General features: G+C 41.6%; 35 protein-coding genes and 4 pseudogenes (1 of these 39 running past the window's edge). 15 read left to right on the forward strand and 24 right to left on the reverse strand.

The annotated features are described in order from the left end of the window. The 3 genes and pseudogenes from V7K98_RS01400 to V7K98_RS01410 all read left to right on the forward strand — a co-directional run. Positions 1 to 1,908 (forward strand): annotated as a pseudogene (locus V7K98_RS01400) (ribosome assembly protein 4); the annotation flags it as partial. A 616-nt stretch (positions 1,909 to 2,524) separates the two neighbouring features. After that, entirely contained in the window at positions 2,525 to 5,731 is a 3,207-nt protein-coding gene (locus V7K98_RS01405) for a glycoside hydrolase family 15 protein (protein ID WP_335018874.1), read from the forward strand. Positions 5,732 to 5,909: 178 nt separating this feature from the next. After that, a pseudogene (locus V7K98_RS01410) lies at positions 5,910 to 6,206 on the forward strand (dihydroxy-acid dehydratase domain-containing protein); the annotation flags it as partial. Between the two features lie 207 nt (positions 6,207 to 6,413). Here V7K98_RS01410 and V7K98_RS01415 read toward each other — a convergent pair. The 5 genes and pseudogenes from V7K98_RS01415 to V7K98_RS01435 all read right to left on the reverse strand — a co-directional run bounded on the left by V7K98_RS01415 (position 6,414) and on the right by V7K98_RS01435 (position 11,507). Continuing rightward, positions 6,414 to 7,151 (reverse strand): hypothetical protein, encoded by a 738-nt coding sequence (locus tag V7K98_RS01415; RefSeq protein WP_335018876.1) that lies wholly within the window; start codon positions 7,149 to 7,151, stop codon positions 6,414 to 6,416. Positions 7,152 to 7,566: 415 nt separating this feature from the next. Continuing rightward, positions 7,567 to 7,767: a DUF928 domain-containing protein gene (locus V7K98_RS01420; protein ID WP_335018878.1), complete on the reverse strand. Its 201-nt coding sequence runs from the start codon at positions 7,765 to 7,767 to the stop codon at positions 7,567 to 7,569. A 210-nt stretch (positions 7,768 to 7,977) separates the two neighbouring features. Beyond that, positions 7,978 to 8,756, reverse strand: a pseudogene (locus V7K98_RS28850) (IS1634 family transposase); the annotation flags it as partial. A 730-nt stretch (positions 8,757 to 9,486) separates the two neighbouring features. Next, positions 9,487 to 11,304 carry an ABC transporter ATP-binding protein gene (locus V7K98_RS01430; protein WP_335018882.1) on the reverse strand — a complete coding sequence of 606 codons (1,818 nt, stop codon included), beginning with the start codon at positions 11,302 to 11,304 and terminating at the stop codon, positions 9,487 to 9,489. Between the two features lie 71 nt (positions 11,305 to 11,375). Then, complete coding sequence (locus tag V7K98_RS01435) at positions 11,376 to 11,507, reverse strand: hypothetical protein (RefSeq protein WP_335018884.1); 132 nt, start codon at positions 11,505 to 11,507, stop codon at positions 11,376 to 11,378. Positions 11,508 to 12,259: 752 nt separating this feature from the next. Here V7K98_RS01435 and V7K98_RS01440 point away from each other — a divergent pair. The 4 genes from V7K98_RS01440 (at position 12,260) to V7K98_RS01455 (ending at position 17,343) form a co-directional block, all read left to right on the forward strand. Then, a complete protein-coding gene (locus V7K98_RS01440) occupies positions 12,260 to 14,368 on the forward strand; it encodes an acylase (protein ID WP_335019051.1) in 2,109 nt (702 codons plus the stop codon). A 613-nt stretch (positions 14,369 to 14,981) separates the two neighbouring features. Then, positions 14,982 to 16,232, forward strand: coding sequence for an RNA polymerase sigma factor SigC (gene sigC, locus V7K98_RS01445; protein ID WP_335018886.1), 1,251 nt, complete (start codon positions 14,982 to 14,984; stop codon positions 16,230 to 16,232). A 162-nt stretch (positions 16,233 to 16,394) separates the two neighbouring features. After that, a complete protein-coding gene (locus V7K98_RS01450) occupies positions 16,395 to 16,553 on the forward strand; it encodes a hypothetical protein (protein ID WP_335018888.1) in 159 nt (52 codons plus the stop codon). A 334-nt stretch (positions 16,554 to 16,887) separates the two neighbouring features. Further along, positions 16,888 to 17,343, forward strand: coding sequence for a Fur family transcriptional regulator (locus V7K98_RS01455; RefSeq protein ID WP_335018890.1), 456 nt, complete (start codon positions 16,888 to 16,890; stop codon positions 17,341 to 17,343). A 131-nt stretch (positions 17,344 to 17,474) separates the two neighbouring features. Here the strand turns inward: V7K98_RS01455 and V7K98_RS01460 are convergent, their stop codons facing one another. The 5 genes from V7K98_RS01460 to V7K98_RS01480 form a co-directional block, all read right to left on the reverse strand. Beyond that, positions 17,475 to 18,596, reverse strand: coding sequence for a peptidoglycan-binding domain-containing protein (locus V7K98_RS01460; RefSeq protein ID WP_335018893.1), 1,122 nt, complete (start codon positions 18,594 to 18,596; stop codon positions 17,475 to 17,477). Between the two features lie 9 nt (positions 18,597 to 18,605). After that, on the reverse strand, positions 18,606 to 22,643 hold the full coding sequence (gene cobN / locus V7K98_RS01465; RefSeq protein WP_335018895.1) for a cobaltochelatase subunit CobN: 4,038 nt from the start codon (positions 22,641 to 22,643) through the stop codon (positions 18,606 to 18,608). Between the two features lie 986 nt (positions 22,644 to 23,629). Next, positions 23,630 to 24,346 carry a hypothetical protein gene (locus V7K98_RS01470; protein ID WP_335018897.1) on the reverse strand — a complete coding sequence of 239 codons (717 nt, stop codon included), beginning with the start codon at positions 24,344 to 24,346 and terminating at the stop codon, positions 23,630 to 23,632. Then, a complete protein-coding gene (locus V7K98_RS01475) occupies positions 24,258 to 24,656 on the reverse strand; it encodes a response regulator (protein WP_335018899.1) in 399 nt (132 codons plus the stop codon). The genes V7K98_RS01470 and V7K98_RS01475 overlap by 89 nt, the downstream gene beginning before the upstream one ends. Before the next feature lie 515 nt (positions 24,657 to 25,171). Beyond that, positions 25,172 to 26,434 (reverse strand): hypothetical protein, encoded by a 1,263-nt coding sequence (locus tag V7K98_RS01480; RefSeq protein WP_335018901.1) that lies wholly within the window; start codon positions 26,432 to 26,434, stop codon positions 25,172 to 25,174. 187 nt (positions 26,435 to 26,621) lie between these two features. Here V7K98_RS01480 and V7K98_RS01485 point away from each other — a divergent pair, with 187 nt between their 5' ends. The 5 genes from V7K98_RS01485 (at position 26,622) to V7K98_RS01505 (ending at position 33,063) form a co-directional block, all read left to right on the forward strand. Next, positions 26,622 to 26,780, forward strand: a complete 159-nt coding sequence (locus tag V7K98_RS01485) for a hypothetical protein (protein WP_335018903.1) — start codon at positions 26,622 to 26,624, stop codon at positions 26,778 to 26,780. Between the two features lie 648 nt (positions 26,781 to 27,428). Then, entirely contained in the window at positions 27,429 to 28,811 is a 1,383-nt protein-coding gene (locus tag V7K98_RS01490; protein WP_335018905.1) for a CmpA/NrtA family ABC transporter substrate-binding protein, read from the forward strand. An 82-nt stretch (positions 28,812 to 28,893) separates the two neighbouring features. Then, positions 28,894 to 29,733, forward strand: coding sequence for a nitrate ABC transporter permease (gene ntrB / locus V7K98_RS01495; protein WP_335018907.1), 840 nt, complete (start codon positions 28,894 to 28,896; stop codon positions 29,731 to 29,733). A gap of 184 nt (positions 29,734 to 29,917) precedes the next feature. Then, complete coding sequence (locus tag V7K98_RS01500; RefSeq protein ID WP_335019053.1) at positions 29,918 to 31,915, forward strand: ABC transporter ATP-binding/substrate-binding protein; 1,998 nt, start codon at positions 29,918 to 29,920, stop codon at positions 31,913 to 31,915. Between the two features lie 296 nt (positions 31,916 to 32,211). Continuing rightward, on the forward strand, positions 32,212 to 33,063 hold the full coding sequence (locus tag V7K98_RS01505; RefSeq protein WP_335018909.1) for a nitrate ABC transporter ATP-binding protein: 852 nt from the start codon (positions 32,212 to 32,214) through the stop codon (positions 33,061 to 33,063). A gap of 211 nt (positions 33,064 to 33,274) precedes the next feature. Here V7K98_RS01505 and V7K98_RS01510 read toward each other — a convergent pair whose 3' ends face one another. The 4 genes and pseudogenes from V7K98_RS01510 to V7K98_RS01525 all read right to left on the reverse strand — a co-directional run. Further along, on the reverse strand, positions 33,275 to 35,326 hold the full coding sequence (locus V7K98_RS01510) for a beta strand repeat-containing protein (RefSeq protein ID WP_335018911.1): 2,052 nt from the start codon (positions 35,324 to 35,326) through the stop codon (positions 33,275 to 33,277). A 163-nt stretch (positions 35,327 to 35,489) separates the two neighbouring features. Then, the gene (locus V7K98_RS01515) at positions 35,490 to 37,268 is read right to left on the reverse strand and encodes a beta strand repeat-containing protein (RefSeq protein ID WP_335018913.1); all 1,779 of its coding nucleotides are present in this window, start codon (positions 37,266 to 37,268) and stop codon (positions 35,490 to 35,492) included. Positions 37,269 to 37,431: 163 nt separating this feature from the next. Then, a complete protein-coding gene (locus V7K98_RS01520; RefSeq protein WP_335018915.1) occupies positions 37,432 to 39,516 on the reverse strand; it encodes a beta strand repeat-containing protein in 2,085 nt (694 codons plus the stop codon). A 1,011-nt stretch (positions 39,517 to 40,527) separates the two neighbouring features. Beyond that, a pseudogene (locus tag V7K98_RS01525) lies at positions 40,528 to 42,522 on the reverse strand (beta strand repeat-containing protein); the annotation flags it as partial. A 1,352-nt stretch (positions 42,523 to 43,874) separates the two neighbouring features. On the opposite strand from V7K98_RS01525, the gene moeB reads away from it, so the two are divergent. Beyond that, complete coding sequence (gene moeB, locus V7K98_RS01530) at positions 43,875 to 45,047, forward strand: molybdopterin-synthase adenylyltransferase MoeB (RefSeq protein WP_335018919.1); 1,173 nt, start codon at positions 43,875 to 43,877, stop codon at positions 45,045 to 45,047. 115 nt (positions 45,048 to 45,162) lie between these two features. Here moeB and ftsH4 read toward each other — a convergent pair whose 3' ends face one another. The 3 genes from ftsH4 to V7K98_RS01545 form a co-directional block, all read right to left on the reverse strand. Then, on the reverse strand, positions 45,163 to 47,049 hold the full coding sequence (gene ftsH4, locus V7K98_RS01535) for an ATP-dependent zinc metalloprotease FtsH4 (RefSeq protein ID WP_335018921.1): 1,887 nt from the start codon (positions 47,047 to 47,049) through the stop codon (positions 45,163 to 45,165). 68 nt (positions 47,050 to 47,117) lie between these two features. Then, a complete protein-coding gene (locus V7K98_RS01540) occupies positions 47,118 to 47,321 on the reverse strand; it encodes a DUF2949 domain-containing protein (RefSeq protein WP_335018923.1) in 204 nt (67 codons plus the stop codon). Positions 47,322 to 48,093: 772 nt separating this feature from the next. After that, on the reverse strand, positions 48,094 to 48,540 hold the full coding sequence (locus tag V7K98_RS01545; protein ID WP_335018925.1) for a TOBE domain-containing protein: 447 nt from the start codon (positions 48,538 to 48,540) through the stop codon (positions 48,094 to 48,096). 370 nt (positions 48,541 to 48,910) lie between these two features. Between V7K98_RS01545 and V7K98_RS01550 the strand changes: the two genes are divergently transcribed. Beyond that, positions 48,911 to 49,708 carry a hypothetical protein gene (locus V7K98_RS01550; RefSeq protein WP_335018927.1) on the forward strand — a complete coding sequence of 266 codons (798 nt, stop codon included), beginning with the start codon at positions 48,911 to 48,913 and terminating at the stop codon, positions 49,706 to 49,708. Positions 49,709 to 49,760: 52 nt separating this feature from the next. On the opposite strand, the gene V7K98_RS01555 is transcribed toward V7K98_RS01550, so the two are convergent. Beyond that, positions 49,761 to 50,315: an acireductone dioxygenase gene (locus tag V7K98_RS01555; RefSeq protein WP_335018929.1), complete on the reverse strand. Its 555-nt coding sequence runs from the start codon at positions 50,313 to 50,315 to the stop codon at positions 49,761 to 49,763. 58 nt (positions 50,316 to 50,373) lie between these two features. Next, positions 50,374 to 50,514: a hypothetical protein gene (locus V7K98_RS01560; protein WP_335018931.1), complete on the reverse strand. Its 141-nt coding sequence runs from the start codon at positions 50,512 to 50,514 to the stop codon at positions 50,374 to 50,376. A gap of 100 nt (positions 50,515 to 50,614) precedes the next feature. Here V7K98_RS01560 and V7K98_RS01565 point away from each other — a divergent pair, with 100 nt between their 5' ends. After that, on the forward strand, positions 50,615 to 52,060 hold the full coding sequence (locus V7K98_RS01565; protein WP_335018933.1) for a deoxyribodipyrimidine photo-lyase, 8-HDF type: 1,446 nt from the start codon (positions 50,615 to 50,617) through the stop codon (positions 52,058 to 52,060). A 163-nt stretch (positions 52,061 to 52,223) separates the two neighbouring features. Here V7K98_RS01565 and V7K98_RS01570 read toward each other — a convergent pair whose 3' ends face one another. The 5 genes from V7K98_RS01570 to V7K98_RS01590 form a co-directional block, all read right to left on the reverse strand. Further along, positions 52,224 to 53,201, reverse strand: a complete 978-nt coding sequence (locus V7K98_RS01570; RefSeq protein WP_335018935.1) for a hypothetical protein — start codon at positions 53,199 to 53,201, stop codon at positions 52,224 to 52,226. 103 nt (positions 53,202 to 53,304) lie between these two features. Continuing rightward, a complete protein-coding gene (locus V7K98_RS01575) occupies positions 53,305 to 54,525 on the reverse strand; it encodes an MFS transporter (RefSeq protein ID WP_335018937.1) in 1,221 nt (406 codons plus the stop codon). Between the two features lie 549 nt (positions 54,526 to 55,074). Beyond that, on the reverse strand, positions 55,075 to 55,869 hold the full coding sequence (locus tag V7K98_RS01580) for a hypothetical protein (protein ID WP_335018940.1): 795 nt from the start codon (positions 55,867 to 55,869) through the stop codon (positions 55,075 to 55,077). Between the two features lie 315 nt (positions 55,870 to 56,184). Next, a complete protein-coding gene (locus tag V7K98_RS01585; RefSeq protein ID WP_335018942.1) occupies positions 56,185 to 56,532 on the reverse strand; it encodes a hypothetical protein in 348 nt (115 codons plus the stop codon). Positions 56,533 to 57,362: 830 nt separating this feature from the next. Next, positions 57,363 to 57,671 carry the 3' end of a peptidylprolyl isomerase gene (locus V7K98_RS01590; protein WP_335018944.1) on the reverse strand. It continues 480 nt past the right edge of the window, so only the last 309 of its 789 coding nucleotides appear in the window; the start codon falls outside the window, past its right edge — the gene reads right to left on this strand; it ends in the stop codon at positions 57,363 to 57,365.

Consider the following 57,671-nt stretch of genomic DNA (forward strand, 5'->3'; position numbering starts at 1 on the left):
CTCCTTAAAACCCTTACTGGTCATAGTGATGCGGTCAATAGCATCGCTTACAGCCCCAATGGACAACAGTTAGCTTCTGCTAGTGACGACAAGACGATCAAAATCTGGGATGTCAGCAGTGGTCAAGTCCTTAAAACCCTGACTGGTCATAGTGATGCGGTCAGAAGCGTCGCCTTCAGCCCTAATGGACAACAGTTAGCTTCTGCTAGTGACGACAAGACCATCAAAATCTGGGATGTCAGCAGTAGTAAACTCCTTAAAACCCTTACTGGTCATAGTGATGCGGTCAATAGCATCGCTTACAGCCCCAATGGACAACAGTTAGCTTCTGCTAGTGACGACAAGACCATCAAAATTTGGAATGTCAGCAATAGTAAACTCCTCAAAACCCTGACTGGTCATAGTGATGTGGTCAGAAACGTCGCCTACAGCCCCAATGGACAACAGTTAGCTTCTGCTAGTGACGACAAGACCATCAAAATCTGGGATGTCAGTAGTAGTCAACTCCCCAAAACCCTGACTGGTCATAGCAGTGGTGTCTATAGCGTCGCCTACAGCCCCAATGGACAACAGTTAGTTTCTGCTAGTGATGACAGCACCATCAACATTTGGAATGTCAGTAGTGGTCAACCCCTAAAATCCCTGACTGGTCATAGCGCTAGGATCTATAGGGTCGTCTACAGCCCCAATGGACAACAGTTAGCTTCTGCTAGTTATGACAGCACCATCAAAATCTGGGATGTCAGTAGTAGTCAACTCCTCAAATCCTTTACTGGTAATAGCAAAGAGGTGAATAGCATCGCCTACAGCCGTGATGGACAGCAGTTGGCTTCTGCTAGTGATGACAAGACAATCAAAATCTGGGATGTCAGTAGTGGTAAACTCCTCAAAACCCTGAGTGGTCATAGCGAAAGAGTCATTAGCGTCGCCTACAGCCCCAATGGACAACAGTTAGCTTCTGCTAGTCATGACAAGACAATCAAAATCTGGGATGTCAGCAGTGGCAAACTTATCAAATCTCTTACTGGTCATATCAGTTCGGTCTTTAGCGTCACCTACAGCCCCAATGGACAACAGTTAGCTTCTGCTAGTCGAGACAAGACAATCAAAATTTGGGATGTCAGCAGTGGCAAACTCATCAGAACTCTGATTGATTATAAGGATTGGGTCATGAACGTCACCTACAGCCCTAATGGACAACAGTTAGCTTCTGCTAGTCGAGACAGCACCATTAAAATCTGGGATGTCAGTAGTGGTAAACTCCTCAAAACCCTGACTGGTCATAGCAATTTGGTCATTAGCGTCACCTACAGCCCCAATGGAGAACACTTAGCTTCTGCTAGTGCTGACAACACCATCAAAATCTGGGATGTCAGCAGTGGTCAAGTCCTCAAAACCTTGACTGGTCATAGTAGTGCGGTCAGAAGCATCGCCTACAGCCCTGATGGACAACAATTAGCTTCTGCTAGTTATGACAGCACTATCAAAATCTGGGATGTTAACAGTGGTCAACTCCTGAAAACCCTGACTGGTCATAGGAGTGGGGTCTATAGCATCGCCTACAGCCCCAATGGACAACAGTTAGCTTCTGCTAGTGCTGATAAAACAATAATTTTATGGGATTTGGATTTCGATAATTTATTACACAGTGGTTGCAGTTTGCTGAATAATTACTTCATTGGCCATCCAGAAGTGTTAGAAGAGTTGCGATCATGCCAAACTCCATCCCGTAAGGCGCTGGAGGCGACAACGCTAGTCATCCAAGGTGAGAAGTTAGCGCGAAATCATGATATTAATGGCGCTGTCGAAAAGTTTCGCAAAGCACAGCAGTGGGATAATAAATTAAAGTTTGATTCCCAGGCGAGGGCGAAAGAGTTAGCGAATCAAGGTAAGGTTAAATCTCAATAGAACTCACGTTAACTTTGGTTGATAAAGTCTGGAAAAGATGACAGGTATAAGTCAATACGGTTTAGTTAAGGCTAAAACTGCTTTGCAAAGTTAATTTTTTTAACGAACCGCGAAGGACGCGAAGGACGCAAAGGAAGAGAAGAAGGAGAAGAAGGAGAAGAAAGAAATGCTTAACTGAACTGTATTGAGGTATAAGTTTGAAGAGAGTAGACTTTTTGCATAAATCAGAAATAAGAACCCCACCCCGCCAAAGCTACGCTTTGTCTCCCCTCCCCGCAAGCGAGGAGGGGACTTTTGCAAGAGGTCTAGTCAATTTGATGAAAATTTTAACAAATATTGTATTTTAGTTTGGGTTCCCTAAAATTAAGTACCCAGAGACGTATTAACAGGGGATAATAATAAACTCACACCACCCTCAATACTGCGTAGGTTTTGCCTAAAAAATAAAAATGTGTAGTTGACATTTTTCGGGGTTGTTGGGTAACGCATTGCCTCAACCCAACCTACGAATATTCTTAACCTACGCAGTATGTTGTCCCATCAACCATTACAGAACTTGTTCTGCCTTGGTTTAGAGTCACAGGATTGAATTTTGCAACTAGTTCTGAACTGAATCATGAAAACATCTACCGAATTGCTAACTCGTCTGGACTATTACTACCAGCAAATTAAAACAATAATTCTTACTCGACAAAATCCGATTACTGGTTTACTACCTGCGAGTACAGCGATTACAGCCCACGGCGATTATACCGATGCCTGGGTGCGAGACAACGTTTACAGCATTTTGGCAGTTTGGGGTTTAGGACTTGCATACCGCAAAATTGATGACGACAAGGGACGCACCTATGAACTAGAACACAGTGTCGTCAAACTGATGCGCGGGTTGCTCTTTGCGATGATGCGACAGGCTCATAAAGTAGAGACATTTAAACATACTCAGTCGCTACTAGATGGATTGCACGCCAAATATAATACCGCAACTGGTGACATTGTTGTTGGTGATGACGAATGGGGACATTTGCAACTTGATGCCACATCTATATTTTTGCTGATGTTGGGGCAAATGACTGCTGGGGGATTGGAAATCATTTATACGATTGATGAAGTTAATTTCGTCCAAAATTTGGTTTACTACATTGGACGAGCTTACCGCACACCAGATTACGGCATTTGGGAACGTGGGAATAAAATTAATCGTGGTAGCGCTGAGTTAAACGCCAGTTCTGTAGGTATGGCAAAAGCGGCTTTAGAAGCTATCAACGGACTGGATTTGTTTGGTGTGCGTGGTAGTCAAGCATCGGTGATTCACGTACTACCAGATGAAATTGCCCGCGCCAGAATTACCTTAGAATCTCTATTACCGAGGGAATCTGGTTCCAAAGAAATTGATGCAGCGCTGTTAAGTATTATTAGTTACCCTGCCTTTGCAGTGGAAGATTTGGAGTTACGCGATCGCACTTTAAACGATATTATCAACAAACTTGGAGGTAAATACGGCTGTAAACGCTTTCTGCGTGATGGACACCAAACCGTTTTAGAAGATAGTCAGCGTTTACACTACGAACCTTGGGAACTCAAGCAATTTGAGCATATTGAATGCGAATGGCCGTTATTTTTCACTTATTTAGTTCTAGATGGATTATTTCGCGGCGAACAAGAACAAGTTGAAAAATACCAAAAACTTTTAGAATTATTACTTATAGAACAAGATGGTTTACGGTTGCTGCCAGAACTATATTATGTCCCAGCCGAAAACATAGAAGCAGAAAAATTAGCACCCCAAACACAACCACGTTTACCTAATGAAAATATTCCTTTGGTGTGGGCACAGAGTTTATATTTTCTTGGTAAAATGTTGAGTGAAAAGTTACTAGCGGTTGGTGATATCGATCCTTTGGGAAGACATTTATGTGTAGGAAAACAGCGCGAATCGTTGGTACAAATTGCTTTATTAGCAGAAGATGAAGATTTACAAAAAAAACTAGAAGTTCACGGAATTGAAACACAAACACCTACCCAAGTTGAACCGATTCAGGTAAGAAAAGCTGGAGAATTCTCAGCGATTTATACCCAAATTGGACGTAATGATAAACTTGCTTTAACTGGGCGGCCAGTGCGACGGCTGCGGAGTTTGACAACATCGAGAATCTTTCGGATTAGCGGTGAAACGATTGTATTTTTGCCTTCATTTTCCGATTCTCAACAGTTCTACTTAACCCTTGATTACCATTTTCTATTAGATCAAATTAGAAGTGAACTAGCTTACATTCAAAAATATTGGAGCGATTTAGGCCGTCCTACCTTGACTTTAATGTTGACGCACACCATGTTAGAAATCGGTTCGGAAGCATTACTAGAACTGATGCAAGAACTGAAAGATGGTATTTGTAACGGTGTGGGAGTGAAATTAGGGCGGCTAAATCAACTAATGCTAACGGCTGGAATCCAAAGAATCGATTTTCTGCCAAATGCAGAATTTTCGCGATCGCCAGTGAAAAATGCTAGCCCACGTTGCTATTATTTGGCTTATCATCCTGAGAAAAGCTGGCGCTTAGGGCATACTCAAGAATTTCAAATGGAGTGTGAAACCAACTTCGGATTATTACTTTCTTATTTGCGTGCATCAGAGAATATTTACGAGCAAATTGAGTTATTACAAACTTTAACTCGCTTGCAGGGAACAGAATTTGATACGGGATATGGTGGCCCAGGATATCCTGTCACTGTAGGCCATTTACTCGATGAAGTTTATACCAAAGCTGGAGATTTAGGCATTTGGGCGGTAGTGCGTCGGGCTGCGGGGTTACGCCAAATGGTTGATATCAGTCTATCAGATGCGGTAACGAGTATTTTGGTTAGGGGTAAGCAGATTGCTGTCGGGAAAGCTTACAGTGAAGCATCTTTGATTACCGTACCCATGTCCCACGATGAAATTGCCGATAAAATTAATCATTTTTGTCGTGAGGATATCCGCGATCGCGTCCTCACTCAAGAGATTTTAATCTATGTTGGCATCTTAATTCGCTCGGAACCTGAACTATTTCAAGGATTACTAACGCTGAGAGTCGGCTATCTCATCCTGTTGATAACCAGCGAACTAGCACGGGAATTACACGTTACCCAAGATGAAGCTTACGATCGCTTAATGCAACTTTCACCCTTTGAAGTGAAAACGCGCTTGTGCCAGGTATTAACTGGATATACTGGTATGAGTAACCTGTTACGCCAGCAAGAATCACTGCACGTCAAACAAAAAGAAAGTGATATTGCTTGGGTGGTTTTACCAAGAATCGCCGAAGCAATAGAAGTGCCGCCGGGTGGTTGGCGGCGGTTTCGCCAAGCCGAGGGTGCGACGGGGCGCGTACCAAAAGAATTTTTTCAGCAAGTTTGGCTATTAATGCAACATTGCAAAGGCTTAGTAATTGGCGATAAACTAGAGCGGCGCAATCGTTTAGATAGTGAAATAATGTTGTCGGAAATGACAGCAGGGGAAAGAAATTTTGCTCTCTTGGTTGAGCATTTGCTGAATAAAATAGAAGCTCCAGAATACCGCCAAGTTAATATTGAAGCATTAATCGAATTAGGTGCGATCGCAGCGAATAATCCCAAGCTGCAAATCGAAGAGTATATCGTGTTGGATGTGTTAATTGGTCATGCAGTGCGGTTAGCGTGGTTAGAGAATCATAGTCAACGCAGCGATCGCTATGATGAAGATAAGGCTACTGCGTGGCGATCGTTTTACAACACTTCTCCTAGAGATTGTGCTAGTTATATTTTGAAAGCATTTAGGTTCTTAACAGAGTTTGTGAAAGATTTTTAACCGCAGATGCGCTGCGCCTTCCCACAGAGTAGAAACGCAGACAACAAGAGAATGCATACTGTTTTGGGCCTGCTTTATTGGAGTCGGCCCATTCTTATATGTGGTTATTCAAGTTAGCGAATAAATAGCGATCGGGTTTCGCGCGGTATGGGCAATTCATGAATTGCCGATACCAGAGGGTGGTTCGACCAATGCCGTGTTGCATTTTTTAGCGATCGCTCGTGCTGCTAATGTAGAGTTAACCCTAGATGACTTTGAAACAATCCGCGCCCGTGTTCCAGTTTTGTGTGATTTAAAACCAAGTGGTAAATATGTCGCTACAGATTTGCACAAAGCTGGTGGCATTCCCCAAGTCATGAAAATGCTACTTGTACATGATTTGTTACATGGTGATAGCCTGATAATCAGTGGTCAAACCATTGCAGAGATATTAGCAGACATCCCAGAAGAACCATCTGCCACCCAAGATGTGATTCTGTTAACTGGGAAATAAAGCCCTGTAAGTCTTGCTGAATATACTGTTCGACGCGTTCAGCAAAAATAGTGTAGGCATCTGAGTGGGTATTGAATTGACGATATGGGCCAGTTAAACTTGATTTTAGGACTGACACAAAACTACACATAGTAGGAGCAATTCATGAATTGCTCCTACCGAAAAATATCTTTTTTTGGGAACGTATTGTTAAGTAGAAAGTAAACGTGTAATTGTGTGAGTTAACTTTTCCCAATCCGCCTCTAAATGAATGGTTTGCAACTTACCAGAAGCAGCTAATTTTTCAGCACGTTCATCTGTAGCTTCACCATTTAATGCACAGACAAGTTTATCGGCTGTTCTACCACTACCTGCTATTACCATCACCAAGCGTCCGGCGATGACGCTGTTAGCAGCATCAAGAAAGGTAATTTCTCCACCATTTATCAGCACTGTTACCGAAGGTGCGCCGCCAGCTAGTATGGTTGCTACTTCTACTATCCAAGGAGATTCATCACCCCAATTATTTCCAGGGACTAGGATAAAATGAGTATGATGCGGTTCTAAAAGTGCAGCATCATCACTAGATTTAGTCTGATTGGGTAGAATGACTTTTCCTGTAGGCGCTACCCCAATCAGTGGAAATTGAGCATTGATTTGATGACGAGCATTACCTATCAATTGCATTACTCCCGCATCTGTACCACCATCGACAATATATGCTTCTAAACGTTGCGCTATTGGGGCTAATACTTCCACAAACAAGCTTTCGATACGCACAAAGTCAGCTTTGCTCATCTGACTTGCACCACCAACGATGACTAAAATCGGATGGGAACCAACCAGCCCCATTTGCTCAAGCACATCAGACAATTCTCCTGCTTCGGATACTGTAGCAGCTTTTGCTGTGTGCCCTTCATTGAAACTCAAGCTGAAAATTTTTTCCATGTTCGGGAATTAAGGTGTATAAAGTCACGCTTATGATTTCAATAATAATAATAATTTTTGAAATCAAATTAAGTCGAACCGTGTAAACAATTCAATGTTTGTAGTAAGGACTTTAGTCCTAAGAAAAGGGCTAAAGCCTTTACTAAGAACTAAATTCATCTAGCTTTATATAGCGGTTTTCAATTGCAAGAAATACATACCTAACCCCAGCCCCTTCCCTTGTAGGGAAGGGGAGTAGGAGTAAGATTCAAAGCCTCTCCCCTTGTAGAGGAGAGGTTGGGAGAGAGGTTTGAAGAGAGGTCAAAGTGTATTGCATCCATTCGAGAAGCGCTATATTAGTTAACATAGTTTGATTTATTTTCACCGACTTACTTACTACTAATTTTTGCATATTAAATGATTTTTCTTACTACCTTTATGGTTTTAGTTCATAAACAGGGGAATTAACATATTCTTCAAGTTTGAAAAGTGATAGTAAATTAGTCCAATCCTGCTGATTAGCAACTCGGTTCTGAGCAAGTTGGCTAACAGTGTCATACCAAATATTATTTTCTGCATAAGGAATATACTGGTGTGGATATGGTGTTTGCTTAATTTGTGTTAAGCTAATCGGCATTTAAGCTGCATAATATAAATGCAGAGCCAAATAAAAAATAAAGTAATTTGAGAGTGAGTTAATAAGAAAATACTAGAGTTTTTATCTAGTTATTAATTCGAGCTTATATAGATTGGAAAACAAGTAGAAAATCAACATAATAATTTAGGACTAATAATAAAATTAGATAGTCCATATCAACATAGTTACATATTCAAAATCTCAAAGAAATTAAGTTATACAGGTGTAGTAAAGGCGGCAATGTTCTGGTAATAATTTGAGAATTAAATTTCGCTCTGGAGTTAAATTAGAAATATCTTTTTCCTGGTTTAACATCACAAGATCAATTGATTGAAAGCATTGAAATATCCACCTTAATGTGGGGTTATTTATTGATTTACCCAACTAATTTTTAACAGTTGATTGTGAGGCTAGTAAAGCTGCCCTAATTTGTCGTTGAGCAACTGTGTAGACTAGTAAGCATAATCCCATAATCATTGCCAAAGCCTCTATTCTTTCTGGGCTTTTAAGGAAAATACTATCTGCAAAAAACAGTGGATCTTTCAGAAACTTAAATCTCGTTCACATGACTGCTGCGCTTTATATTCAGTAATCATTTTATCATTGCTTAACTCGGTTGATTCTAAAACATTTGTGGCAATAATGAAACGTCCAGCGCTTGTAGTTTCCATATCAATTGCATTTTCGTTTTTTGAGACACTTGCAGAAATTTGATAATATTTGTCTTGTTTCTCATCTTTTTTAGATGGCAAATTTTCGGTGATTTCAATCAAATATACTTGATGGTATTTAAATAATTTCGATATTTTTGATAAAGCCTTGGTCGCGTCAGATGAACAACTAAACTTCTCTTGGGATAATTTTTTTAGTTTGGCTTCAGCACTTTTGAGAGATTTTTCAATAGTTTGTGATAATTTACGTAAATCTGATTTTCTTCTCATCTGGCTTTGTACTACTAAACATCTTTGTTCTATGCCTGCGTAGCTGACTAGTTAAAATTTTCACATTTTTGTTCAAAATTTGTGCGGGAAATTTGAGTTGATTATACAAAATCAAATCATTATCGAATTACAATCACAGGAAGAGAGAATGCTAATAACATCCTCTCTTATATGAGAATAATTATTATTTTTATTAGTTGTCCACCCAGCCGAACTGAAAAGGAATTATTCTTATTTAGCTCTGATAAACTCTCACAAAAATTAGTTCTTTTGTACTAAATAGCTCCATTTAATTGCGATGTGACAGTTCTGGATGCGGAATCAGGGTTCTATACATTGTCAAGAATTTACATACAGCAGATTGCAACAGGCGTGAGGTATAGATCATCGTAGGGGCACAACATGTTGTGCCCCTACCCATGTACTTCATTTACCCGCAATACGCTCTATATAGGAATAGGACTGATATTTGATTTTTGAAATATACGTAGGGGTTTCCCAACTTGAGCGTTAGCGACGCAGGAGTGTCACCCGTTCGCGTAGCGTCTCCGAAACGCATTTGTTATTTCGGCGTGTCCATAACGCACCCTACGAAACTACTAGAAGAGTTGAAACCTATACTGGTCAACTTGTGTCTACACTGTAGCCGCTTTTCGAGAGGGGGCTATGATGTACCTTGTATGATTAAGAAACGCTATAAGAGGCAATCAGAATAATGTATTGCCTCACCTTTGTGTTGCTCAATAATGATGATTTATATACAATTTGAGCAACCACCTCACTTTGATTTTATCCCCGATTGCACACGCCACAAATTAGCATAAATCCCATTCTTATCTAACAACTCTTCATGAGTTCCCGACTCAACTAACTCGCCATATTCCATTACATAAATGCAATCAGCATTACGGATAGTAGAAAGACGATGAGCTATAGCTATGGTTGTTCGATTAACAGTAATCTTTTCTAAAGAACGCTGAATTGCCGCTTCGGTTTCATTATCCACTGCTGATGTAGCTTCATCTAAGACTAATATAGGTGGATTTTTTACCACAGCCCTAGCGATCGCAATTCTTTGGCGCTGTCCACCAGATAATTTTTGACCCCGTTCTCCAACTATCGTCTCATATTTTTGAGGGAGTCGCATAATAAAATCATGGGCTTCAGCAATTTTGGCAGCTTTAATTATTTGTTCATCGTTGGCATCAAAAGTACCATAGGCAATATTCTCAGCAATAGTACCATGAAATAAGAATACATCCTGACTTACCAAGCCGATACTGCGACGCAAATCATGTAAATCTAAATCTTGAATATCAATCCCATCAATAGTAATCTTTCCAGAAGAAATGTCATAAAAGCGCAATAGTAATTTAACTAAAGTGCTTTTACCGGAACCAGTAGAGCCAACAATAGCAATAGTTTGGCTCTGAGGAATATGTAAGGATAGTTTCTTAATTACTGGTTCTCTTTCTTGATAAGCAAAAGTTACTTGTTTAAAATCAATTTCACCACGTAACTGAGAAACATTTAAAGAAATATCGCCCCTAATAATATTGATGGGAGTATCCAACAAATTCATGACACGATTCACAGAAGCCATTGACCTTTGATATTTGTCAAATATTTCTCCTAATGACACCAATGGCCACAATAACCTCTGGACTAAAACTAGTAAAACACTGTAATTACCAATCGATATAATCCCCGCAGATGTTGCCATACCTCCCCAAAATAGTAAGCCTGTGAACCCAATTAAAACTAGCATTCTAATTATGGGAATAAATGCAGCCGAAAGTTTGATTGCCTTGATGTTACTTTTTCTATATGCTTCGCTTTCCTCGGCTAATCTAGCACTTTCATAAGCTTCAGCAGTGAAACTCTTAATTGTGTTAATTCCAGTGAGATTATTTGCTAGTCGTGAATTCAGATAACCTACTTTATCCCGCACATCAGCATAACGAACTTCTAGGCGCTTTTGATAAATTAAAGAACCCCAAACAATAAATGGCATTGGTAAGATTACTGCTAGGGTAATGGAGGGAGGTAAAACCCAGAAAGCACCAATAGTTAAAATTATCAGCGAGGTGCTAATCTGAATGATGTCATTAGCTCCGAAATTTAAAAACTCTTCTAATTGATTGATGTCATCATTTAGAATTGACATTAAGTTCCCAGTGCTGCTTTCTTCAAAATAAGCTGAATCTAATTCTTGTACGTGATTGTAAGTATCTAAGCGTAAATGATGCTGAATATTTTGAGCTAAATTACGCCACAGCCGATCGTAAGCATACTGAGAAAGTGATTCAAATACCCAAATAATGACAGTGATAAATGAAAGCAACAAAAATTGTGAAAATATATCTTTCACTCCCCATTTTGCAATTAGGGAATCATCCTTTTTGACGAGAATATCTACCGCAGTACCAATCAACCACGGTGGTGCTAAATCTAATATCGTATTAGTGATTGAAAATGATATTGCTTGCCAAATTTGTTGGCGATAGCGTCTTCCATATTTCAGCACGCGCTGTAAAGGATGGGCTGAATTGCTAGCCTTATTAGGTGCTATAGGAGATTTTGATGTGATTGTCACGACTGTTTATGGTTTGTAGTTAGGTGATTGATGAGAGCGATATGGGATTAATCTTTGATTTTTGAACGAATTTAGGTATTGTAGAGGAGCCGTTGCGGTGAATCCAGCGCCGTAGGCGACTGGTGAACCCGAAGGGAGGTTCCCTGCGTTGTAGCAACTGGCGTTGTGTTAGAACTGAGTTCGTAACGCACTCTTTTTATCATGATCCTGCCGTCACTTCAAAATATTACGCTCTACTGATCGGTTGTTTTTCAAAGCTTTTTAATCATGATAATTAATAGTCTTTCTTGATAAATATATAGATTATATTATCCTGGAGACTTTCCCCAAGTTTTTAAAATGAATCAAGGATACCGTTTCAGCTTTGATATTATTTCTCAATAAAGTGGTATTGTCAAAGGGGAATTGGAAATTGGGAATGGAGAATGGGGCATTGGACATGGGGAATGAGACTAGTACACTGTCGTAGAAGTTTGTCTACTCATACTTTTACCGACTCAGTACTCTTCATTAAGGGGCTTATTAAACAACGTGTCTGGTTAATTTTAAGATGGCAGATAGATAGGTTTACTCTGTCCTGTACTAGTTACTGTGGCCTAATGACAAAAGGGAATTATTGAAAAAGTTACTCTCTAGGACTTACGCATTGACAGAAAAGCGAAAATAACAGGTATGGTTTTCAAGGCTTCTGGCTAGGTTTTTGAATCATATTTTGGCGATCGCCAGCAATCAAAAGCGCCCTCCAAAAGCCTAAAACGACCTATTTACGTTGATACACAAGATGCTTCTTTTGTACAGTGCGTAAGTCCTACTCTCTTAACTAATTCCCAATTCCCAAGGCATCAAGTAAAAATAAGCGCGGGTAAGATGCCGCACTACTACAAATATTAAATTGTTCAACTTATTTTTACACGATTCCCAATTCCCAGCGTTACATCTGGACATGGTGGTGTTCATGAGGATTGATGTTTTAGTTAGGGTTTACAAAAGAAAATCAATACGTCGTGTTTTACCCTTAATACTCAGTTTGATACTGGTTTTGTTTGTCGGAAGCGGCACTATAGCTGTACCAACAAAATCCACAGAGATATTATGGGATACTTATGGTGTGCCGCATATATACGGGAAAGATGACCAAAGTGCATTTCATGCCTTTGGCTGGGCACAAATGCAAAGTCATGGAAATTTGCTTTTGCGTCTCTATGGTCAAGCACGGGGACGCGCGGCGGAGTATTGGGGAGAGAAATACTTAGACTCAGATCGTTGGGTACAAACTGCTGGAGTACCAGAACGCGCTCGTTCTTGGTATCAAGCCCAGACTCCAAGTTTTCGTAGTTATCTTGATGCTTTTGCTAACGGGATCAATGCTTATGCTTCCCAAAATCGTAACTTGATTGATGATGAAGTTGAGGTGGTGTTACCAGTCAAGGCAGAAGATGTCATGGCTCACTTACATCGGGTACTCAATTTCACCTTTGTGGTCAATCCTGGAGACGCATTAGACCTGAGCAAAAAAAAGTTGCAAGTGGGATCTAATGGTTGGGCGATCGCACCAAGTCATTCTGCAAGTGGGAATGCTATGCTGCTTGCAAACCCCCATCTACCTTGGTCAGATTTATTTTTGTGGTATGAAGCCCAAATCACCGCCCCAGGTATTGATGCTTATGGGGCGACACTTGTAGGTATTCCCGTATTAGCGATCGCCTTTAACAATAACTTAGGCTGGACTCACACCGTTAACACCTACGATGGTTGGGATGTTTATGAACTCACACCGGCAGGTAATGGATACCGCTTTGATAACAAAGTTCTTAACTTCCAGACAAAAACCCTCTCCTTAAAGGTGAAGCAGAAAGATGGCTCTTTGCAAGAACAACCATTAATAGTCAAAAGTTCTGTTCACGGGCCTGTAGTAACCGAGAAAAATGGTAAACCCGTAGCACTGAGAGTTGCAGGTCTCGATCGGCCAGGTGTACTCCAAGAGTGGTGGGATATGGCCCGAGCAAAAAACCTTAACCAGTTTCAAACAGTACTCAAGCGCCTACAACTGCCCATGTTTACGGTGATGTATGCAGATAGAGAAGGGCATATTATGCACTTATTCAACGGTCAAGTTCCAGTGCGCTCCTTTGGTGATTTTAAATACTGGCAAGGTCTAATCTCAGGGAATACATCTAAAACCTTGTGGACGAAAATACATCCTTATCAAGATTTGCCGCGCATAGTTGACCCTAAAAGTGGCTGGTTGCAAAATACCAATGACCCACCTTGGACAACTACTTTTCCAGCTGCTATTAAAGCAGATGATTACCCACCTTACATGGCTCCTCGTTTCATGGATTTCCGTTCCCAACGTTCTGTAAGGATGTTGGCTGAGGATAACAAAATCTCTTTTGACAAAATGGTTGCAGACAAGCACTCTACCCGGATGGAACTAGCCGATCGGATTTTGGATGATTTAATTCCGGCTGCACGCAAGTATGGTAAAGACTTAGGGCAAAAAGCAGCTAATGTCTTAGAAGCCTGGGATCGACAAGCTAATGCAGATAGTCGGGGAGCAGTACTATTTGCTTTTTGGAATCAACAGATGGACTGGGATAAAACTTTTAGTAAACCTTGGAGTGAAAATTCTCCACGCACTACACCCGATGGTTTAGCTAATCCTGAAAGTGCAGTTGCAACGCTAGAAGCGGTAGCAGCTAAGATAGAAAAGACTTATGGTGCGCTTGATGTCCCGTGGGGCAAGGTTTTTCGGCTACGGTTGGGTGATTTGGATTTACCTAGTAATGGTGGGGATGGCAACATGGGAATTTTTCGGGCACTCTATTTCGCTCCCGGAGAAAATGGACAGTTCCAAGCTGTTGGAGGTGATTCTTATGTTGCTGCAATTGAATTTTCTAACCCTGTAAGGGCAATGGCACTCACCAGCTACGGCAATGCAACTCAACCCAAATCGCCCCATATTAGCGACCAGTTACAGATGTTCGCTAACAAAAAGTTACGTTTTGTGTGGCGCGATCGCTCAGATATTCTTGCCCATCTGGAACTGCGTAAAGTATTCTGAGGTCAATAGTCTGGATCTCGGCAATCCCTACCCTTAATTTATTCATAGGGTAGGGTTGAAATTGACGGGTTAACAGGACACGCAGAGAGTATTTAATAACTTCCCCACCTTTTCTATCTCCGTATCGATAGAATTTTTGCCGTTAATCCTAATTACTTCCCCAATATCTATTAGTTCTACTTATAGTTCTACTTATACCTAAATAATCCTGAGAAAAAATTGCTAAATCGTCAGGATATTAGTTTTGTAGCCATGTAAATGTGACTATGCCAAATATAAAGATGACATTCAATCAAGGATGTTTATACTGTGTTACAAAAGTTACTATTCAAAACCGTCAAGGTTGAAATGTTAACTAAGTAGTTGAAATATTGAAAGCCTAGCTGCCAATTTGCATAGCTATTGGTTAAATCAAAAATTTAGCAGCCGATTCAGTTCAGTAATCTTGTATCCAATAAAACCATTACAGTTAATTTCTAAAAAAAATTGCAATGGAATCTTCAACTATGTTAGTTCATCGTGATTCACGGGAACAATAGCAACAGTTGAATAGCTGACCGTAATCTAAGCTGACCGAAATCTATTGTTACCTGGAGCCATTGAGACGATCTTTATGCCAGCAACATCTTTTTATGCAGACGCACCCTACAACACCAAAAAGTCTCGCCAGGCTTTGGACTCGGATCTCACGGTTGATGAAAGCGAGTTATCGGTAGATGACCTACAGGAGCTAGAAATGGCTTCTGCTGACAATGCTAACTTTGCTGCTAGCACTAACCGCCGGAGTACAGACCTAGTACGCCTATATCTTCAAGAGATTGGGCGGGTTCGCTTGTTGGGGCGAGATGAAGAGGTTTCAGAAGCTCAAAAAGTCCAACGTTACTTGCGGATGCGGATAGTACTTGCTAACGCCGCAAAGCAAGGGGATGAAGTGATTACACCTTATCTGAGATTAGTTGAAGTTCAAGAACGTCTAACCTCAGAATTAGGACATCGCCCTTCTTTAGAAAGGTGGGCTGCTACTGCTGACATAATCTTATCCGATCTTAGGCCGACTTTGGCAGATGGCAAACGTCGCTGGGCAGAAATCGCCAAGTTGACTGTAGAAGAGTTGGAGCAAGTTCAGACTCAAGGACTGCAAGCAAAAGAACACATGATTAAGGCTAATCTTCGCCTAGTTGTGTCTGTTGCTAAGAAGTATCAAAATCGCGGTTTAGAATTGTTGGATTTAGTCCAAGAAGGCACGCTAGGTTTGGAGCGGGCTGTAGAAAAATTTGACCCCACTAAGGGTTATCGCTTCAGTACTTATGCTTACTGGTGGATTCGTCAAGGAATTACAAGAGCGATCGCAACTTCTAGTCGCACGATCCGCCTACCGGTTCATATTACCGAAAAGTTAAACAAAATCAAAAAGGCTCAACGCAAAATTGCTCAAGAAAAAGGTCGCACCCCAACTCTAGAAGATTTAGCAACTGAGTTAGAGATGACACCGACTCAAGTCAGAGAAGTTTTGTTACGGGTTCCTCGCTCCGTTTCTTTGGAAACCAAAGTCGGCAAAGATAAAGACACTGAGTTAGGCGAATTACTCGAAACTGACTGCGTAACCCCAGAAGAAATGTTAATGCGAGAATCTTTACAAAGAGACTTGCATCACCTGCTGTCAGATTTGACTAGCCGCGAACGCGATGTAATTTTGATGCGGTTTGGTTTGGCAGATGGTCATCCTTATTCTTTAGCAGAAATTGGCCGCGCTCTCGACTTATCGCGCGAACGAGTCAGACAAATTGAATCTAAGGCTTTGCAAAAGCTACGCCAACCCAAACGTCGCAACCTTATCCGCGATTATTTGGAGTCTCTAACTTAATTAATTTAAGAGTCACTTGTCATTAGTCATTTGTCATTAGAAAACTACACTTGACAAATGACTAGGGACAAAGGACATTAAAATAATTCGTAATTGCGATCGCGGACTCGATTTTTTCTGTCGCTAACGTAATTAAGTTTTGTAATGAAGAGGAGTGCGGTCTTGGGGTCTCCCCCGCCGCAGGATGCGCGTAAAGCCTTCGGCATAGCTTCGCCTAGCGCAAAGCGTCTCGCAGAGAAGCGCTGTAGAGGAGCAACTCCGGGGGATTTAGACCTTGAGACACAACTTGCTGTCTGTGGAGCGATGTCTAAACTCCGTTAAAAGCTTTTGAGAGACTTACAGCAAATAATTTGCATTTAGTTATATAAAAGTTTTCCCAGACCTTTGCTCAGATATCTTGAAGGTGGGATTAACTAAGCAATTCAAAATTCACTTATTCAAGATTTAAAGTCAAGGGATACAGTCGTTACAAGTATTCTAACTATTAACTGTATGCAAATTAAATGGATTACAGCTTATTAGTTGAATTTTGATCTAGATTTGATGAATTGCTATTAAATATTTAGGATTGATTCTCAATAGGCAATGATTGTTGCAAATTGCTCCCAAGATTTGTTATATTCTCAATTAACGAGCTTTGTTGAGAAATATTAGTATGACTGTCTACACAACTACTTCACTCAAGGCAGAACTGAACGATCGAGGCTGGCGATTAACTCCCCAGCGCGAAACAATTTTACACATTTTTCAAGAACTTCCGCAAGGTGAACATCTGAGTGCGGAGGATCTTTATCATCGGCTAGAAACTGATGGTAAAGGGATCAGTCTATCAACTATTTATCGAAGTTTGAAGTTGATGGCAAGGATGGGAATTTTACGGGAACTAGAACTAGGCGAAGGACATAAGCATTATGAGATTAACCAGCCTTATCCCCATCATCATCATCACTTAATTTGTGTTAGATGCAACTCAACCATTGAGTTTAAAAATGACTCGATTTTAAAAATTGGGTCGAAAACCGCTCAAAAAGAAGGTTTCCACCTGCTTGATTGTCAAATGACCATTCATGCAGTTTGTCCCAAGTGCCAACGGGCGCTGATGCCGCTTTAGCACTTGGGTTGATGATCAGATGAAACTACTCAAGTTAACCAAATAAGTGGAATTTTGAGCAGTTTGTAATTTGCTGTTACTAGAGGCTAGCAACGAGTTGGGGACTGATACTAACGACACCAAAGCGGATGCTAAAAGCGTCCGCTCTTAAGATCCTTGAGGCTAATGCCGTAGAATTCTTGAGCTTGTTTAATCGCTTTTTTGGTGTCATCTGCCATCACACCATTCAACTTGCCTTTATAAAAACCCCGCTCCCGTAGTCGGGTTTGGATTTCTAAGGTATTAAATTCGCTTTTGCTAGCAGTATTAACTGAGCTATATAATTTTGCTCTGGTAGTTGGGCCGGCGACACCGCTTGCTTTCAAGAAGTTTGATGCTTGGAATCTCCTTACAGCGTCGGCAGTATAGGGGCCATAGTAACCATTTGGCTCTCCCTCTAAATATCCTGCTTGGATCAATTGTTCTTGGATAACTCTAACTGACTCACCGCGATCGCCTACACGGAGTTTATCTCGATTGACTACCTTTTTGGGAGCCTCTTCACCATCACCGATGCCAAGTCCCGGCAATTTAGCTAATGTTGCTGGGCCAACAACTCCATCAACACTTAATTTATAAGAATCTTGGAACCGCTTCACAGCTTCTTCGGTAATTGGGCCAAATATTCCTGTGGCGTTCCCGTAATAAAAGCCGGCGACTCTTAAGCGTTCTTGTAAAGCTCTGACATTTTCACCTTCATCCCCCTTAGTAAGGTAATTGGAATTACGGCGCTGGGTAGTTGCTGTAGTAGTGCTGGGCTTTGTGGCTTGTGTACTTACAACAGTTTTCGCTTGTCTATTTGTAGTACTGGGCTTGTTAGCTTGCCAGCTTTCTAATTTTTGCAGGGTGTTTGCTCCCACAATGCCATCCACTGGTAAACCTGCGGCACTTTGGAAGCGCCGCACAGCTTCTTGTGTGGATGTGTCATATACTTGGGTGACAGAAGCTTGGTAAAAACCTGCTGTTTTTAACTTTTGTTGGAGATTTCTGACAGAAGGGCCTCGATCGCCTGCTTCCAGTGCTATGACGCTACTGACAGCGCCAAGAATTGAGAGAGACAGAGCAAGGGGCAACATATACTTCCAAGCCCTACCAGAAAGCCGTTTCCAGTCTGGCGCAGCTGCTTTGTTAAACAAAGAACTGAGGGATACCAATTCACTGGGGTTGCTGTCTTCGTAGGCGAAAGCTAGGTGTAAATACGCAAGATTTTCCATGTTTGTTTCCTACACCATTGATTTTTCTTCGATAACTGCTTCGGCTTGATGTACTAGGTTTCTTAAAGCTTCTAGTGTTCCTATGCTTACATCCTCCCACAAATTGCGCTTGTGTGCTTCTAATAATTTTTCAGCAATATCACGCAGAGCGTAAGGGTTCTTTTCCTGAATAAATTCTGATACAGATGGATCGAGCAAGTAAGCGTCTACTATGCCTTGATACATATAATCTTCGACACATTTAGCTGTAGCATCGTAAGCGAATAAAAAATCTACCGTCGCCGCCATTTCAAAAGCACCTTTGTAACCGTGGCGCATGACTCCGGCAATCCACTTGGGATTAACGACACGAGAACGATACACCCGTGAAATTTCTTCTTTGAGTTGACGGACTCGTGGTTGGGCGGGTATGGAATTATCACCAAAATATGTTTTGGGATTTTTACCTTGTAGAGAACGCACCGCAGCTGTTAAACCACCCTGAAATTGGTAATAATCGTCAGAATCGAGTAAGTCGTGTTCGCGGTTATCTTGATTGTGCAGTACAACTTGCATTTGGGATAAGCGTTGTTTGAAGGCTTCGGTATTGGGGATTGGGGATTGGGCATGGGGCATTGGGCATGGGGCATTGGGAATTTTATCCTCCCCTGCATCCCCTGCTCCCGAAGAGTAGGCGTAAGAACTCCAGTTAATGTAGGCGCGGGCTAAATCTTCGTCATCTGTCCAGTTTTGTGATTCCATTAAACCTTGGAGTCCTGCACCGTAAGCGCCTGGGCGAGAGCCAAAGATGCGATAGCGCGATCGCACCACGGCTTCTTCTAAACTCAAACCTTGGCTTGTCCACAAATCAGTCTCTTGGCGAACTGCATCCGCTAGAGGATTTTGTTCTGGCGGTTCATCTAAATCTGCTACTGCTGATACTGCTTGATCGAATAAGTCAATTAAGTTGGGGAAAGCATCGCGGAAGAATCCCGAAATTCGCAAGGTGACATCTACACGGGGCCTTCCCAAAATCGCTAAGGGCAAAATTTCAAAATCCACTACTCGCCGCGCTGCACCATCCCACACTGGCTGGACTCCGAGTAAAGCTAATGCTTCGGCAATATCATCACCGCCTGTTCTCATGGTGGCTGTTCCCCACAATGACAAACCTAGTGTTTTGGGATACTCGCCATTTTCTTGAGTGTAATATTCAACCAGGGTTTCAGCAGCTTTTCTACCAATATCCCAAGCTGTCTCTGTGGGAATGGCACGAATATCGACAGAATAAAAGTTTTTTCCGGTTGGTAGAACTTCTGGGCGGCCGCGTGTGGGTGCGCCAGATGGGCCGCTGGGGACGTATCCGCCATCTAGTCCATGCAATAAATGGGTGATTTCTTCGTGGGTTTGCTGTAAAGCTGGGAGGAGGCGATCGCGTATCCAGGTAGAGACGCGACTCATCGCGTCTCCCCCGCCAGAACAGACGCGATGAATCGCGTCTCTACAAGAATCCTGATTTATTAGTTGTTCTACTAGAAGGGCAGCGTGTTCTTCTAGGACTTCGACTATATCGCCGATGGTGCGGCATTCTGTGCCATTGACTATTGAGTATTCACCGCTAGGCATTGACAAATCGGCTGTGAGGGGATCGAAGTCTAAATTCCAATCTTGAGCGATCGCACGGGTAATACCTAAAGAATGGCGATTGGGGATGCGAGCGATCGCTACTATTAAATCTCGCAGCTGTCTTCCTTGGGGACATTGCCCAAAAATGTGCAACCCATCGCGGATTTGGGCTTCTTTCAATTCACAAAGATAGCCACCGATGGAATTCAAAACTAGAGATTCCGAATTAAAAATTTCGGTTTCATTTGAGATTCCTAAATCTAGGTGGAGATTTTCTTTGATTACCAGTTCGCGGATGCGATCGCGAATTACTGGCAAACGCGAAGGATCTAAACTGTCCGCTTCATAATACTCATCAATTAAATTTTCTAGCTGTTGCAAAGAACCGTAGAGTTCGGCACGAGTCATAGGCGGCGTTAAATGATCTATAATCACCGCTTGAGCGCGACGTTTAGCTTGGGAACCTTCCCCAGGATCGTTAACAATAAACGGGTACAGGTGAGGAAGTGCGCCGAAAGCCACTTCTGGATAACAATTGCTGGATAAAGCCACACTTTTACCGGGTAGCCATTCTAGATTTCCGTGTTTCCCTACATGAACAACAGCATCAGCACCAAAACATTCTCTTACCCAATAATAGAAAGCTAAATAAGCATGGGTTGGTTCTAAATCCGGCGCATGATAATTCAAACTGGGGTCATTATCATAACCCCTTGGCGGCTGAATTCCCACAAAGATGTTGCCGAGTTGAATTCCAGAAATGGGAATTGGGCATTGGGCATTGGGCATTGGGTATTGGGTATTCCTCTTGTCTCCTTTCTCTCCCTCATCTCCCTCATCTCCATGCCCCATGCCCCATGCCCCATGCCCCATTCCCCACCTTTCACTAATACCTTGCTGAACTGCTGGCGGTAAAGAAGCGAAATATTCTTGATATTCTTCCCAAGAAAGACTTTGGTGTACTGGAAGCGATTCTTGTCCTTCTGGATCATTTGTTACGCCATCTGTCAGCCGTTGAATCAACTCATCTCCTTCAGTGGGTGGATTTTCGACATCATAACCAGCCAGATGTAGAGCTTGCAGGATTTCTACACAACTAGCTGGGGTGTCCAATCCCACGCCATTAGCAAGCCGTCCATTGCGGTTGGGGTAATTTGCCAAAATTAGGGCAATTCGCCGTTCTTGGGGTGGTTTGGAACGTAGACGCGCCCAGTTTGCTGCTAGTTTAGCAACGAACTCGATGCGATCGCTGACTGGTTCATAAATTACCACATCTGTCTCTAAATGAGGATTACGAGTTTGTACTGCTTTAAAAGACACAGCACGAGTAATAATTCGCCCATCTACTTCTGGTAGCGCCACATTCATCCCAATATCGCGGGGAGAAAGCCCTTGAAACTGTGACTCCCACTGCTCAATCGATCCGCCACTAAGGATTACCTGCAATACAGGTACATCTAATTTTTCCCATAGTTCAACTTGGGGTGTTTCGCTTTCTAACCGTGCTAGAGAAAAACTCGTGGTATTCAACAGCACAGCTATTGATTCAGCTTCCTTGGGTTGGAAAAATTCACTCAACTCCGCTTGAACATCAGGTTCACGCAATGAGGAAACAAATACTGGTACTGGTTGTAAATTTTGCTGTACCAAAGCTTGGCATAAAGCATCAATTACTTTAGTGTTTCCAGCTAAATAATGAGCGCGGTAAAAAAGAATGCCGATTTTGGGAATTGGGAATTGAGAATTTGGAATTTGGAATTTGGAATGAGGTTCTGAGGTGGATGAACCGAGTTCCGAGGTGGACGAATCAGTCTCTAATTTTCCTTGTCCCCTTGTCCTCTTACCCTCTTGCCCCCATGCCCCATGCCCAATGCCCAATGCCCCATGCCCCATTCCCAATTCATACAATCCCACTCGCGGAACTGAACGGGGTAATGGCGGATTGTATGCAGTTAACAGGCAATTATCAGAGATAAATTGGAGAGCATTAACAAAATTTTCTACGCCACCTTCGCTAAAATACTGCCATACCTGGTTAGCAATACCAACAGGTACGGTAGACTGAGAAATTAAGTCGGGATCAAAAGCATCGTCACCTGGCATTACAATGAGGGTTCTACCATTACGTTGCACAATTTCTTGTACTACTTCTAAGCCATAACTCCAATAAGAACGTCCTCCCAAAAGCCGCAAAATAATTACCTCGGCGAGTTCCAAAACTTGCTCACCATAAGTATCTATACTTAACTGTTGCTGCAACTGCAACAGATTGGCGACTCGTAATGCCGGAAAGTGTGGAGGTAATTTGGGAACTGCAACTGCTAAAGTTTGAATGTCAGTATCCGCAGCCGTAATCAACACAAAAGGCGCTGGAGTTTGTTCTAGAAAAATTAAGCCCTCTGACTGATTCCATCCACCCGATGCGCTACTTATACGATGCATAATGTTTTATTACCGTCTTAAAATATTGGTTATTACACGAGCAAAACAAACTTTTTTCCCTGTATTTAGCCCCCTGTTACTATTAAAAAGTAAAAAGTAAAAAGTAAAAAGATAATCCCCATAAATAAATCTAGGGGATTTAAAAAGGAGGCCTTGTTTCACAGCATGTCGTGTCGCACTTCGTGCCGCTACGCTAACGGAACAAATCTTTATTTCCTTTTCCATAAATAAATTCAGGGGCTTCAAACCGATTTTATTCCTCTTTCTTTTTACTTTTTACTTTTTATTTTTGCCTTGTTCGGTGATGCGATCAATTAGAGTGTGGGTTAGTCTTGTTCTCGCTGTACCCTTAATAAACGCCCTAGCCTTGGAATAGAATTGCAAGGCTATATAGTAACTAAATGGGGATTGTCAGTCAGATATAGATAATGAGAAAACTGGGTTTCTGACAATTCTATCAATAATATGCTGAGAACTTCCGGCTTCTAGCCGGGGGATGAAAGCTAGCTGTCTGATTTACCCTTCAATCTTTATGGTAAAATGGAAGTACAATCTTTACGAACAACCCATCTTTAAAAGAAGGATACTTAAGAAGTAAAAAGTAAAAAGTAAAAAGATAATCCCCATAAATAAATTCAGGGGAAATGATTAAGGACGTATAAACAAGTAAAAAGATAAAAGTAAAAAGTAAAAAGAAAGATAAATTCAATATTTCTTTTGCCTTTTTACTTTTTACTTTTGCCTTGTTCGGTCAAGATTTAAATTACAAAAGTAGCCATACAACTGGGGTTAAATCTAGTCGAGGTGGGTAGGGTATTTTGACAGTACCAAACTAATTGATTTTTTTTGATTAGTTAACGTTGCGGAGCAGGTCTTTTAGACCCCGTAGCAACATCAGTTTAGAATCCTTCGTGCTTCTAGCCGAAGGAGAGCGTAGCGGGGCATAGCCTATTCTGACTCCTAAATTATCCTGTATGAATTTTATATTATGTTTCAGGAAAGAGCCGATAGAGCCATTCTTTCTGAAGTTTCCAACTAAGTTCGCAGATAGTCCCGCGAGGAGAAAGTGATTCGCGTCGAAACTCTCCTTTTAGTTGTTGAGCAAGTATTTTAGAATCCTTTGTGCCTTTATTTTCTAATTTTGATGTAACTCCCAAACCATTATCTTTCACCGACAATTTATATTTATTTAAACTATGAATACCTGATGCTTCTACACGCTTGACTCCTTGAGCATGTTTACCAACATTACACAACGCTTCTTCTAAGAACAGACAAATTCCCCGTTTATCTTCCACGCTTAAATACTTATTATCAATTGGATCAAAATTGCGAATTTTTACTTTTAATGTTTTAAAATTTTCAAAGTCTTTACGTTCTAAGGTACTCGAATAAACTTCATATAACAAATCGTGAAGCGATCGATTCAATTCAATAATTAACCCGCTACCTAAACGCAAACTTTCCTCTGTAGTTAATGCTTCGAGTTTGAGGAATTCGCCAATTTCTCTAATTTCACAATCCAGCTTTTCAAATTGTCCCAGCAAGTGTTCATAAGGGATATCTTTAGCCCGCATGTGCTTTAACGCATAAGCAAGAGTTTGCAAAGGCCCATTATGAATTACAGAAAAAGTGTGTTGAATGGTGTTTTGCCGTTCGTGAATTTGCGATCGCAAACCCCCCTTGATGATTATCAATCTCATGTTTGATGCGGATTAGCGCCTTCACATAGCTAGTTTGCACCATAAAATTATAATTGGGATATTCTTGGAGCAAAGCTTGCAACAGCTTAATTCCGGTATCAATTTCTGCTGTCTCCCCTTGCCGATCGGGAATTGATAAATCCATCACAATCAGATCAAACTGGCGATCTTGAAATTGAGAAAGTGTCTCCTTCCGACTCTGAGCCTTAATAATAGATGCTTCGGGATACTGACGACTTAAGACATCGAGAGTACCAGTCAATATTAATTGATGGTCATCGACAACCAGAATAACTAGTTTTTTGTCCACAGATGAATTCCCATAAACTTGATGTTTTGTCAAACTTATCTCTACCATATTTCCGTCTAGATTATAACTTTCTAAAGGAGGTAAGGGGCAGGGGGTAAAGGTACGAGAAGATGGATTGCTCCCATTACTAGTCTGTCAAGCTAGTAATGAAAATAGGACTTACGCACTTCACAAAAGAATTATGTTGTGTATCAAGGCAGATAGGTCGTTTCAAGCTTTTGTCAATCATTCTTTGATAGCAAATAACCGACGCTGTAGGGGCAATTCATGAATTGCCCCTACAGAAAATCAAAGTTTGGACTATTTTTTGCGTAAGTCCTTGCAGCATTAATCGGTTATTGAAGACATAGCAATAGAAAGCTAAGTTGCAGTTTAACTCAAAGCAGTTGAGTGGTCTTCAATGCCGACCTGCTTTCATTCCTCAAAGGCTAACCGAATAATTGGTAATTCGTAATAGAGCCTCCGGCACGCTCCGCGTTAAGCGAAGCTATGCCGCAGGCTTTACGTAATTAATATTACTTTTTAATTTCCGGTGGATTGTCTTCTTCTGTTGGAAGTGGTTGTTCAGATGTGCTATCTTCTTGGGATGTAGATTCCACGCTTTTTGTCATCCCGTGCTGTTCCTGTCCTCTAAGTCCTAGATATGTAGCAGCACTGATTCCTTGTAGTGTCAGAAGTGTTTCATCAAATTCTGGCATTGCCAGGTTTTTAATTACCTCCCAAACAAAGAATAGTCCAATCGCAACTGTCCAAATAAATGTTTGGAAACGATGAAAGTTGACTCCATTAATATCAGATAATATATCATAGAAAAATCCCTCAGAAAGGCGTTGACTACCTTTTCGCTTTTTTTCATCACCCTGTCCATCAATTAATGAAGTACCAAATGCAGTTACAGAGTTAATTCCTAATAAAACTAGTGATTGACTTGTCAAAACATTGGTATAATCTCCTGTTATGCCGTAGATAATCAGGTAAGAACCAAAAATTAGAAATGTCCAAAAAGCAAGTTGAGATATCGATAGACTGAAGGGATTTCTGTTTAATTTCTTTCTACCAAGGAAAAATTGAGCAATTCGGCTTTTACGATTTTCTTTATCAAGATTAACCTTTTCTGCAATCAACAGTTCCTGGCCACCAATTACCTCTCTTTGAGAATAAACCCCTTCTATTCCAGGGCTACGAAGAGTGTTTCGGCAATACCTAATGAATATTAATACAATAGCCACAATTAGAAACAGACACAGCCAAAATCGCCACGAAAACAGAACTATTTTTAATTGAGGAGGTGATAGAGGATTGCTCACTGGAATCGCCAGCTTTTTGGGACAGCCTACTCCCGCTATCACGTTAATACTGTATCTATTTGCTCTCCCAAGAAGGGCATTCCATGCAGTTTGCGACGAGTCTGCACGTTCAAGTCGAAAGGCTAACCAATTATCATCAACAATTTTCTGTTGATCTTTACCTGGAACCATCACAATGACTGGTTCTCCGTGGATATCTTCTAGTTCATAGCCATCTAAATACAATACTAATTGCCGAGGATCAAACGGATTGGTGGTATTAGCCGTTATATTTCTAGTAGCTGCTGATAATCCTTCAACTCTTATCCTGATGCGATCGCCCATTTTAACTTGGTTACGTCCATTGTCGGCAATGACTTGTTGAGTTTTCAGACTAGGAGGCACTGAACATATCTGACGCGATGCCAAGTTTACAGCAGGGCCATCTGAACTATCTTGAGCAATGACTACAAAGTTGATAGAAACAATCAACAGAAAAACCAACAAAAAAATAGCAGTAAATCTTTTAAGATTTTTATACATCCCTTGGTATTCCAGCAACAGTGATTATTCTGTCGGTAGTGTAACCGTACTTGAGTCATTCCGCATATTAAAAAACTTGTCTAAAAGCAATACATTCCTCGCTTACCCCCTTTGCTTACAGAGCGAGATGTCAGTAATGCTGCTGCTCAAAACGCTGCGATTGTCCGAACATGGTTCCATAGCGTTCAGTTGGTTAGATAATCTAGCCCATAGATTTGCACCCTCAGCACTATCTGGTTTGGCGATCGCTAGGGCATCATTCAAAGGCACATTGAAGGCAGCGTCACCAGAATAGTGCCAACGAGATAGAGCAAGCTACCAACCAATGAAGAGTGCTGAGTGCTGAGTGCTGAGTCGATGCTTAATATAAGGTAATTTCATTGTTATTTTTTTGTTTGGAAGTCCTTAATACCATTTTCTCTTCAAGTTGATACAAATACATTGCTCTGGTTACTGTGCGTTCCTAAATCATAATGTCAATATTATAGTAATTATAAATAAAAACTTATACATGACAAAATTCGACTAAAATTCAGTTAAAAAAGAACCAAAAACAGAAAATCATAATCTAAGTATAATAGTTTCCATAAACGAGAGCTTATATATTAGAAATTATTCCTATAGCTTAATAAAAATAGATAAATTTTTCCTTATACATCCAATCTAATATTTGTTTAATAATTTGAGACTTCGAGTTAACTAATTAGGCATCAAAGGCTGTAAACTGATTTCAACAAGGTGAATGATGCCTCTGCGTCACACTAGAGCAGAGCCAATAAATAAACCGAGTTTTTATATAGGTAGCCGCGTCATTGATGAAATGGCTGCATTTGCTTTGCCAATGATAGCTTGATTAATTATTAGACAATGCAAGAAACACAACGTTTTTCTTGCCTAAATTGTCATAGCTATAAAAGTAAAATTTAGCTTCCAAGGAGATATTATGACAGAATTTTTTAATCAAATTTCCCGTCGGAAATTTATAATTACAGGCGGAGTATCTGCGAGTGCTGTATTCCTTAAAGGCTGTTTGGGCAATCCCCCTGAAAACCTGACCAGTGGAAACACTCAAGCACAACCAACTGCTCAGTCGGTGGCTAATATTACTCCCGAACAAACACCAGAAACTACTACAGTGAAGTTGGGATATATACCCATTGTAGAAGCGGCTCCTTTAATTATTGCTAAAGAAAAAGGCTTTTTTGCAAAGTATGGGATGACTGATGTTGGTCTTTCTAAACAAGCTTCTTGGGGTGCAGCCAGAGACAACGTAGAAATTGGTTCTGCGGGTGGTGGTATAGATGGTGGTCAATGGCAGATGCCAATGCCACATTTAATTTCAGAAGGTTTAATTACCAAGGGAAATCAAAAAATCCCTATGTATGTCTTGTGTCAATTGATTACACATGGAAATGGAATTGCGATCGCAAACAAGCACCAAGGCAAAGGTATTAGTTTACAACTCGCTGGCGCTAAGTCTTTATTTAAGGAATTAAAATCTTCAACCCCCTTCACCGCCGCATTTACCTTTCCCCACGTCAACCAAGATTTGTGGATTCGCTACTGGTTAGCAGCAGGTGGCTTAGATCCAGATTCAGATGTCAAATTGCTCACAGTCCCTGCGGCGCAAACTGTAGCCAACATGAAAACAGGAACAATGGATGCCTTTAGTACAGGCGACCCCTGGCCATATCGATTGGTACAAGACAAAATTGGCTATGTAGCAGCATTAACCGCAGAAATTTGGAAAAATCATCCTGAAGAATACCTTGCCATCAGAGGCGACTGGGTTGATAAAAATCCCAAGGCTACCAAAGCAATTTTAAAAGGAATTATGGAAGCGCAGCAGTGGCTAGATAATTTTGATAATCGCAAAGAAGCGGCTAAAATTCTCGCTGGACGAAATTATTTCAATCTTTCTTCACCGGAAATATTAGCCGATCCATACCAAGGGAAGTATGACATGGGTGATGGTCGGAAAATTGACGATAAATCAATGGCAGCTTACTACTGGAAAGACGAAAAAGGTAGTGTTTCCTATCCATATAAGAGTCACGATTTATGGTTCATAGTTGAAAACGTTCGCTGGGGATTTTTACCAAAAGATTATATTGCCAATAATGCTGCTAAAGCCAAGGAACTGATTAACAGAGTGAACCGTGAAGATATTTGGAAAGAAGCTGCCAAAGAAGCTGGGATTGCTACTGCTGATATTCCTACAAATACATCCCGTGGTGTAGAAGAATTTTTTGATGGCATCAAATTTGACCCCGAAAAGCCAGAAGAATATTTGAAGAGTCTCAAAATCAAAAAGGTCACGATTTAGTCATTGGTCAAAAACAAATGAGTAAGGACAAATGACAACTGACAAATGACAAACAAGTAAAATTTCAGGAGAATACAGCATCATGACAATAGCCCAAAAACGCCCTGCAAGCCCTAGATTTAGTAATAGCTTTATATCGGGTCTGCAAAAGCAATTTCCTGAATTGATACCACCAGCGATCGCGATCGCAATCTTCTTGACTATTTGGCAACTATTTGCATGGACTCCAGGAGCCACATTACCAGGGCCAATACAGGTTGTTCAAGATACTTGGATTCTCATTTTCTGGCCCTTTTATGACCGGGGTGGCCTTGATAAAGGTCTATTTTGGCAGATTCTCGCCAGTCTGAAACGGGTTGCAATCAGTTATACCCTAGCTGCGATCGTTGGTATTGGCTTGGGCGTTTTGATTGGTGTCAATAAAACCATGTCCAAAGCTTTAGACCCCATCTTTCAATTACTGCGGACTGTACCACCTCTAGCTTGGGTTCCGATTTCTTTAGCAGCTTTACGACAAAACGAACCAGCCGCCTTATTTGTAATTTTCATCACCGCCATTTGGCCGATTTTAATTAACACTGCTGTCGGCGTTACCCAAATTCCCCAAGATTACAACAACGTCGCCAAAGTTCTGCAACTTAGCCGCAAAGACTATTTCATTAATATTTTGATTCCGGCGGCATTACCCTACATCTTTACAGGGTTGAGAATTGCGATTGGTTTAGCTTGGTTAGCGATTATCGCCGCCGAAATCGTCATGTCCGGTATTGTCGGAATCGGCTTCTTTATCTGGGATGCCTATCAAAATAACAACGTCAGCGAAGTAATTTTAGCTCTAATTTATATCGGCATTGTCGGCTTAGTGCTAGATAAAATGATGGGTTGGCTTCAAAACAAAATTTTACCAGCAGAGCAAAAATAGTTATTGGGCATGGGGCATGGGGCATGGGGCATGGGGCATGGGGCATGGAAACTAAGAAAGATTTTTCTAATCCCTAATCCTAAATAATCTCTAATTTACAATTCCCAATTCCTAATTCTCAATGCCCAATGCCCAATGCCCAATGCCCAATCCCCAATACCAAATACCAAATACCAAATATATTATGTTTGTAGCAGTCGATCAAATTGAAAAAGTTTTTGAATTAACTGGTGGTGGAAAATATATCGCCCTTAAAGGAATCGACCTCCAAATTAAAAAAGGAGAATTCGTTTCTTTAATTGGTCACTCCGGTTGCGGTAAATCCACTCTATTAAATATGATTGCGGGTTTGGATTTGCCAACTGAGGGTCTTGTCACCTTAGAAGGACAAAGAATCACCAAACCTGGCCCAGACAGAATGGTGGTGTTCCAAAATTATTCGCTATTACCTTGGCGGACGGTAAGAGAAAATATTGCCCTCGCTGTGGACTCGGTAATGAGGGGTATACCCGCCGACGATCGCAATGCCATTATCGAAAAACATATTGACATGGTGGGTTTACGTCCCCATGCAGACAAACAGCCGGGAATGTTATCAGGTGGACAAAAACAGCGAGTTGCGATCGCCCGCGCCTTAGCAATTCGCCCCAAATTACTCTTGCTAGATGAACCCTTTGGTGCATTGGATGCACTCACACGCGGCAATTTGCAAGAACAACTGATGCAAATCTGCGAAGAAAATCAAGTTACCGCCGTCATGGTTACACATGATGTTGATGAAGCGGTGCTGTTATCTGACAGAATCGTGATGCTAACCAACGGCCCCGAATCTAAAATCGGTGACATTTTAGAAGTAGATATTCCCAGACCCCGCAAGCGGATGGAAGTAGTAGAACATCCTAGCTACTACAGCTTGCGAAGTGAGATGATTTACTTCCTCAATCAGCAGAAACGGATTAAGAAAATTCGGGCGCGGAAAACTGCCGATGTTGCCCGTCATGGATTAGAAAAAGTTAACCTAGAAATTGGCTTTTTACCTCTGACAGCTTGCGCCCCCTTAGCAGTTGCGAAAGAAAAAGGCTTCTTTGCCAAGCATGGTTTAGATGAAGTTAACCTGGTGCGCGAGAGTAACTGGCGGGGTATCGTCGATGGTATGAGTGGTGGTTATTTGGATGCGGCTCAAATGCCTTCAGGGATGCCAATGTGGTTAACTTTGGGAGGACATAATAATAAACCTCTGCCCGTTGTCACCGCCCTTACCATGACTCGCAACGGTAACGCCATCACCTTGGCAAAACACTTTTACGACCGAGGCGTGCAAACCTTATCAGACCTCAAAAGATACCTGCTTTGCACCCGCGATCAACGGCACACAATGGGGGTTGTGCATCCCGCATCTATGCACAACTTGCTGCTGCGTTACTGGCTAGCGGCTGGTGGAATTGACCCAGATTGCGATGTAGATATGAAGAACATTCCCCCAGCGCAGATGGTTGCAGACTTAAAAGCCGGAAGCATTGATGGTTACTGCGTCGGCGAACCTTGGAACTACCGCGCTGCTGTAGAAGGTGTCGGCTTTACCATTGCTACCGACTTAGAAGTTTGGTTAGGACATCCCGGTAAAGTTCTTGGTGTGCGGGAAGATTGGGCAGAAACCTATCCAAATACGCACATTGCTTTAACCAAAGCTTTATTAGAAGCTTGTCAGTATTGTGCAAATCCCGACAATGCCCAAGAAATTCGCCAAATTTTAGCAGGGCGAGATTATGTTAGTACCGATTTAGAATACATTCAACTCGAAGATCCAGATAATAATGTCTGTAGCTTAGATCATCCATTGCGGGACTATGCCCATCACCAGTTTTATTCTGAATCTGCCATTAACCGCCCCAGCCGCACCGAACAAATTTGGATTATGAGTCAATTAGCGCGTTGGGGTGACACTCCCTTCCCCAGAAATTGGGTAGAAGTTGTTGAACGAGTATGTCGAGTGCGTGTTTTCAGCACCGCCGCCAGAGAATTAGGTTTGGATATTAGCTATATTCGCCAACCCATCAAACTATTCGATGGTACTCCCTTTAACGCCGACGATCCCATCGCCTATCTCAACAGCTTGAAAATTAAATGTGATTTTTCAATCGCGGAAGTTGTTCTTGATGCACCAAGAAGAAAACTTGCATGATGAAAAACTGTTAACAGAAAGAGGAAGTTGAAGAAGTAGGACATCTTAGGGATTTCCAGGAAATAAATTATCCAAATGAACGAACCACAGAGGCACAGAGAACACAGAGAGAAGAGAAATAGAGAAGATTTTTGTGTCAGTTTTGGGATATTTTTTACCTGGAAGTCCCTATGCAAACTCTCTCATGTCTCTGTGTCCTCTGCGTCTCTGTGGTTCGTTATTCTAATTGTCTAATGAATCCCTAAACTCCATTAATCAGCCTTTGAACTTTTAAGCTTTGTAACCCCTAAAATACCATGCAAAACCGCAACTTTACAGCTACAAACACAATAGGAAAACCATTAGCAACCACTACCCGCCGACCTTTTCTAGAAATTAAAGACGTTACCAAAGTCTACCCCACAAAAAAAGGCCCCTTCACCGTCCTCGACGGAGTTAACCTCAACGTCGAACAAGGCGAATTTATTTGCCTCATCGGTCACTCCGGCTGTGGCAAATCGACACTATTAAATATGGTATCCGGTTTTAACTTTCCCACCTCCGGCGAAGTGTTACTCGAAGGAGAACCAATCACCAAACCAGGCCCAGACAGGATGGTTGTTTTCCAAAGCTATGCCTTGCTACCGTGGCAGACTGCTTTTGAAAACATCTACTTAGCTGTTAACGCCGTTTATCCCAACAAACCACAAGCCGAAAAAAGAGCGATCGTCCGCGATCATTTAGCAATGGTAGGACTGGCTGATGCAATGGAAAAGAAACCAATGCAGATGTCCGGTGGGATGAGACAACGGGTTTCCATCGCCCGTGCTTTGGCGATTCGTCCCAAAGTCTTAATTTTAGATGAACCATTTGGGGCGCTGGATGCCATCACCAAAGAAGAGTTACAAGAAGAATTACTCAAAATTTGGGGCGATAACCGTTGTACAGTGCTGATGATTACCCACGATATCGACGAAGCACTATTTTTAGCAGATAAATTGGTAATGATGACCAATGGCCCACACGCGAAAATTGGTGAAGTCATGGAAATTCCCTTTTCTCGTCCCCGCGATCGCGCCCGCATCATGGAAGATCCTCAATACTACCAATTACGCAATTATGCTCTAGATTTCCTATTTAATCGTTTTGCCCATGATGACGTAGGTTAAACTAGATGCACCAGCAAATCAAATTGCCGATCAGATAGTTGAGCGATATCTGCAACTCAAAGCACTGAATCAACTAGACATCTCCAGAAAAGGCGTAGGGACAATTCATGAATTGTCCCTACAAAGGGTTCCAGGTAATGCATATTTAATTTTCGGAGATGTCTACTCTAATAGAGACGCGAAATTAATTTCGCGTCTCTATTATTCAAGATTAACCAACCACAAAATTGTTGTTAGTTAGTGACAATCCAATTGATAGTTGAGCAAATTTTACCTGAGTAAAACCACCTGCGCTGCCATCTTGGTCAAAGAACAATCCACCTGTAGAATTGTCATAAATGAATCGTTGATCGCCTGTCGTTGCAGATGTGCCGATGGTAAACTGATTAGCTGAAAGTGAACCTATTGATAAACCGCCACCAAAACCAGTAGCTGATACCTGAATCAGTTCATTAGTCGCATTGAAATCATAAATAGTGTCAACACCTTTATTGTTGTAACTATTGAAAACAAAGGTATCAATCCCGCTCCCTCCTATGAGGATGTCATTACCATTGCCACCTATGAGGGTATCATTGCCACTGCCACCATCAAGGGTGTTATTGCCTGTGCTGAAGTCGCTCCCAGAGAGGTCAAGATAATCATTACCATCGCCCCCAGAGAGCAGGTTATTGCCTGTTGAACCGCCAGCCCTCAATGTATCGTCACCTGCACCTCCATTGAGGGTGTTATTGCCTGTTGAGCGAGAGTCTAAGTAGTTGTAGTAGCCCGTGCTGGAGTAGCTGCCAGAAACGTCAAGAAAATCATTACCATCGCCACCAGAGAGCAGGTTATCGCCTTTTGAACCGCCAGCCCTCAATGTATCGTCACCTGCGCCTCCGTTGAGCGTGTTATTGCCTTCTGAGCGAGAGTAGAAGAGGTTCGAGTAGGAGTAATCAGAGCCAGAGATGTCAAGATAATCATTCCCATCACCTCCAGAGAGCAGGTTATTGCCTTTTGAACCACCAGCTAACAATGTATCGTCACCTGCGCCTCCGTCAAGGGTGTTATTGCCTGTTGAGCGAGAGTCGAAGCCGGAAGTGAAACGGAACTTCCTGCCAGAGATGTCAAGATAATCATTGCCATTGCCCCCAGAGAGCAGGTTATCACCTGTTGAATTGCCAGATCTCAATGTATCGTCACCTGTGCCTCCGTCAAGGGTGTTATTGCCTGATGAGCTAGTGGTGAATTCAGAGCCAAAGATGTCAAGATAATCATTGCCATCGCCACCAGAGAGCAGGTTATCACCTGTTGAAGCGCCAGCTAACAATGTATCGTCACCTGTGCCTCCGTGGAGGGTGTTATTGCCTGTTGAGCGAGAGTCAAAGCTGCCATAACGCATGAAGGAGGTGCCAGAGATGTCAAGATAATCATTACCATCGCCCCCAGAGAGCAGGTTATCGCCTTTTGAACCGCCAGCCTTCAATGTATCGTTACCTGCGTCTCCGTAGAGAGTATTATTGCCTGTTGAGCGAGAGTCAGTGATGCCATAAGTGTTGCTGGAGTACTGGCCAGTGGAGTAGTTGCCAGAGATGTCAAGATAATCATTGCCATCGCCACCAGAGAGCAGGTTATCACCTATTGAACCATCACTCAATGTATCGTCACCTGCACCTCCGTAGAGAGTATCATTACCCGCACCACCCCGCAGCAAGTCATTGCCACTTTTGCCATCAATAATGTCATCTCCTGCCTGACCATTGATGACATCATCGGAGTCATCAAAGCCTTCAACATTATTGTTCAGGTCGTTAAGGAAGGTGACTGTATTTTTGTTGAAGATAGTGCTTTGGGTGGAGTCGGCATTGAAGACATCAAAGCTGTCTGTAGTGCTAGTTTGTCCATCAAACACGATATTACCCAAGTCTACAGTTGCTCCTGTAGATGTGCTAAGGTTATCCAGGTTTTCCAGGGTAAAGTTTTGCAGGGTGACTTTAGTATTAAAATTATTTTGAAAGGTGATTTCCAGATTGCTGCCATTCTGGGTAAGCACCATATTTCGAGCAGTCAAGCCATTGCGTTGGAATATTAGGGTATCCACTTCAGCGATGACTCCTGGTGTCGGATTTGTTCCTTGACCTATGCCACCAAAATCTGTAATGGTGTAAACCCCCTTAGAATAATTGTTGTCGTCAAAAATATCGTTACCACCTCCACCACTCAAGATGTTGCCGTTAAGTCCAGATAGAGTATCGTTACCGTTGCTTCCAATGATACTTACCATAAATTTTACCTACCTAAGTTGATTTTTTGAGTAACTTGTGTCTAAAGCGATCGCACTATTAATCATTCTTTACCTGCGCGGTAGGGGCAATTCATGAATTGCCCCTACACTGATAGTTTTGCCTAACTCCTAAATTTATTTCTTGGAAATCTGTAATTTAAGATTAACCAACCACAAAATTGTTGTTGGTTAGTGACAATCCAATTGATAGTTGAGCAAATTTTACCTGAGTAAAACCACCTGCGCTGCCATCTTGGTCAAAGAACAATCCACCTGTAGAATTGTCATAAATGAATCGTTGATCGCCTGTCGTTGCAGATGTGCCGATGGTAAACTGATTAGCTGAAAGTGAACCTATTGATAAACCGCCACCAAAACCAGTAGCTGATACCTGAATCAGTTCATTAGTCGCATTGAAATCATAAATAGTGTCAACACCTTTATTGTTGTAACTATTGAATATAAAGGTATCAATCCCGCTCCCTCCTATGAGGATGTCGTTACCATTGCCACCTATCAGGGTATCATTGCCACTGCCACCATCAAGGGTGTTATTGCCTGTTGAGCGAGAGTCGAAGTTGGTCGTGCTGGAGTAGCTGCCAGAAATGTCAAGATAATCATTACCATCGCCCCCAGAGAGCAGGTTATCACCTATTGAACCACCAGCCCTCAATGTATCGTCACCTGCACCTCCCTTGAGGGTGTTCTTGCCTGTTGAGCGAGAGTCAGTGCTGTAGAGGCTGAAGTCGCTGCCAGAAATGTCAAGATAATCATTGCCATCGCCCCCAGAGAGGAGGTTATCACCTGTTAAACCACCAGCTAACAATGTATCATCACCTGCGCCTCCCTTGAGGGTGTTATTGCCTGTTGAGCGAGAGTCGCTTACACCACGGTACCCCCTATACTCGCCAGAAATGTCAAGATAATCATTGCCATCGCCACCAGAGAGCAGGTTATCGCCTTTTGAACCACCAGCCAACAATGTATCATCACCTGCGCCTCCCTTGAGGGTGTTATTGCCTGTTGAGCGAGAGTCATTGATGACGTAAAGCGTCGTGTAAGAGCCAGAAATGTCAAGATAATCATTGCCATCGCCACCAGAGAGCAGATTATCGCCTTTTGAAGCGCTAGCACTCAAGGTATCATCACCTGCGCCTCCCTTGAGGGTGTTATTGCCTGTTGAGCGAGTGTCCGATTTACCATAGTTCGAGTTGTACCTGCCAGAGATGTCAAGAGAATCATTGCCATCGCCACCAGAGAGCAGGTTATCACCTATTGAACGCCTAGCACTCAATGTATCGTCACCTGCACCTCCGTAGAGGGTGTTATTACCCGCACCACCCCGCAGCAAGTCGTTGCCACTTTTGCCGTCAATGATGTCATCACCTCCCTGACCATTGATGACATCATCTGAGTCATCAAAACCTTCAACATTATTGTTCAGGTCGTTAAGGAAGGTGACTGTATTTTTGTTGAAGATAGTGCTTTGGGTGGAGTCAGCATTGAAGACATCAAAGCTGTCTGTAGTAATAGTTTGTCCATCAAACACGATATTGCCCAAGTCTACAGTGGCTCCTGTCGATGTGCTGAGGTTATCCAGGTTTTCCAGGGCAAAGTTTTGCAGGGTGACTTCAGGATTATAGTAAGAATAAGTATAGTAAGAGTCGTCAAAGGTGATTTCCAAGTTGGTGCCATTCTGGGTAAGCAGCAGATTCTGAGCAGTCAAGCCACTGTGGAATATTAGGGTATCCACTTCGGCAATTACTCCTGGTGTCGGATTTGTTCCTTGACCTATGCCACCAAAATCAGTAATAGTAAAAGTCTGAGTGTTACCGTAAAGGCGGTTAAGGTAGTAAATATCGTTGCTACCTCCACCAATCAATGTATCGCCGTCAATGAGGGATAGAGTATCGTTACCGTTGGTTCCAATGATGCTTGCCATAAATTTTGCCTACCTAAGTTGATTTTTTGAGTAACTTGTGTCTAAAGCGATCGCACTATTAATCATTCTTTACCTGCGCGGTAGGGGCAATTCATGAATTGCCCCTACACTGATAGTTTTGCCTAACTCCTAAATTTATTTCTTGGAAATCTGTAATTTAAGATTAACCAACCACAAAATTGTTGTTGGTTAGTGACAATCCAATTGATAGTTGAGCAAATTTTACCTGAGTAAAACCACCTGCGCTGCCATCTTGGTCAAAGAACAATCCACCTGTAGAATTGTCATAAATGAATCGTTGATCGCCTGTCGTTGCAGATGTGCCGATGGTAAACTGATTAGCTGAAAGTGAACCTATTGATAAACCGCCACCAAAACCAGTAGCTGATACCTGAATCAGTTCATTAGTCGCATTGAAATCATAAATAGTGTCAACACCTTTATTGTTGTAACTATTGAATATAAAGGTATCAATCCCGCTCCCTCCTATGAGGATGTCGTTACCATTGCCACCTATCAGGGTATCATTGCCACTGCCACCATCAAGGGTATTATTGCCTGTTGAGCGATAGTCGAAGTTCGCCGTGCCAGTGATGTAGCTGCCAGAAATGTCAAGATAATCATTACCAGCGCCTCCAGAGAGCAGGTTATTGCCTTCTGAACCGCCAGCCCTCAATGTATCGTCACCTGCACCTCCTTTGAGGGTGTTATTACCTGTTGAGCGAATGTTCAAGTAGTAGTTCGTGCTAGTGTTGGTGCCAGTGATCGTGCCAGTGATGTAGTAGCCAGAGATGTCAAGATAATCATTACCATCGCCCCCAGAAAGGAGGTTATCACCTATTGAACCGCCAGCCCTCAAGGTGTCGTCACCTGAGCCTCCCTTGAGGGTGTTATTACCTGTTGATGTAAAGCTCTGATCGCTCAACATGCTGTAGCTACCAGAAATGTCAAGAGAATCATTACCATCGCCCCCAGAGAGCAGGTTATTGCCTGTTGAACCTCTAGCAGTCAATGTGTCGTTACCTACGCCTCCGTTGAGGGTATTATTGCCTGATGAGCTAGAGTCGTATTGAATACGACTTATGGTATAGCCAGAGATGTCAAGATAATCATTACCATCGTCCCCAGAGAGCAGGTTATCGCCTTTTGAACCGCCAGCTAACAATCTATCGTCACCTATGCCTCCGTTGAGGGTGTTATTACCTAATGAGGAGTGAGAGAGATAGTCGGTTTTACTACCGTTCGCTGAGGTATAGCCAGAGATGTCAAGAGAATCATTACCATCGCCCCCAGAGAGCAGGTTATCGCCTTTTGAACCGCTAGCTAACAATCTATCGTTACCTGTGCCTCCGTTGAGGGTGTTATTGCCTGATGAGCTAGAGTCGTATATACTACCGGCGCTGGTGCGATAACTACTGGAGGTATAGCCAGAGATGTCAAGATAATCATTACCATCGCCCCCAGAGAGCAGGTTATCGCCTTTTGAACCAGTAGCACTCAATGTATCGTTACCTGTGCCTCCATCAAGGGCGTTATTGCCTGTTAAGCGAGAATCGAATAATAATAAATAACTGTTGGAGTCAATCGTGCTGTAGTTGTAGGTGTAGCTGCCAGAGACATCAAGATAATCATTGCCATCGCCCCCAGAGAGCAGGTTATTGCCTGCACCACCCCGCAGCGTGTCGTTGCCACTTTTGCCGTCAATAATGTCATCACCTCCCTGACCATTGATGACATCATCTGAGTCGTCAAAACCGCTAACATTATTGTTCAGGTCGTTAAGGAAGGTGACTGTATTTCTGTTGAAGATAGTGCTTTGGGTGGAGTCGGCATTGAAGACATCAAAGCTGTCTGTAGTGCTAGTTTCTCCATAAAATACGATATTGCCCAAGTCTACAGTTGCTCCTGTAGATGTGCTAAGGTTATCCAGGTTTTCCAGGGTAAAGTTTTGCAGGGTGACTTTAGTATTAAAATTATTTTCAAAGGTGATTTCCAGATTGCTACCATTCTGGGTAAGCAGCATATTTCGAGCAGTTTCGCTAGGATATTGGAATATTAGGGTATCCACTTCGGCAATGACTCCTGGTGTCGGATTTGTTCCTTGACCTATGCCACCAAAATCGGTAATAGTAAAGTAATTGTCAGAGCTATTAACGTTGTAAATATCGTTACCACTTCCACCAGTCAACGTGTCGCCGTAACTGCCGGATAGCGTATCGTTACCGTTGGTTCCAATGATACTTGCCATAACTTTTACCTACCTAAATTGATTTTTTCAGTAACTTCAGTTCTTACACTGTTGCTTGTGCAGTTTCAGGGTACGAAAATTCACTAAAACTTGAGGTTGTTGATACTCTTGAGAAACAGTCATATTTATCGAAAATTGACCCAGAGAATGGGATTCTAGGTAACAATTATCTAACTTAAAGCTAGTAGAAAGACAGTGAAAACCTTGATTTTATGTAGGTTCAATTCATGAATTGAACCTACATTTGTTCGTGCGTAAGTCGTATAACTATCTCAAACTATCTAAGCCTTAAGCACTATACAAATTAATCAAGCTGTGAATTCTAGATAATTGTTCAGTAGAAATCAGTGAACAATCATCAAAAAATCAAGCTTGAATACCTAAAAACCACTTTTGATATTTGGTTTTTGCCAGTGCTTAAGTCCTACAAGCTTCAAAGTGGGAAACAGTTAACTTTTGAGCGGGAAAAATATTTTTATACCTAGTTTGTGAGCTATTCTCCGTAGATATCGAGTTTGAATATAGAGAACATCTCAATTGCCTCAAAATAACTACATGCTCAATATCTTACTTAGATGTCTATATTTAAATATCCGTCTTTGCATACTCTTCACATTATTTGCGGATAAATGTATACACAAATACTAAGCTTTATCAATTCTTTATACTCTTCTAGTTTCTAGGTAATAAGAAAGCAGAAAATAGTAAAAAAGTTTGAAGGAGCGATGCAAAATACATATTTTCCTTGTTGAATGGGGCGATGATGGAGATATAGCGATCGCTATATCTATCTAAGATATCTCTGCAACGAGCATTGTAGATTGTCAAAATTTACAAACGCAGACATTAGCTAATAAATAGCATCTCACATTCTGTAGGTAGGGGCAATATCCTGCCGTTACTCCGTTAGATAACTCACAGAGTAGCCGCAGAGCGCCTAAATAGATTGCCCGTACATTGTGTAGTTTTACATGACTCCTAAGTTTATTTCTTGGAAATCCCTAATTAAGATTAAACAACCACAAAATTATTGTTGCTAAGTGACAATCCAGTTGATAGTTGGGCAAATTCTACCTGAGTAAACCCAGTCGCACTGCCATCTGCGTCAAAGTACAGTCCACCTGTAGAAAAATCATAGATAAATCGTTGATTGCTTGTCGTTGCAGATGTCCCGATTGTAAACTGAGCATCTAAGAGTGAACCTGGTGATAAACCGCCACCAAAATTAGTAGCAGATACCTGAATCAGTTCATTAGTAGCGTTGAAACCATAAATACTATCAACGCCTTCATTGTAACTATTGAAAGCAAAGGTATCAATACCATTCCCTCCTGTAAGGATGTCATTACCATTGCCACCATAAAAAGTGTTGTTACCTAATGCGTTAGATGCAGAAAGAGTATCATTGCCATCACCCCCAGAGAGTAAGTTATTGCCTGTTGAATAATCAACAACCAACTTATCTGCACCAGCGCCACCGTTGAGGGTATTATTGCCTGACGTTTTGCGATAGGTTTCCTCGCCATACCTATCGTAGTCGCCATATTGGTCGTACTCGTAGCCAGAGGCGGAAAGATAATCATTGCCATTGTCTCCATTCAGCAAATTATCACCTGATGAATAGTCAACATTCAAATTATCATCACCTTCACCACCGTTGAGGGTGTTATTTCCAGTAGTCTTATACAATGCTCCTCCGAAGCCATGACCGTAGCTAGAACCGGAGAGATAGTCATTTCCATCGCCACCATCTAGTAGGTTATCGCCTCGTGAATAGTTTACATTTAAGTAATCGTTACCACCACTACCATTGAGAGTGTTTTTACCTGATGTGTTATCAAATCTGTAGCCCTCGAAGTTAGAGGCAAACAGAGAATCATTGCCATCACCACCATCTAGTAGGTTATCGCCTGTTGAAATGTTAGCGCTCAAGTAATCGTCACCTGTGCCTCCATTAAGAGTATTATTCCCATTGGCAAGATTGACAGAAAGACGATCGTTGTCATCGCCACCATCCAGTAAGTTATCACCTTTTGAAAAGGAAGCACTTAAGGTATCGTTACCAGCGCCGCCGTTGAGGGTGTTATTCCCAGATACATAAGGGTCATAGTAGCCACTAGATATAGAGAGAGAATCATTGCCATTACCACCATCTAGTAGGTTATTGCCAGGTGAACTGTCAGCAGTCAAGGTATCGTTACCAGCACCACCCTGGAGGGTGTTATTACCAGACACCACGTTGCCCTCGTAGTCTCCTAATGCCGAGATAAAATCATTGCCATCGCCACCAGAAAGCAGATTATTACCTGGTGTAGCGTCAACATTCAAGTAATCGTCACCAGTACCACCGTCGAGGGTGTCATTACCAGCACCACCAATCAAAGTATCATTACCACTACCACCTCGCAGTAAGTCATTGCCACTCTTGCCATCGATGTAGTCATTACCCCCTTGACCATTAATGACATCATGTGAGTTATCTAAACCCGTAATTTTGTTGTTGAGGTCATTCAGGAAGGTAATAGTGTTCCTATTGAACAGGGTAGTTAAAGTAGAATCAGCATCAAACACATCAAAACTGTCGGTGATGCTGGTTTGTCCATCAAACAGGATATTGCCAATAGCTGGTTGTGAAGAAGTTGCAGGCAGATTCTCCAAGTCTTCTAATTTGAAGTTTTTTAGGATAATTTTGCTATCAGCCACGCCATCAAAAGTGATTTCCAGATTGTTACCATTCTGGGTAAGCAAGAGATTTTTGGCAGTAAAACCAGCACCCTGGAATTCCAGTGTATCCACTTCGGCAATGACTGCTGCTGTGGGGTTTGTTCCTTTACCTACCCCACCAAAATCAGTGATAGTGTCAGTAGCGTCACCCAAATTGTAAATAAATTTATCCTTGCCACCATCACCAGTCAGTATGTCGTTACCTGCTTTACCCTTAATCGTGTCAGCACCATTACTGCCCAGTAAAATATCATCACAGTTGGTTCCAATAATATTTGTCATAACTTTTATGCTTCCTTAATAAATGTTTTCACTAACTTGAAATTTCTCAGCCCGGAGATAGTACTGTTTTAGAACACAATAAGTTGCCGAGAGTTACACTTTCGGCACATTTCTATGTCATCCTTTAGAGATAGTAATTTTATTGAAAATCTACTCTGTTAACTTGCTTATAACTAGTATGCGCCTAATTTAAATATCAAAATCTCACGCACTGTACAAATTAATGACTGTGTGGGTGGACTGAAATAAATCATCATTTCAGGCTTTTTAGAATCATTCTCGATTAAATAGCGTGGGTGGGCATCATAAAAAAGCATCGCCAAATCGAGCTTCAACCCCTGAAAACCAGACCTTGTACTTTATTTTTTGCCAATGCGTAAATCCTAGTGTCTTGAAATAGGGAACAGTTAACTCTTAATAGAGAAGGCGATTTTCATACTCTTGTTGTGGGCTATTGCCTGTGGGTGTCTAGCTTAAAAATAGGGAACATTTAAATAACCTGATATTAACTAAATACTGAATATTTACTTAGATGTCCATACCTATAGAAGCATCTTTGCATACTCTTTACATTAGTTGCCGATATATGTATATGCTAAGAACTTATCTTGGTGTGTTCTTCACATTTTAATAATTTCTAGTTAAGAAAGATTTTGCAGACAGCAGCAGTCACAAGCAAGCCGGAGCGGAAGTTTTCAAAGCAAGAAACTTACAAAATGCTCAATGATAAAAAATATATTTTCCTTTTTGAGTGCTGTGATGCCTGCGGCGAACTAATCGCTGTGCAATAATCGCTATGAGTTACAAAAATTACAAATGCATACATGAAGTGATTTAGCTAAGAAGACTTAATATTTCTTTCCTCCTGCCTTTTTTTGTAGAAGCGGCTGCTGAGTTTTTAGGGGAACGCACAGCAGAAATTAAAAGACGGCAACATGCGATGTCTACGACGGGCTATGCTTACGCACCCAAAATTATGCTAAAAATGCAAAGGGAAGCACGCGATCGCTATGATGAAAATAAAATCCAGTGATTGTAAATTACACATGCAGAGATGATCCAACTTAGCCAAGAACATTTGCAAACCATCCGCACCCATGCCGAAAGCACCTATCCAGAATAATTAGCGTCCAAAACGGTAAAGCTGGATAACTACTAAGTTGGAGCTTTGACGATTGTCATCAGTTCCAAGCAGAGGTAATCAAAAATTTAACGGTTTAGTTTAAATACAGTCACTCGTAGCGGTTTTCGCCGCCACGACGGATGAAAATTCATCTTCCCGAATAGACATTTTTATAAAAGATACAGTTTTTCGATAGGATAATATTCCGCTCTCCCAGATCATAACTGCTATGCTCAACCCCAATCTGGACGAAATCCAGTTGACCAAAGACGATTACGAACGCTACTCCCGACATCTGATTTTACCGGAAGTAGGGCTAGAAGGACAAAAGCGCCTGAAAGCAGCCAGTGTACAGTGTATAGGTACAGGTGGACTAGGTTCACCACTACTTTTATATCTGGCGGCGGCCGGTATTGGACGCATTGGGATTGTCGATTTCGATATTGTCGATACTTCCAATCTGCAACGCCAAGTCATCCACGGAACATCTTGGGTGGGTAAACCCAAAATTGAATCGGCAAAAAACCGCATTCACGAGATTAACCCCTATTGTCAAGTTGATTTATACGAAACTCGCCTAACTTCCGAAAACGCCCTAGAAATCTTGCAACCTTACGATATCGTTGTGGATGGTACTGATAACTTCCCCACTAGATATCTAGTTAACGACGCTTGCGTATTGTTGAATAAGCCCAACGTCTACGGTTCAATTTTACGCTTTGAAGGACAAGCTACTGTATTTAACTACCAAGGTGGGCCAAATTATCGTGACCTTTTCCCAGAACCACCACCACCAGGAATGGTTCCCTCTTGTGCAGAAGGTGGCGTACTGGGGATTTTGCCAGGAATTATTGGTTTAATCCAAGCAACGGAAACTGTCAAAATCATTTTGGGACAAGGTAATACCCTAAGTGGACGATTGCTGTTATACAATGCCTTAGACATGAAATTTCGGGAGTTGAAACTGCGTCCTAACCCGATTCGCCCAGTGATTGAAAAACTGATAGACTACGAAGAATTCTGCGGGATTCCGCAAGCTAAGGCAGAGGAGGCAAAACAGCAGTTGGAAAGTCAAGAAATGACTGTCAAAGATTTGAAGGAATTGCTGGATAGTGGTGCGAAGGATTTTGTACTACTAGATGTCCGCAACCCCAATGAATACGACATTGCCAAGATTCCGGGTTCGGTATTAGTGCCTTTACCAGACATTGAAAATGGCAATGGCGTTGCTAAGGTTAAGGAAATATTAAACGGACACCGTTTGATTGCTCATTGTAAGATGGGCGGGCGATCGGCAAAAGCCCTCGCCATCCTCAAAGAAGCCGGAATTGTCGGGACAAATGTCAAAGGCGGAATTACCGCTTGGAGTCGAGAAATCGATCCTTCAGTTCCAGAGTATTAAAAACGCACCGCTTTTCTTTGAGTGGTATTTTTGAAAGGCAGAGGAACGCAGAGAATAACTTTGCGTTCCTTTGCGTTAAACCTCTGCGTTCCTTTGCGTTTAAAATTATGGCGTTCTAAGATGCGACAGAATCAGCAGTTGTCTTAGCTACAGGTTTAACCTGACTTAGCAAATCGTACAGTTTTTCGCCTTCAATGACTTCTGTTTCTAAGAGTTGTGTAGCGATCGCTTCTAGCAAGTCTCGATTCTGTCTGAGAATCTCTAGGGCTTGTTCGTGGGCTGTTTCCACAATTTCCTTGACTTCGCTATCAATGGCTTTAGATGTGTCTTCACTCACCGCCCGGCGAGGATTACCCCCACCATTACCCAAAAACATTGATTGTTGTCCTTGTTGGTAAGCCAATGGCCCTAAGACTTTGCTCATACCATAAGATGTTACCATCCGTTCTGCCAAGTCAGTTGCTCGTTGTAAATCGTTGGAAGCACCTGTTGTAATACTGTTAAACACAACCTCTTCAGCAGAACGTCCACCTAACAGAGTTGCAATTTGACCCCGCAATTCTTCTTCATTCATCAAAAAGCGGTCTTCAGTTGGTAATTGCAGAGTGTAGCCCAAAGCAGCCATCCCACGGGGAATAATCGAAATCTTTTCTACGCGACCGTTTCCTGTCGTTAATGCCCCGACCATTGCGTGACCAACTTCATGGTATGCAACAATCTTTTTCTCAGTCTCGTTCATAACGCGACTCTTCTTCTCTAAACCTGCGACTACCCGCTCAATTGCTTCGGCAAAGTCTTCTTGAGCAACACTTTGACGCAGATTACGCGCTGCCAATAATGCGGCTTCGTTGACCAAGTTTGCCAAATCTGCACCAGCAAAACCAGGAGTCCGAGTAGCGATCGCTTTTAAGTTTACATCATCTCCTAATTTTACCTTTTGAGCGTGAATCTTGAGAATCGCTTCCCGACCAGATAAATCGGGACGGTCTACCAAAACTTGGCGGTCAAAGCGACCTGGACGCAGCAATGCAGAATCAAGGCTTTCGGGGCGGTTGGTAGCAGCTAAGACAATCACCGTTGCATCGCCAGCCGCAAACCCGTCCATCTCTGTTAGTAACTGGTTGAGGGTCTGTTCTCGCTCATCGTTACCACCGTAGAAGCCGTTACTACTACGAGATTTACCGATCGCATCTAATTCATCAATGAATATAATACAAGGAGCCTGTTTCTTTGCCTGCTCAAACAAATCCCGCACTCTAGAAGAACCGACACCGACAAACAATTCCACAAATTCGGAACCAGAGATGCTGAAGAATGGAACACCTGCTTCTCCTGCTACGGCTTTTGCTAAAAGTGTCTTACCAGTACCCGGAGGGCCAACTAACAACACACCTTTGGGAATCCTCGCGCCAATTTGTGTAAAGCGTCCTGGAGTCTTGAGAAAATCCACAATTTCCACTAACTCAGTTTTCGCTTCTTCTACCCCAGCCACATCTGCAAAGGTAATTTTAGCTGATTCGCCTTCAACATAAACCTTAGCTTTGCTCTTACCAATGGAAAGCGCACCTTGGGGGCCACCGCCACCACCACGGGCAAGAAAGAACTGCCAAATGCCAATAAAAATCAGTGGTGGAATCACCCAACTTAAAAGGGTTGTAATCCAAGTATTTTTGGGTGGAGGAGTAGCAGCAAACTCAACTCCCTTTTGTTCTAGCAGTTTGGGTAACTCTAAATCAAAGATTGGTGTAGTTGCAAACACCTGTCCCGGCTCGGCATTTTCTGTTTTTAGTTCGTAGAGAATCTGGTTTTGACCAACAGAAACGCGATTGACTTCTCCTTCTTGTACTTGATGAATAAACAAGCTGTAAGGAACACCAGTAGGACCAGAAGCAAATAAACCAGGCAAAAATAAATTTAAGAGCAGGAATAGCCCTGATACTGCCAGTAATATATTAGCTACGATCCGAAACCGAGGTGATTTAGGTTGTTCTTTAATTGCCATAGATTTTATTACCAATCCTTAGAAACTGTTGAGAATGTGACTTTATGGAAAAATTAGATATTTCCAGTCTAAAGAGTTGAAGCAGCTTGTACTGTTTCTAACCAATCAAAAATTTGGGCTAACTGATCCAGTGTTACCAGTCCATACTGCCATAGGGTCATAGCCAGGAAGTTGGGAGTTTGCTCACAATGGCGCAAAGCGAGAGAAATTGCTCCATCAGAAATACCCAAGTCTTCTTCTAAAAAATGCACCAATTGATCTGTAGCTTTCATCGCAATGTTAAACAATGTTGTTAAATAAGTTTTATTTCTGAGAGAGCTTGACTTGTGTCATGCAATATTCAGCTTGCATTGTAAAGTTGTTCAATTTGTCTTGATCCTTAAGGATACTACCTATTTTCATAATTTCTCCTGTTTATCAATGTTGCAGCATTTTTTATTTATGTAACTAAACTTAACAATTAAATTAATCTTTGGGAACTAACAAGCAAATACGGTTTACCGTACTCAAAGCCTTAACACCACTGGAAACGAGAAAACTTTAATGCACAGAACTCTGTTCAAAAAGATGCAGAGATTGTGAGATGCAAAGATAAATTTCCATGTTCTCTTCCATATCTCCGTGTTATGTTCCTTTTTTAACGAGGCTCTATATCTCTAGATAGATATAAAGAGAGCGATCGCAAATACCAAATTAAGGGCTACGCCTACGCAAAATCCAATTACAAATTTTGGTATGAGGTCTTGTATGGTTGCAAGCAAAAAAAAGATTATACTAAGAGGCTCTTTGAAAAGTCATGATTGATGTATCAAATATTTTTACCCCACCCTAACCCTCCCCTTATAAAGGGGAGGGAACCGGATTTTTCTTGTTTCCCCCCTTTACAAGGGGGGATTAAGGGGGGTAATAATGTGATTAAAATTACAGCAAACAACTTTTCAAACAACCTCTAAGAATCATCTGTTCTGCTTGAAAGTCTTTTTTAGCAAAGATTATTATCGTTTCTTGAAGAAATTGATGGAAGATCGCTAAAATAAAATATTTCTATTCTCTACCAATAACAATATCGTTAGACTTAATGACTGCATAAGCTTCTTTTCCTTCAGATAGTTCTAATTCTTCTGCGGAAGCTCTGGTGATAATCGAGGTTAATTCTACTTTATGAATAATTTCCAAAGTTACCTCACTATTAACTGCTCCATAAACAACTCGTTTAACAATACCTTTAAGAATATTACGAGAGCTAACTTTTAGTGATTTCTTTTGAAGAGTACTTTCTATGTCAGGCTTTTGAGTGTAGTAGATATCTTCCTGTTTTTCCTGCTGATTTGGTGGTGATACTGTTGCTGGCGAGTGCTGATTGAGACTACGCACGAGTTCCCGCAAAATCTCAGTCTTGGTGCGTTGAGAATGTTCGCAGAACTCTTCTAGAATTTTCCGCTCGTCCTCTGAGGTTTGAAATGTAACCCATCCTTGTTCTTTTCTTGGCATAATAATATTATTATCAATTTTGGTTATCTTGCTGAAATTCTACCAAGTATCAATTCGGTATGTCGTTTTAGTAATAACATTTTTTTTGCGAGAATTGTCTGTGTTTTTAGCAAAATTAATCAACTAATCTTACACAAATAACTACATAAATATTTATTTTTTTATAGTTGCAAAATATTTTGTTGGTTGAGAATGTTCAACTGTCACTGTCTTTATAACAACTAAGATAGTATGATAGTAGTCTATGGTATTTGTTGAAATAGTGATTGTAGGCGGAATCTGGCAGAAAATTCGACTAGCGTAGGCGTAGCCCGTCGCAGACATCGCATGAGTGCCGTAGGATGATTTAACGAGAGTTCACAGCCGGGGGATGAAACATCTAAAATCGCGTTCTCAAGACCTGCGGAGTTTATTTGAAAACAATATCACTATTGAATACGTAGCAGAACCCCTCAAAGCTATGCCAGCCGATGCGGAGATGACAGAAGTGCTGCATTGGATGCAAGCACAAAATTTTGATGTTATCGGCGTTGAGACGGGAGATATTATTAGTGGTTATGTAGAACGCTCTAGCTTGATTCAAGGTAAAGAAGGCAAATGTGGTGACTATCAACGAGTCTTCCATCCCAAAGAACTAATAGCCATTTCCACCCCATTGATGAAGTTGCTACCCATTTTGCAACAAACTCCGCGATTGTTTGTCTTGGACTGCAATCAAGTAAGTGGTATTGTTACCTGTGGCGACTTGCAGAAAGCACCCGCACGAATGCTGTTGTTTGGCTTAGTAACGCTGCTAGAAATGAATTTGCTGCGGCTGGTGCGAATTTACTATCCTCAAGATTCTTGGCAAAAAATCCTCAAACCTGAACGCTTAGAAGTTGCTCAACGGTTATGGCGAGAGAGTCAAGAAAGAAACGAAGCTACAGATTTATTAGATTATCTGCAATTCTGTGATAAACGCGAGTTGATTTTAAATCAGCCAGAACTTCTCCAGCAACTGGGATTAAAATCCAAACGGTTTGGTGAACGCTTCCTCAAGTCTGCCGAACAGTTGCGAAACCGATTAGCTCACGCCCAAAATCTAGTTAGTGGCTCCTCTTGGACAGAGTTGATTTCTCTAGCAAAAGAAATGGAAATGCTGTTAATTCTCTGTGAAGAAGTCGAGTGAAGTTGTCAGCTTGCGATCGCTACGGCGGACTACGCCCATATAAAATTAAGCTTTAACGCGGCTTATTGAGCGAATCACTAACTTGAGTACCCGTATAATTTGGAACCCAACCTTCTGCGATGGCAAAATACCGTATCCCTTTAAAATTCAACGACGCAGTTGGACTGCACCAATGCTCAACATCGGCGGGGATGTATAGATAGTCTTGTGCCTGAACTAAAAGCTGTACCTGACTGCCATCAGGACGCACGAAGCCATAAATCATTTCTCCTGCCAATACGTAGAGAGGTTCAGCCGCAGGATGAGTATGGTAACGGCCGTAGGTTGCGATTAGGTGGTGAAGATTGAAGGAACCTGGATGCACATTTAGCAAGTCACACCAGATAGCGCCATTTTCGTGCTGAAGAAATTCAAAGACACTGTTATGGAGTTCTACATAATAACGTTTCTCAGCTTCAGTTAAAACGTCCTGGTCTAACAGATTGGGGAAGAGTAGCGATGTTCCTGGAGCGTAATGTCTGAGTTGAATGCCAAGAGGCTCAAGTTCACGAGCTATTTCGCCTAAATCGCTCTCAATCGTACCGTCGTCAAGTAGTAGGTTAGCCATGACAAAAAGACTAATTAACTGTTAAGAAGAGTATACTCTATCTTTAAAAGAAAAAACACTATTCCGACTGAGAAACCGGGGATTGGGCATGGGGCATTGGGCATGGGGCATGGGAGGATAAGCGAGATGAGGGAAGTTGCAGTAAATCTTTTCCCAATTCCCAATTCCCAATTCCCAATTCCCAATTCCCAATGCCCAATCCCCAATCCCCAATTAACAGAATAAATTTATCCCCAGAATGATGTTCATTAGTACCACTAGCATCTAAGCTAGTACGGGTGAACTATATATAGTATAGAATGTCTGACTTAATTTTGTTTTGGCATCGGCGCGATTTACGCATTTCTGACAATACGGGACTGGCTGCGGCAAAACGGCGGAGTCAAAAGGTGGTGGGCGTGTTTTGCCTTGATCCGAATATTCTAGAACGGGATGATATTGCTCCTGTGAGAGTAACTTATATGATTGGATGTTTGCAGAAACTCCAAGAGCGATATACTCAAGCTGGTAGCCAGTTATTAATACTCCATGCCGATCCTGTGCAAGCCATACCAGCTTTAGCAGAAGCAATAAATGCCAAAGCTGTTTTTTGGAATTGGGATGTAGAACCTTATTCCCAAGAACGCGATCGCACCGTTATAAATTCTCTCAAAGAAAAAGGCATTGAGTTTCTTAACCAAAACTGGGATCAAATCCTCAACTCCCCAGATGAGATCCGCACGGGTGGTAATAGTCCCTACACAGTTTACACCCCCTTCTGGAAGAATTGGATTACCAAACCGAAAGCAAAACCAGTAGAAACACTGCAAAATGTTGAGGGGTTAACAGAAACTGAACAAGAAATTGCAAAACTTACAGGAGCGATCGCATTACCTTCAGCAAAAGATTTAGGGTTTATTTGGGATGAAGAATTGATTATTGCACCCGGAGAAGCGGCGGCACAAGAACGATTAGAAGAATTTACTTATAAAGCTATTAATGAATACCAAGAACAGAGAAATTTTCCCGCAGTTGAAGGCACATCACAACTGAGTGCAGCTTTAAAATTTGGCGTAATTGGCATTCGTACTGTTTGGCAAGCCACCATAGAAGCGTTAGAAAACAGCCGCAGTGAAGAAACAGCAGTTAATATCCGCACATGGCAACAGGAGTTAGCTTGGCGGGAATTTTATCAACATGCAATGTATAACTTCCCCGAATTAGCTGATGGTGCTTTCCGCGACATCTTTAAGAATTTTCCTTGGGAAACAAATGAAGAACATTTCCAAGCTTGGTGTGAAGGCAGAACTGGCTACCCCATTGTAGATGCAGCCATGCGCCAATTGAATGAAAGCGGCTGGATGCACAACCGTTGTCGAATGATTGTTGCAAGTTTCCTCACCAAAGACTTGCTAATTAATCCCCAATTGGGAGAAAAATACTTTATGCAGAAGCTTATTGACGGTGATTTATCTGCTAATAATGGCGGTTGGCAATGGAGTGCTTCTAGTGGAATGGATCCTAAACCTGTGCGGATTTTTAACCCAGCTAGTCAAACACAAAAATTTGATCCAGATGGGGAATATATTCGGCAATGGGTATCAGAATTGCGTTCTGTAGATACCGAATATTTAGTTACTGGTAAAATTCCACCTTTAGAACGTCATGCTGTTGAATATCCCGATCCAATTGTGGATCATAAAATACAGCAACAGCAGTTTAAACAGCGTTATCAACAGCAAAAAACCTTTAGTACAGGTGAGTAAAATTATAAATTTTTCAATGCTTATTTATAGTATGTCCGGCTAATCAGCCGTACTTGAGAAATTTTCGTAGTCAGGACTTCAGTCCTGATTTGCTTTGCGTAGCGTCTCGTGAAAGGACTAAAGTCCTTACTACAAACCTATGGTTATCTTGAGGGAGATTATATTATGTCTTCACAGGTAAACGAGAAATCGTCCATAAGATGAGCAGGAAGATTAAGTAAATTATACCAACTAGTCCAAACTCAATCAGAGGAATATAGGTTATTTCGTAAATTCTGCCCAAGCCGCGTTCAGTCAGTGCATAAACGGCTAGTACACTCACTAAAAAGGCTCCATAAATAGTACGTTTAGTCAAGATATCTAGAGATAGCCCGTGGAGTTGGGTAAGTACTAAAATACCAAGAAAACCAAAGAGAAATGTTGGCCACTTGCTTTGTCCGAGCATTAGTGATACAACGACACTATGTAAAACCACTGTTATTTCTAAAGCGAATGTCCACCACCGATTTACATGGGTGCGGTTAAAGATCAACGACGATTGGAGCAGAAGCAAGAACATATAGAGAAAACCAATTAAGTGCCCCACAGTCGCTTCCATTGGATGATACCAAAAGGTGTAGATAGCGGCGAAGGAGAAAAAATAGCCGTGGTACAGCTTGATAATTTGCAAAAACTGTTGATGGAATGGAACAGAATTGCCAAAAAATAAACCGCGTCGGGGTGTTTCTAAAATCAGTACGAACACCAGTAGGAGTACAACTGCACCTTGAGAAGCCCAAATTGAAGTATCTTGAGCTAGAGCATCGTACCAAATATAGGTCTGGAGAAAGTGTAAAGCAATGAATGCACCATTGATAGCAAGCATGAGGTAATTTATCGGGTGCAACGCTGATTTGTATTTCAACTGCGATCGCTGCGCCCACAAAATACATGCCCAGATGCTAAACTGATGCCCAAGGTACATGCCCCAAGCTGTCGCTCGACTCCAAAACGTCGGGTTGGGAAGCTTCCAGTAGTACCAGTTCATTCCTTGGTCAGGAAGTTTAATGATACTTGCAGGAATGCTCCCACCAATCCAAATTGCGTAGGTTAGGAGGATGCTGACAATAATGCCTAAAAATAATACTCGGCGACCGGTCATATTAATTCGTAATTCGTAATTCGTAATTCGTAATTTAAGACGTAAAGGAAAAAAGCGTATTGTCCTATAAACGGAAGAAAGATTAACTACGAAACCAGTATTTTCAGGCTACACGTTCGGTTTTTGATTCAGATGCGCTTTTAGTCACTCGGAAACTAAGAGTCAAAGCTACTAGCATTACTAAAAATCCACTCAAGAAAGGAGCAGAACTCCCAAATTTCATAAAACTAATCCCTGCCCATGTTGGCCCACCAATGCGGGCTAACGCAGAGCAAGAACTGGAAATTCCTAATATTTGTCCTTGTTCTTCTGCGGGTGTCATCTGAGAAATCAGGCTGTTTAATATTGGTTGGGTGACACTAATTCCCCATGCCATCAGGGTGGTAGCGACCAACAATAAAACTAAGCTTTGTGAGAATCCAATTAGTAGTAATCCTAAACCTAACCCTAATATCCCTAAGATAAGTAACTTTATTTCACCAAAGTGTTTCTTGAGGAATCCGATAAGTCCTCCTTGAATGATTGTGCTAACAATCCCCATGAAGGCAAAAAGATAACTAACTTGTTGAGGTCCCCAATTTAATTGCTGTTTAGACCATAAGGCCAATGTAGAGTCCATAGCTGCAACAGCAAAGGTAACTAAAAAGTAGATGCCAACAAGCATCAAAAATTGTGGACGCTGTGACAGTTGCAGCAAGTTTAGCTGTCGCTGACGGTAGCGATGAGCTTGCATTTTGGCTTTAGTTTCAGAATTTAGAGATTCTGGAAGTAACATCAAACCACAAAGAAATGCCAATAAAGATAATCCGGCTGCGAACAACGACGGTAGATGAAAGTTAGCGTTGTTCGGATCAGATCCGATCAAAAGACCTCCAATCGCTGGGCCGAGAATGAAGCCAAGACCAAAAGCTGCTCCGATTATGCCCATACCACGAGCGCGATTCAGTGGTGTGGTAATATCTGCTATGTACGCCTGAGCAGTAGAAATATTCCCTGACATAATCCCAGCAAGACTACGAGCAATAAACAAAATCCATAATGAGTTGGCAAAGCCTAACCCTATGTATGCTATTACAGAACCTAATAAAGTCAACAATAAAATCGGACGACGACCGTAGCGATCGCTAAAACTACCCCATAATGGTGCAAACAAGAACTGCATTAAAGAATAAACAGCTACAAGTAGAGTCGCTTCATTAGGTTTTGCGCCGAATTGTTCAGCATACAAAGGCAGTATCGGCAAAATAATTCCGAAGCCTAGCAAGTCTATAAATACAGTCAAAAATAAGACGAATATAGCTCTGTCATTATTTTTACTCTCCATAAATGCAACTCGCTCTGATAGGCAAAATATGTGTAACTTGGATTAATTTTATGCACATCAGGAAACACTTGCTCATCAAAATCTATTAAACGCAACCAGTAATCATTTCAAGGAAAGTATTTGAATTTGAAACTGGTTGAGCAAAATAGCGTGGAACAAACCGACTATAAAAATCAAGCCAATAATACCACTCATGAAAGCAACTACGATCTCATGCTTTCTTATAGCTTTTTGGATCTTAGCGTCTATGATTTTTTCTAATTCTTTGTGTAACATTGAATTAAATTTAGTAAAAGTTGAAGAAGAATTCAGAAGTCAGAATTCAGGAGTCAGAATCAAGACGCTCTCTACGAGACGCTAGCGCGAACGCAGACTCGCTTTCCGCTTTTTCGGTCAGAATTCATTCTGTTAGCGGATAGCTAAGGTTTAGCCCATTCTGGCTCCTGACTCATGAATTCTGTTCGATAAAAATTATGTACTTAGATAAGTTTGAGTATGTCCGAAACCTCTAACTTATTAAATGAAAGCTATTTAGACCCCGTGGGAATATCAAGTGTATTGTCGTCGTTTCAAAACAGCAACTGAAACACCAAAAGCTAGTATTGCCAAGGTATAAGTTGATTCGGGAACTTCAATAATGCTTACCCGATTAATAGCCAAGCCGAATTGGGGAGCAGAACTGCTAAAAACGAGTCGTGAAATGTTTGCAGTGTCACTACGAATGCCCAAGAAAACTGCCGAATTATCTAATGCTAAGGACGAAATATTTGGAACTGTGAAAGTACCCAACAGGTTATTGGCGTTATCAAAAGCGGTGATAGAAGTTTCAACTTGCAATTTACTAGTGTCTATAGCTATCTGAGTCCCCGCACCAAAAACAGGCTGGGCAAAACTAATCGTCAAAGGCTCACCATTCCCTTGAGTACCAGGATCAGGAGTACCAGGAGGAAGAGGGATAAAGCCTGTTGGATCTATACCTCCAAAGAGAATAAAATCTCCTGGAGCGAAGTTACTCCGAATCCCAGGGGAAGGTAAAGTTTGAAAAACAAACGGTGGAGTAACCCGAGGATTATTGGTTGGAGCTATATTTATATCTAACCCTAAACCACCTTGAGATGTTGCTGAAAAAGAGTTAGGTAAAAAAACAGAAAAGTTGGGAGCCGAGGGATTGAAGACTTTACCTAAACTTCCCCAATCAAGTTCATCATTACCTCCTAAAGCACCGCGATCATTTACTAAAAATGTAGCTGCTTTAACTGGTAATGGTAGAAACGTTATTATCGCTGTGATTGCTGATAAATATTTGAGAGATAACTTAAATAATTGATTTGTCGTAAATGCCATCGTTTAACAGATCCTATATGTTATGTATTTCAGAAATAAAATAGAAGTCCTATAGTTTCGTCAACATACAGAACACGGTGAGAGTCAATACTGCTCAGTTAAGCCTAAAAAATAAAAATATTTAATTAACTCAGGTTCTAAAAAAGTGTGTATATCTCGGTTTCCCCTGTTATTTGAGAAGCCTGCGCTGTCTTAATGAGACAGCGCCGGGAGTATGCCACTTAATGCTAAATGTGGGAATTTTTGATATCTAGGGACGTTGCTTGCAACGTCTCTATTAAACCAAACTTTATGGAATTCCTAATTTATGAATAATTAGGGAAGAAACGGTGCTGTTGGGACTAAAAGAGGAATATTTCCTGGCCCTGGCACAAAAGCTGCGGAAGCTACAGACAAGCTCGCTGCACTACTGCTAACACCGAAAACTACAGTTGCCGATGTTAGGGCTTGAACATTAGTTACAGCAACTCCAGTCAATGCGCCACCCTGTGCGAAAGGATTGATAACATTAGCAGAAGCAGAAGCACCAGCATTATTATTTGGAAATAGTGCAACTTGCGGAAATAAAGCAGCCAAAGGCGCGCTGAGGAAGGGTGAATCGCCACCTTGGATATTAGCGGATTCTTCAACTGTTTCTAAAACACTTAAGTCTGAAATAATCATGATGTTCTCCAAATAGCTATTGACAAAGACATTTATTTCGTAAGCAATTTGTTCTTTTGCTTGCTGGACTAACTATATACGTAAGTACATGAAAATGCAAGCCTGTTTTCAACGTTTTTCATCCATCTTTTGAGATATCTATAAAAAACATATATGGTAGTTTTATATAACTATAATTAATCTATTAATTAGCTAAAATAATTATTTCAAATAGTTTATATACGCAGCAAAAATTAGCTAATTTTTCCCTGTATTAGCTAGAAATTTGACTATTTGTTAAAACAGAATTCATGCTGAATTCTGTACTAAGTGGCATCAGAATAAGGGACTTCCAAATAAAAAATACTCAACTAAGTAGGTGGGCAAGAATAAATCAAACTATGTTACGCAATATAAAACTAATTAAATTGGCTCGCAGTAAGGGCTTTAGCCCTTACTACAAACCTTTAATTATTTACGCCCACTTACTTCTTGTGGGGTGGGCATCTTGCCATTGGTGTCAACTTAACGTGAAACCCTTGTGAAAACTGAATATTGAGTTCACTCACTTACCATCACCATCCGCGTTACCCCACCCTAACCCTCCCCTTATAAAGGGGAGGGAACTGGAAATATCATTTCCCCCCTTTACAAGGGGGGATTAAGGGGGGTAAAACGGCTGTGGGACAAAGCTTTGAGCTTAAGTTGACACCAATGGCTTTTCGGCCCACCCCAGAAGATTGGATAATTTATTTATTGGAAGTTCCTAAACGGGTTTAAAACCCCCATTAATTCTGACTCGTGTTAGCGGTAGCGGGGCGTTTAGCCCATTCAGGAGTCTGAATTGTTCTTCAAGCCTGTTTCACCAGTTCTGGAGATACAGATGATCTAACATTCTCTAGGTCTATTAGCTGAGTATGAATTTCGCTTTTTTGAACTTGATGTTGTAACCAACCTGCGAATAAATTATTAATAATTTGTTGACGTAATTCCTCATCTAAATTAGGTTGAATAATTTCTTCCACCCAAATTAAATACACTCCTTTAGAAGTACTAATTGGCTTAAGGACTTGTGGTGGTTCCGCAGCAAATACTACAGCAGCAATTTCTGCTCGAAAATCTCTACGTCGTCGGATTCCTTGATATCCACCTATGCGCCG

This window comes from Nostoc sp., assembly GCF_036917435.1.
In the GTDB taxonomy this organism is placed as follows: Bacteria; Cyanobacteriota; Cyanobacteriia; order Cyanobacteriales; family Nostocaceae; genus Nostoc.

Coding starts and splice junctions, on each gene's coding strand:
- V7K98_RS01550 (WP_335018927.1), top strand. CDS start 48,911: ATGAAACATCTAAAATCGCGTTCTCAAGACCTGCGGAGTTTATTTGAA.
- sigC (WP_335018886.1), top strand. CDS start 14,982: ATGCCAGCAACATCTTTTTATGCAGACGCACCCTACAACACCAAAAAG.
- ftsH4 (WP_335018921.1), bottom strand. CDS start 47,049: ATGGCAATTAAAGAACAACCTAAATCACCTCGGTTTCGGATCGTAGCT.
- V7K98_RS01485 (WP_335018903.1), top strand. CDS start 26,622: ATGCTGCTGCTCAAAACGCTGCGATTGTCCGAACATGGTTCCATAGCG.
- V7K98_RS01555 (WP_335018929.1), bottom strand. CDS start 50,315: ATGGCTAACCTACTACTTGACGACGGTACGATTGAGAGCGATTTAGGC.
- ntrB (WP_335018907.1), top strand. CDS start 28,894: ATGACAATAGCCCAAAAACGCCCTGCAAGCCCTAGATTTAGTAATAGC.
- V7K98_RS01415 (WP_335018876.1), bottom strand. CDS start 7,151: ATGGAAAAAATTTTCAGCTTGAGTTTCAATGAAGGGCACACAGCAAAA.
- V7K98_RS01470 (WP_335018897.1), bottom strand. CDS start 24,346: ATGAGATTGATAATCATCAAGGGGGGTTTGCGATCGCAAATTCACGAA.
- V7K98_RS01440 (WP_335019051.1), top strand. CDS start 12,260: ATGAGGATTGATGTTTTAGTTAGGGTTTACAAAAGAAAATCAATACGT.
- V7K98_RS01575 (WP_335018937.1), bottom strand. CDS start 54,525: ATGGAGAGTAAAAATAATGACAGAGCTATATTCGTCTTATTTTTGACT.
- V7K98_RS01515 (WP_335018913.1), bottom strand. CDS start 37,268: ATGGCAAGCATCATTGGAACCAACGGTAACGATACTCTATCCCTCATT.
- V7K98_RS01510 (WP_335018911.1), bottom strand. CDS start 35,326: ATGGTAAGTATCATTGGAAGCAACGGTAACGATACTCTATCTGGACTT.
- V7K98_RS01500 (WP_335019053.1), top strand. CDS start 29,918: ATGTTTGTAGCAGTCGATCAAATTGAAAAAGTTTTTGAATTAACTGGT.
- V7K98_RS01460 (WP_335018893.1), bottom strand. CDS start 18,596: ATGGAAAATCTTGCGTATTTACACCTAGCTTTCGCCTACGAAGACAGC.
- V7K98_RS01585 (WP_335018942.1), bottom strand. CDS start 56,532: ATGATTATTTCAGACTTAAGTGTTTTAGAAACAGTTGAAGAATCCGCT.
- V7K98_RS01490 (WP_335018905.1), top strand. CDS start 27,429: ATGACAGAATTTTTTAATCAAATTTCCCGTCGGAAATTTATAATTACA.
- V7K98_RS01405 (WP_335018874.1), top strand. CDS start 2,525: ATGAAAACATCTACCGAATTGCTAACTCGTCTGGACTATTACTACCAG.
- moeB (WP_335018919.1), top strand. CDS start 43,875: ATGCTCAACCCCAATCTGGACGAAATCCAGTTGACCAAAGACGATTAC.
- V7K98_RS01520 (WP_335018915.1), bottom strand. CDS start 39,516: ATGGCAAGTATCATTGGAACCAACGGTAACGATACGCTATCCGGCAGT.
- cobN (WP_335018895.1), bottom strand. CDS start 22,643: ATGCATCGTATAAGTAGCGCATCGGGTGGATGGAATCAGTCAGAGGGC.
- V7K98_RS01435 (WP_335018884.1), bottom strand. CDS start 11,507: ATGATAAAAAGAGTGCGTTACGAACTCAGTTCTAACACAACGCCAGTT.
- V7K98_RS01540 (WP_335018923.1), bottom strand. CDS start 47,321: ATGAAAGCTACAGATCAATTGGTGCATTTTTTAGAAGAAGACTTGGGT.
- V7K98_RS01505 (WP_335018909.1), top strand. CDS start 32,212: ATGCAAAACCGCAACTTTACAGCTACAAACACAATAGGAAAACCATTA.
- V7K98_RS01455 (WP_335018890.1), top strand. CDS start 16,888: ATGACTGTCTACACAACTACTTCACTCAAGGCAGAACTGAACGATCGA.
- V7K98_RS01545 (WP_335018925.1), bottom strand. CDS start 48,540: ATGCCAAGAAAAGAACAAGGATGGGTTACATTTCAAACCTCAGAGGAC.
- V7K98_RS01565 (WP_335018933.1), top strand. CDS start 50,615: ATGTCTGACTTAATTTTGTTTTGGCATCGGCGCGATTTACGCATTTCT.
- V7K98_RS01580 (WP_335018940.1), bottom strand. CDS start 55,869: ATGGCATTTACGACAAATCAATTATTTAAGTTATCTCTCAAATATTTA.
- V7K98_RS01570 (WP_335018935.1), bottom strand. CDS start 53,201: ATGACCGGTCGCCGAGTATTATTTTTAGGCATTATTGTCAGCATCCTC.
- V7K98_RS01420 (WP_335018878.1), bottom strand. CDS start 7,767: ATGCCGATTAGCTTAACACAAATTAAGCAAACACCATATCCACACCAG.